General features: G+C 39.4%; 64 protein-coding genes. 23 read left to right on the forward strand and 41 right to left on the reverse strand.

Annotated features, from left to right (window positions below; translation table 11 throughout):
* Positions 1 to 47: 47 nt before the first annotated feature.
* The 3 genes from CR194_RS09750 to CR194_RS09760 all read right to left on the reverse strand — a co-directional run bounded on the left by CR194_RS09750 (position 48) and on the right by CR194_RS09760 (position 2,747).
* Positions 48 to 1,100 (reverse strand): hypothetical protein, encoded by a 1,053-nt coding sequence (locus CR194_RS09750; protein ID WP_110609474.1) that lies wholly within the window; start codon positions 1,098 to 1,100, stop codon positions 48 to 50.
* A 266-nt stretch (positions 1,101 to 1,366) separates the two neighbouring features.
* Positions 1,367 to 2,341 (reverse strand): oxygen-dependent tRNA uridine(34) hydroxylase TrhO, encoded by a 975-nt coding sequence (gene trhO, locus CR194_RS09755; RefSeq protein WP_110609475.1) that lies wholly within the window; start codon positions 2,339 to 2,341, stop codon positions 1,367 to 1,369.
* Between the two features lie 88 nt (positions 2,342 to 2,429).
* On the reverse strand, positions 2,430 to 2,747 hold the full coding sequence (locus CR194_RS09760; RefSeq protein WP_110609476.1) for a hypothetical protein: 318 nt from the start codon (positions 2,745 to 2,747) through the stop codon (positions 2,430 to 2,432).
* Between the two features lie 401 nt (positions 2,748 to 3,148).
* Here CR194_RS09760 and uvsE point away from each other — a divergent pair, with 401 nt between their 5' ends.
* On the forward strand, positions 3,149 to 4,045 hold the full coding sequence (gene uvsE, locus CR194_RS09765) for a UV DNA damage repair endonuclease UvsE (protein WP_110609477.1): 897 nt from the start codon (positions 3,149 to 3,151) through the stop codon (positions 4,043 to 4,045).
* A 188-nt stretch (positions 4,046 to 4,233) separates the two neighbouring features.
* On the opposite strand, the gene CR194_RS09770 is transcribed toward uvsE, so the two are convergent.
* Positions 4,234 to 4,605 (reverse strand): YisL family protein, encoded by a 372-nt coding sequence (locus tag CR194_RS09770; protein WP_110609478.1) that lies wholly within the window; start codon positions 4,603 to 4,605, stop codon positions 4,234 to 4,236.
* Positions 4,606 to 4,821: 216 nt separating this feature from the next.
* Here CR194_RS09770 and rarD point away from each other — a divergent pair, with 216 nt between their 5' ends.
* From rarD to CR194_RS09810, 8 genes are all read left to right on the forward strand, one after another.
* Positions 4,822 to 5,736 (forward strand): EamA family transporter RarD, encoded by a 915-nt coding sequence (gene rarD, locus CR194_RS09775; protein WP_110609479.1) that lies wholly within the window; start codon positions 4,822 to 4,824, stop codon positions 5,734 to 5,736.
* Positions 5,737 to 5,811: 75 nt separating this feature from the next.
* Entirely contained in the window at positions 5,812 to 6,132 is a 321-nt protein-coding gene (locus tag CR194_RS09780; protein WP_110609480.1) for a hypothetical protein, read from the forward strand.
* A 99-nt stretch (positions 6,133 to 6,231) separates the two neighbouring features.
* A complete protein-coding gene (locus tag CR194_RS09785; RefSeq protein ID WP_233254304.1) occupies positions 6,232 to 6,552 on the forward strand; it encodes a DUF4870 domain-containing protein in 321 nt (106 codons plus the stop codon).
* A 121-nt stretch (positions 6,553 to 6,673) separates the two neighbouring features.
* A complete protein-coding gene (locus CR194_RS09790; protein WP_110609481.1) occupies positions 6,674 to 7,459 on the forward strand; it encodes a nitrilase-related carbon-nitrogen hydrolase in 786 nt (261 codons plus the stop codon).
* 288 nt (positions 7,460 to 7,747) lie between these two features.
* A complete protein-coding gene (locus CR194_RS09795) occupies positions 7,748 to 8,515 on the forward strand; it encodes a transporter substrate-binding domain-containing protein (RefSeq protein ID WP_233254305.1) in 768 nt (255 codons plus the stop codon).
* 97 nt (positions 8,516 to 8,612) lie between these two features.
* Entirely contained in the window at positions 8,613 to 9,284 is a 672-nt protein-coding gene (locus tag CR194_RS09800) for an amino acid ABC transporter permease (protein ID WP_110609482.1), read from the forward strand.
* On the forward strand, positions 9,284 to 10,006 hold the full coding sequence (locus CR194_RS09805) for an amino acid ABC transporter ATP-binding protein (protein WP_110609483.1): 723 nt from the start codon (positions 9,284 to 9,286) through the stop codon (positions 10,004 to 10,006). The genes CR194_RS09800 and CR194_RS09805 overlap by 1 nt, the downstream gene beginning before the upstream one ends.
* A 131-nt stretch (positions 10,007 to 10,137) precedes the next feature.
* Complete coding sequence (locus CR194_RS09810) at positions 10,138 to 11,328, forward strand: M14 family metallopeptidase (protein ID WP_110609484.1); 1,191 nt, start codon at positions 10,138 to 10,140, stop codon at positions 11,326 to 11,328.
* Here the strand turns inward: CR194_RS09810 and CR194_RS09815 are convergent.
* Both CR194_RS09815 and CR194_RS09820 read right to left on the reverse strand, forming a co-directional pair.
* Complete coding sequence (locus CR194_RS09815; RefSeq protein WP_110609485.1) at positions 11,318 to 11,752, reverse strand: hypothetical protein; 435 nt, start codon at positions 11,750 to 11,752, stop codon at positions 11,318 to 11,320. The two genes, CR194_RS09810 and CR194_RS09815, sit on opposite strands and share 11 nt — an antisense overlap.
* Positions 11,753 to 11,758: 6 nt before the next feature.
* Positions 11,759 to 12,166 carry a hypothetical protein gene (locus CR194_RS09820; protein WP_146035930.1) on the reverse strand — a complete coding sequence of 136 codons (408 nt, stop codon included), beginning with the start codon at positions 12,164 to 12,166 and terminating at the stop codon, positions 11,759 to 11,761.
* Between the two features lie 131 nt (positions 12,167 to 12,297).
* On the opposite strand from CR194_RS09820, the gene CR194_RS09825 reads away from it, so the two are divergent.
* Positions 12,298 to 13,140: an alpha/beta hydrolase gene (locus tag CR194_RS09825; RefSeq protein ID WP_158282227.1), complete on the forward strand. Its 843-nt coding sequence runs from the start codon at positions 12,298 to 12,300 to the stop codon at positions 13,138 to 13,140.
* A 221-nt stretch (positions 13,141 to 13,361) separates the two neighbouring features.
* On the opposite strand, the gene CR194_RS09830 is transcribed toward CR194_RS09825, so the two are convergent.
* From CR194_RS09830 to CR194_RS09860, 7 genes are all read right to left on the reverse strand, one after another.
* The gene (locus CR194_RS09830; RefSeq protein WP_110609488.1) at positions 13,362 to 14,435 is read right to left on the reverse strand and encodes an SDR family NAD(P)-dependent oxidoreductase; all 1,074 of its coding nucleotides are present in this window, start codon (positions 14,433 to 14,435) and stop codon (positions 13,362 to 13,364) included.
* 160 nt (positions 14,436 to 14,595) lie between these two features.
* A complete protein-coding gene (locus CR194_RS09835; protein ID WP_110609489.1) occupies positions 14,596 to 15,216 on the reverse strand; it encodes a YesL family protein in 621 nt (206 codons plus the stop codon).
* Positions 15,217 to 15,313: 97 nt separating this feature from the next.
* Positions 15,314 to 16,804 carry a glycoside hydrolase family 32 protein gene (locus tag CR194_RS09840; RefSeq protein ID WP_110609490.1) on the reverse strand — a complete coding sequence of 497 codons (1,491 nt, stop codon included), beginning with the start codon at positions 16,802 to 16,804 and terminating at the stop codon, positions 15,314 to 15,316.
* A 46-nt stretch (positions 16,805 to 16,850) separates the two neighbouring features.
* Positions 16,851 to 17,705 carry a carbohydrate ABC transporter permease gene (locus tag CR194_RS09845; protein ID WP_110609491.1) on the reverse strand — a complete coding sequence of 285 codons (855 nt, stop codon included), beginning with the start codon at positions 17,703 to 17,705 and terminating at the stop codon, positions 16,851 to 16,853.
* Between the two features lie 5 nt (positions 17,706 to 17,710).
* Positions 17,711 to 18,613 (reverse strand): carbohydrate ABC transporter permease, encoded by a 903-nt coding sequence (locus tag CR194_RS09850; protein ID WP_110609492.1) that lies wholly within the window; start codon positions 18,611 to 18,613, stop codon positions 17,711 to 17,713.
* 165 nt (positions 18,614 to 18,778) lie between these two features.
* Positions 18,779 to 20,170, reverse strand: coding sequence for an ABC transporter substrate-binding protein (locus CR194_RS09855; protein WP_110609493.1), 1,392 nt, complete (start codon positions 20,168 to 20,170; stop codon positions 18,779 to 18,781).
* A 150-nt stretch (positions 20,171 to 20,320) separates the two neighbouring features.
* Positions 20,321 to 21,322: a LacI family DNA-binding transcriptional regulator gene (locus tag CR194_RS09860; RefSeq protein WP_199228157.1), complete on the reverse strand. Its 1,002-nt coding sequence runs from the start codon at positions 21,320 to 21,322 to the stop codon at positions 20,321 to 20,323.
* A gap of 252 nt (positions 21,323 to 21,574) precedes the next feature.
* Here CR194_RS09860 and CR194_RS09870 point away from each other — a divergent pair, with 252 nt between their 5' ends.
* The gene (locus tag CR194_RS09870; protein ID WP_233254345.1) at positions 21,575 to 22,201 is read left to right on the forward strand and encodes a peroxiredoxin; all 627 of its coding nucleotides are present in this window, start codon (positions 21,575 to 21,577) and stop codon (positions 22,199 to 22,201) included.
* Positions 22,202 to 22,414: 213 nt separating this feature from the next.
* On the opposite strand, the gene CR194_RS09875 is transcribed toward CR194_RS09870, so the two are convergent.
* The 10 genes from CR194_RS09875 to CR194_RS09920 all read right to left on the reverse strand — a co-directional run bounded on the left by CR194_RS09875 (position 22,415) and on the right by CR194_RS09920 (position 30,146).
* Entirely contained in the window at positions 22,415 to 22,567 is a 153-nt protein-coding gene (locus CR194_RS09875; RefSeq protein WP_110609496.1) for a BH0509 family protein, read from the reverse strand.
* A 159-nt stretch (positions 22,568 to 22,726) separates the two neighbouring features.
* Complete coding sequence (locus CR194_RS09880; protein WP_110609497.1) at positions 22,727 to 23,854, reverse strand: TIGR04053 family radical SAM/SPASM domain-containing protein; 1,128 nt, start codon at positions 23,852 to 23,854, stop codon at positions 22,727 to 22,729.
* Positions 23,855 to 23,985: 131 nt separating this feature from the next.
* On the reverse strand, positions 23,986 to 24,384 hold the full coding sequence (locus CR194_RS09885) for a hypothetical protein (RefSeq protein ID WP_110609498.1): 399 nt from the start codon (positions 24,382 to 24,384) through the stop codon (positions 23,986 to 23,988).
* Between the two features lie 304 nt (positions 24,385 to 24,688).
* Positions 24,689 to 24,886 (reverse strand): cold-shock protein, encoded by a 198-nt coding sequence (locus tag CR194_RS09890; RefSeq protein ID WP_110609499.1) that lies wholly within the window; start codon positions 24,884 to 24,886, stop codon positions 24,689 to 24,691.
* A gap of 103 nt (positions 24,887 to 24,989) precedes the next feature.
* Complete coding sequence (locus tag CR194_RS09895; RefSeq protein ID WP_110609500.1) at positions 24,990 to 25,187, reverse strand: cold-shock protein; 198 nt, start codon at positions 25,185 to 25,187, stop codon at positions 24,990 to 24,992.
* A 282-nt stretch (positions 25,188 to 25,469) separates the two neighbouring features.
* On the reverse strand, positions 25,470 to 26,960 hold the full coding sequence (locus tag CR194_RS09900; protein WP_332888669.1) for an HD-GYP domain-containing protein: 1,491 nt from the start codon (positions 26,958 to 26,960) through the stop codon (positions 25,470 to 25,472).
* Between the two features lie 228 nt (positions 26,961 to 27,188).
* Positions 27,189 to 27,950: a phosphonate ABC transporter ATP-binding protein gene (gene phnC, locus CR194_RS09905; RefSeq protein WP_110609502.1), complete on the reverse strand. Its 762-nt coding sequence runs from the start codon at positions 27,948 to 27,950 to the stop codon at positions 27,189 to 27,191.
* Positions 27,951 to 27,966: 16 nt separating this feature from the next.
* A complete protein-coding gene (gene phnE, locus CR194_RS09910; protein ID WP_110609503.1) occupies positions 27,967 to 28,728 on the reverse strand; it encodes a phosphonate ABC transporter, permease protein PhnE in 762 nt (253 codons plus the stop codon).
* 14 nt (positions 28,729 to 28,742) lie between these two features.
* Complete coding sequence (phnD, locus tag CR194_RS09915) at positions 28,743 to 29,660, reverse strand: phosphate/phosphite/phosphonate ABC transporter substrate-binding protein (RefSeq protein WP_233254306.1); 918 nt, start codon at positions 29,658 to 29,660, stop codon at positions 28,743 to 28,745.
* 177 nt (positions 29,661 to 29,837) lie between these two features.
* On the reverse strand, positions 29,838 to 30,146 hold the full coding sequence (locus CR194_RS09920) for a hypothetical protein (RefSeq protein ID WP_110609504.1): 309 nt from the start codon (positions 30,144 to 30,146) through the stop codon (positions 29,838 to 29,840).
* Between the two features lie 181 nt (positions 30,147 to 30,327).
* Here CR194_RS09920 and CR194_RS09925 point away from each other — a divergent pair, with 181 nt between their 5' ends.
* Positions 30,328 to 31,488, forward strand: a complete 1,161-nt coding sequence (locus CR194_RS09925; protein ID WP_110609505.1) for a TIGR04053 family radical SAM/SPASM domain-containing protein — start codon at positions 30,328 to 30,330, stop codon at positions 31,486 to 31,488.
* 211 nt (positions 31,489 to 31,699) lie between these two features.
* Positions 31,700 to 32,425 carry a GntR family transcriptional regulator gene (locus CR194_RS09930; protein ID WP_110609506.1) on the forward strand — a complete coding sequence of 242 codons (726 nt, stop codon included), beginning with the start codon at positions 31,700 to 31,702 and terminating at the stop codon, positions 32,423 to 32,425.
* Between the two features lie 48 nt (positions 32,426 to 32,473).
* Here CR194_RS09930 and CR194_RS09935 read toward each other — a convergent pair whose 3' ends face one another.
* The gene (locus CR194_RS09935) at positions 32,474 to 32,728 is read right to left on the reverse strand and encodes a hypothetical protein (protein WP_110609507.1); all 255 of its coding nucleotides are present in this window, start codon (positions 32,726 to 32,728) and stop codon (positions 32,474 to 32,476) included.
* 219 nt (positions 32,729 to 32,947) lie between these two features.
* Positions 32,948 to 33,454, reverse strand: a complete 507-nt coding sequence (locus CR194_RS09940) for a DoxX family protein (protein WP_110609508.1) — start codon at positions 33,452 to 33,454, stop codon at positions 32,948 to 32,950.
* Between the two features lie 464 nt (positions 33,455 to 33,918).
* On the opposite strand from CR194_RS09940, the gene CR194_RS09945 reads away from it, so the two are divergent.
* The gene (locus tag CR194_RS09945) at positions 33,919 to 35,313 is read left to right on the forward strand and encodes an MFS transporter (protein WP_110609509.1); all 1,395 of its coding nucleotides are present in this window, start codon (positions 33,919 to 33,921) and stop codon (positions 35,311 to 35,313) included.
* Between the two features lie 86 nt (positions 35,314 to 35,399).
* Here the strand turns inward: CR194_RS09945 and CR194_RS09950 are convergent, their stop codons facing one another.
* The 4 genes from CR194_RS09950 to CR194_RS09965 all read right to left on the reverse strand — a co-directional run bounded on the left by CR194_RS09950 (position 35,400) and on the right by CR194_RS09965 (position 37,272).
* Positions 35,400 to 35,648 (reverse strand): hypothetical protein, encoded by a 249-nt coding sequence (locus CR194_RS09950; protein ID WP_110609510.1) that lies wholly within the window; start codon positions 35,646 to 35,648, stop codon positions 35,400 to 35,402.
* 310 nt (positions 35,649 to 35,958) lie between these two features.
* The gene (locus CR194_RS09955) at positions 35,959 to 36,546 is read right to left on the reverse strand and encodes an Atg14 domain-containing protein (protein WP_110609511.1); all 588 of its coding nucleotides are present in this window, start codon (positions 36,544 to 36,546) and stop codon (positions 35,959 to 35,961) included.
* Positions 36,547 to 36,744: 198 nt separating this feature from the next.
* Positions 36,745 to 37,095 (reverse strand): DUF1360 domain-containing protein, encoded by a 351-nt coding sequence (locus CR194_RS09960; protein ID WP_110609512.1) that lies wholly within the window; start codon positions 37,093 to 37,095, stop codon positions 36,745 to 36,747.
* A gap of 87 nt (positions 37,096 to 37,182) precedes the next feature.
* On the reverse strand, positions 37,183 to 37,272 hold the full coding sequence (locus tag CR194_RS09965) for a YjcZ family sporulation protein (RefSeq protein WP_233254307.1): 90 nt from the start codon (positions 37,270 to 37,272) through the stop codon (positions 37,183 to 37,185).
* Positions 37,273 to 37,694: 422 nt separating this feature from the next.
* Here CR194_RS09965 and CR194_RS09970 point away from each other — a divergent pair, with 422 nt between their 5' ends.
* Both CR194_RS09970 and CR194_RS09975 read left to right on the forward strand, forming a co-directional pair.
* Positions 37,695 to 38,393 carry a BMQ_0737 family morphogenetic spore coat protein gene (locus tag CR194_RS09970; RefSeq protein WP_110609514.1) on the forward strand — a complete coding sequence of 233 codons (699 nt, stop codon included), beginning with the start codon at positions 37,695 to 37,697 and terminating at the stop codon, positions 38,391 to 38,393.
* 148 nt (positions 38,394 to 38,541) lie between these two features.
* On the forward strand, positions 38,542 to 39,204 hold the full coding sequence (locus CR194_RS09975; RefSeq protein ID WP_110609515.1) for a hypothetical protein: 663 nt from the start codon (positions 38,542 to 38,544) through the stop codon (positions 39,202 to 39,204).
* Between the two features lie 113 nt (positions 39,205 to 39,317).
* Here the strand turns inward: CR194_RS09975 and CR194_RS09980 are convergent, their stop codons facing one another.
* The 3 genes from CR194_RS09980 to fabI all read right to left on the reverse strand — a co-directional run bounded on the left by CR194_RS09980 (position 39,318) and on the right by fabI (position 41,651).
* Positions 39,318 to 40,001, reverse strand: a complete 684-nt coding sequence (locus tag CR194_RS09980; protein WP_110609516.1) for a glycosyltransferase — start codon at positions 39,999 to 40,001, stop codon at positions 39,318 to 39,320.
* Between the two features lie 32 nt (positions 40,002 to 40,033).
* The gene (locus CR194_RS09985) at positions 40,034 to 40,720 is read right to left on the reverse strand and encodes a glycosyltransferase family 2 protein (RefSeq protein WP_110609517.1); all 687 of its coding nucleotides are present in this window, start codon (positions 40,718 to 40,720) and stop codon (positions 40,034 to 40,036) included.
* Between the two features lie 151 nt (positions 40,721 to 40,871).
* Positions 40,872 to 41,651: an enoyl-ACP reductase FabI gene (fabI, locus tag CR194_RS09990; RefSeq protein WP_110609518.1), complete on the reverse strand. Its 780-nt coding sequence runs from the start codon at positions 41,649 to 41,651 to the stop codon at positions 40,872 to 40,874.
* Positions 41,652 to 41,830: 179 nt separating this feature from the next.
* Here fabI and prpE point away from each other — a divergent pair, with 179 nt between their 5' ends.
* A complete protein-coding gene (prpE, locus tag CR194_RS09995) occupies positions 41,831 to 42,571 on the forward strand; it encodes a bis(5'-nucleosyl)-tetraphosphatase PrpE (RefSeq protein WP_110609519.1) in 741 nt (246 codons plus the stop codon).
* 15 nt (positions 42,572 to 42,586) lie between these two features.
* Here prpE and CR194_RS10000 read toward each other — a convergent pair whose 3' ends face one another.
* From CR194_RS10000 to CR194_RS10015, 4 genes are read right to left on the reverse strand one after another with little or no spacing between them, the layout of a single operon-like run.
* Positions 42,587 to 43,474 carry an RluA family pseudouridine synthase gene (locus tag CR194_RS10000; RefSeq protein ID WP_110609520.1) on the reverse strand — a complete coding sequence of 296 codons (888 nt, stop codon included), beginning with the start codon at positions 43,472 to 43,474 and terminating at the stop codon, positions 42,587 to 42,589.
* On the reverse strand, positions 43,471 to 44,265 hold the full coding sequence (locus CR194_RS10005; RefSeq protein ID WP_110609521.1) for an NAD kinase: 795 nt from the start codon (positions 44,263 to 44,265) through the stop codon (positions 43,471 to 43,473). The genes CR194_RS10000 and CR194_RS10005 overlap by 4 nt, the downstream gene beginning before the upstream one ends.
* A gap of 19 nt (positions 44,266 to 44,284) precedes the next feature.
* Positions 44,285 to 44,920 (reverse strand): GTP pyrophosphokinase, encoded by a 636-nt coding sequence (locus CR194_RS10010; RefSeq protein ID WP_110609522.1) that lies wholly within the window; start codon positions 44,918 to 44,920, stop codon positions 44,285 to 44,287.
* A 49-nt stretch (positions 44,921 to 44,969) separates the two neighbouring features.
* A complete protein-coding gene (locus CR194_RS10015) occupies positions 44,970 to 45,368 on the reverse strand; it encodes a UPF0738 family protein (RefSeq protein WP_110609523.1) in 399 nt (132 codons plus the stop codon).
* Between the two features lie 208 nt (positions 45,369 to 45,576).
* Between CR194_RS10015 and CR194_RS10020 the strand changes: the two genes are divergently transcribed.
* From CR194_RS10020 to CR194_RS20410, 5 genes are all read left to right on the forward strand, one after another.
* Positions 45,577 to 46,167 (forward strand): CYTH domain-containing protein, encoded by a 591-nt coding sequence (locus tag CR194_RS10020; protein ID WP_158282228.1) that lies wholly within the window; start codon positions 45,577 to 45,579, stop codon positions 46,165 to 46,167.
* Between the two features lie 44 nt (positions 46,168 to 46,211).
* On the forward strand, positions 46,212 to 46,856 hold the full coding sequence (locus tag CR194_RS20705) for a lytic transglycosylase domain-containing protein (protein WP_269845709.1): 645 nt from the start codon (positions 46,212 to 46,214) through the stop codon (positions 46,854 to 46,856).
* A gap of 284 nt (positions 46,857 to 47,140) precedes the next feature.
* Entirely contained in the window at positions 47,141 to 47,566 is a 426-nt protein-coding gene (locus CR194_RS10030; protein WP_110609525.1) for a globin domain-containing protein, read from the forward strand.
* Positions 47,563 to 48,486, forward strand: coding sequence for a ClpXP adapter SpxH family protein (locus CR194_RS10035; protein ID WP_110609526.1), 924 nt, complete (start codon positions 47,563 to 47,565; stop codon positions 48,484 to 48,486). Before CR194_RS10030 ends, CR194_RS10035 begins: the two co-directional genes overlap by 4 nt.
* Positions 48,487 to 49,571: 1,085 nt before the next feature.
* On the forward strand, positions 49,572 to 49,739 hold the full coding sequence (locus CR194_RS20410) for a hypothetical protein (protein WP_199228158.1): 168 nt from the start codon (positions 49,572 to 49,574) through the stop codon (positions 49,737 to 49,739).
* Positions 49,740 to 49,975: 236 nt separating this feature from the next.
* Here CR194_RS20410 and pepF read toward each other — a convergent pair whose 3' ends face one another.
* From pepF to mecA, 4 genes are all read right to left on the reverse strand, one after another.
* Positions 49,976 to 51,787 carry an oligoendopeptidase F gene (pepF, locus tag CR194_RS10040; RefSeq protein WP_110609527.1) on the reverse strand — a complete coding sequence of 604 codons (1,812 nt, stop codon included), beginning with the start codon at positions 51,785 to 51,787 and terminating at the stop codon, positions 49,976 to 49,978.
* Positions 51,788 to 51,923: 136 nt separating this feature from the next.
* Complete coding sequence (locus CR194_RS10045) at positions 51,924 to 53,219, reverse strand: competence protein CoiA (protein ID WP_233254308.1); 1,296 nt, start codon at positions 53,217 to 53,219, stop codon at positions 51,924 to 51,926.
* On the reverse strand, positions 53,219 to 54,730 hold the full coding sequence (gene cls / locus CR194_RS10050) for a cardiolipin synthase (protein ID WP_110609529.1): 1,512 nt from the start codon (positions 54,728 to 54,730) through the stop codon (positions 53,219 to 53,221). The genes CR194_RS10045 and cls overlap by 1 nt, the downstream gene beginning before the upstream one ends.
* 102 nt (positions 54,731 to 54,832) lie before the next feature.
* Positions 54,833 to 55,489, reverse strand: coding sequence for an adaptor protein MecA (mecA, locus tag CR194_RS10055; protein WP_110609530.1), 657 nt, complete (start codon positions 55,487 to 55,489; stop codon positions 54,833 to 54,835).
* 358 nt (positions 55,490 to 55,847) lie between these two features.
* Here mecA and CR194_RS10060 point away from each other — a divergent pair, with 358 nt between their 5' ends.
* On the forward strand, positions 55,848 to 56,540 hold the full coding sequence (locus CR194_RS10060; protein ID WP_110609531.1) for a TerC family protein: 693 nt from the start codon (positions 55,848 to 55,850) through the stop codon (positions 56,538 to 56,540).
* A 35-nt stretch (positions 56,541 to 56,575) separates the two neighbouring features.
* On the opposite strand, the gene spxA is transcribed toward CR194_RS10060, so the two are convergent.
* The gene (gene spxA, locus CR194_RS10065) at positions 56,576 to 56,977 is read right to left on the reverse strand and encodes a transcriptional regulator SpxA (RefSeq protein WP_110609532.1); all 402 of its coding nucleotides are present in this window, start codon (positions 56,975 to 56,977) and stop codon (positions 56,576 to 56,578) included.
* Positions 56,978 to 57,544 lie beyond the last annotated feature (567 nt).

Raw genomic sequence — 57,544 nt, forward strand, 5'->3', positions numbered from 1 at the left:
GATATATCAGCAATCACATTCATTTCCTGAAATCATTATCACCCTATTTATGAGCTGTGATGAAATTTGTCAATAAATTCAGCAATCTTTTTGTCATCTAGGCAAGTCGTATATCTTTCTTCCCAATCTAGATGAATTTTGTTTGCTTCAAATAAATAGCCTGCACCTATTTTCATGTACCCTTTATAATGGTTCGTTAGTATTTCAATCGCTTTAGCGAACTTTTCGTCCGTCCCTGGTGCTACGGTTTCCCTATAAAGGTCGACGATAACGTCACCATCTTGCTCAGGGAAGTATTCATGAGGATCTGTACTGTCAAATAAGCAGGTACTTAATTGTCTTATTACAACCATATCAATACTTTCTGGATCAAATCCGCAATGGTAGACTTCGACATCATATCCTTTATTCTCAGCTTCTCGAGCGACTTTTTTCAATAATGTTGATTTCCCCGTTCCTGCCCGCCCTTTAATGAGATACCTTTTGTTTAACCCATCTGTTAGATTAGGAATAAAATCAATGACCCCTTTTGCTGTGGAGGCACCGAAGAAACGGTGCTTGGTAGATTGCTGTCGTTGCTGGTATTTAGTATGCTGAAAGATCTCTGTGATCAGGCGATTGGTTACCTGGTTCGCTTGATCAAAGTTCATTTGGTTAATATAAATTTCTTCTAATCCGTCGTGAATATCTAATCCTTTTTCAAAGGAATCTTGAGCTTTTTGAAAGTACTCATACATTTTTTCTTGATTGGGGTTGATCTCCAAGTCCTGTTGAAAACATTCGTGATCAATATGATAGGTTTTGACTTCCCCTTCGAATCCAGCATGGACTAGGTCCCCATCGTACACACCCCTTTGCAGGTTCGAGTTAATCACTCCATCCAATCCATCCAAGAACGAAGAACTATGAATGAATTCTACATCGTCACCTTTCGATAACCAGTCGTCCGCTATTTGTTGCATGATGATGGACTTCGTTGATTTCAATTTGCTTTTCAATGAGACAGCGTGGTTAAGCTGACTGAAATTTGATTCATAAAGTTGATAAAATCCTTTAGCGGTATGATCTCCTGCAAAATAATGAAGGGCTTTCCCCGACATACGCACACTCTCCTTTTTCAATAGGTAGCCTATTCTTATGTTTCTAGGCTATGCAGGAGTGGTCAACAGGTGAATAAACTTAAGGAACTCTCAAACAGCTCTCCTCAAACCGACTACAGAACGATCTACGTGCGGGCTACTTGACCTAGATTTTCCGAAACACTAAAAAAACAGCAGAGACTTGAAGAAAGTCTCCGCTGCTTACTTACTATCATATGCAAATAGCCGTCCTGATGCTGACTATTTCTTTTTGAGATAAGCATCATCTATTTACCTTCGACTGTGTCCTTCGTCTCTTCAATCAACCGTAGCTGATTTTCCACTTGTTCCTCTGTTAATCCATGTTCAGCAATATAGCGATTTCTTGGATGGACTCTGCACTCATGCGAACAAGCCCGTAAATAAAAAGCTTCATTTTCTTCAGATGCTAAAATCTGTTTATTACATTCTGGGTTTGCACAATTAACATACCGTTCGCAAGGCTCATTCGTAAAGTGGTCTCGGCCAACTACGTTATGCTCCACTTGATTAACAGGAACTGTAATTCGTTCATCAAACACGTAGCACTGACCATCCCATAGTTTCCCTTTCACTTCAGGGTCTTGACCATACGTGATGATTCCTCCATGGAGCTGAGAAACATCTTCAAATCCTTCATTTAACAACCAACCGGAGAACTTCTCGCAACGAACGCCGCCCGTGCAGTAGGTCAACACTTTCTTATCGGCAAACTTCTCTTTATTTTCTTGAATCCAATCCGGCAATTCACGGAAGCTCTCAATATCCGGGCGAATAGCCCCTTTGAAATGACCTACATCATACTCATAGTCATTCCGAGCATCGATGACCACCGTATCGGGATCTTGCATTTTTTCATAAAACTCTTTCGGGCTTAGGTAGTTTCCGGTCTGTTCATTCGGATTAATGTCGTCTTCTAACCTTAACGTGACTAGTTCACTACGGTGCCGAACGTGCATTTTCTTGAACGCGTGCCCCTCTGTTTCTTCTATCTTAAATACCATATCTTCAAACCGAGGATCTTGACGCATCACATTCATATAAGTTTCCGTCTGCTCAAAAGTCCCAGACACCGTCCCATTAATCCCTTCTTCAGCAATAAGAATCCGCCCTTTTAAGCCCAGCTCTTTGCAAAACTGGAGATGAGCGTCCGTTAACTCTGCAGGATTTTCTATTTGGACATACTTGTAATAAAGCAACACGCGATAGGTTGAATCGTTCATAACATTTACCACCTTTAACTAACTTTAATATATATTTCCTTTATAAAGCTACCCAGAAAGTAAGTTGGATAACTTGATCAGACCCTAATCAAACCGCCAACGTCGTTAAACTCCCAAGTTGGCGACGTTCAGATGAGATTCTTAACCCCAACGTCGTTAAACTCTCAAGTTGACGACGTTCAGATGAGATTCTTAACCCCAACGTCGCTAAACTCCCAACTTGACGACGTTCAGATGAGATTCTTAACCCCAACGTCGTTAAACTCCCAAGTTGGCGACGTTCAGATGAGATTCTTAACCCCAACGTCGCTAAACTCCCAACTTGACGACGTTCAGATGAGATTCTTAACCCCAACGTCGCTAAACTCCCAACTTGACGACGTTCAGATGAAATTCTTAACCCCAACGTCGTTAAACTGAGATCTTCTCCATGAAAAGCAAGTTTACGGAGGTTTCATTAATCCCAAAGATAAGAAATTTTATATATTTTGAGATCTTCCCTCAGACCTTTTATATAGAAGAAGGAGAGGCTAAGCTGATAAGAATAATGAAGAACAAGTGAAGTAGGAATTTCCTCTTCCCTTCACATTAAAAGCAATCAAAGCTCTTCCACTCTTTATATTTTTACCAAATCTATTCCCTCTCTTCAAGAGAGCCTTTTAAAAAAGTCCGTAGAATAGTATACCAAAAATAGACACGAATTCACAAAGGATAAAACTTACAATACTCATCGCATGAATTTCGAGCAGTTAGGGTAATGCTCAGTTATAGATAGATATACTTTCGAAGATGAAGGAGAACACGCTGATGAAGTTAGGTTATGCTTGTATCAATACAGAACTGCCGACCCGCTTTAAGACGTGTCGATTGGCCACTTATCAAAAAAATGGCACCGACGTGATTAAACCTTTAACGATCAACAATTTGCAAAATGTCCTCTTTGCTTTGAAATGGAATATAGAACATGACATTTTCTTTTTTCGCATTAGCTCTGACATTGTTCCTTTAGGAAGTCATGAAGAAATGACGTGGGAATGGTGGAAAGATGATGACGTGCTGAACTTAACGGATGAAATTAACCAATTGCGAGATTCTCATGACATGCGCTTGTCTATGCACCCTGGTCAATATACCGTGCTCAGCACACCAAAAGAAAAAGTATATGAACGCGGCATTGATGACCTTGAGTACCATGACCGTTTATTGAACTTAGTAGGTGGCACAGATATCATTATTCATGGCGGCGGGGCTTACGGAGACATAGAAAAAGCGAAACAACGCTTTGCAGAAAACTATACTACACTCTCTTCAAGTATAAAAAACAAGCTACGACTAGAAAACGATGACGTCACTTATACACTTAAAGATGTTCTCGATATCTATGACCTGTGTGCCATCCCGATCTGTTTCGATATTCATCACCACCGATGCAATCACGATGACACCCCTCTTGAGCCAATGCTGGATCGCGTATTCCGTTCGTGGCCAAAAGGATGGATACCTAAAGTTCATATAAGTTCCGGAAACGAGCATAAGACAGACCGAAGACACCATGACGTTGTGTTCAAAGACGATTTCCAAAACCTTCTCAACGTCCTAAACGGCCAAGATGCTGATATTATGCTGGAGGCAAAAAAGAAGGAACAAGCAGTGTTGAAAATACAGCAGGAAGTGTTTAACCAGGGGGACGGTTCTTGCTGTTAAGATGTGTAGCACTTACCTAGGATGACCCACCCGATTTGTGGCACTCCCTCAACTATTTGTTGCATTCCGCACACGATTTGTGGCACTCTCTCAACTTTTTGTTGCGCTCCGCACACGATTTGCGGCACAAAAAAAGACCATCTCTCCACGAACGATTCATGTTCGAGAGATGGTCTTTCTTAATCTGATTAACCTAAAAAGTCAAAACCGACTGGCATACTGAAACCTAAGTACAAAGTAACCAGTAAAGAGATCACTAATCCGATAGCCATGCCCTTGGCAGGCTTGCCTTTTTTCAGTTTTACCAATACCATTTCGGCAAAACCGATGACCGCTATACCGGAGACAAACTTGATGCCATACATCATATGGTCGTTCCCGGCGAAATGGAAAAATAAAATGCCTCCTGTGATAATGATCAGGATGTAAAAAAGTCTCAGCGTCATATGTACGATTTTCATTTGTTTTGCCATGCCATTTTTAAATAACGCTAGGGCCACAACAAATAAAATCAGAGCGACGACCCATGTTAAAATATGGGGATGTGTTGAAGTGAACAAGTCATTTCCTCCTTTTTTTTCATAAACCTTTAATGTTTAAACTTATACAAGCTCCTCATTTATCTTAAACCTTTCCAAAACAGAAATAAAGAAAAACCCTCTTTTCAAGCCTAAAATTTATTTCGTTGCGCCTCTAAACTAAAAACGTTACGATCAAGAAAGGTTTCATTATTTAATCTGGAGCACCTTAGCTTCGGTCAGAAAAGAGGCAATGAAATGAACCAAGTGGAATCTAAAGACGTAAGCATTGGCATTGCTGCTGGTACAGGCGCTTATTTACTCTGGGGGTTTCTTCCTATCTATTGGAAACTGGTCGATCATATTCCATCAATGGAAGTATTAGCTCACCGCATTGTCTGGTCTCTTCTATTTATGATCATCATGTTCTTCGCTCTTAGAAAAGCCAGTCAGTTAAGTTACGATATTCGCTATTTGATCACCCATCCGAAAATCATTGCAGGGATTTCACTATCTGCCTTTTTTATTAGCGTGAACTGGGTGTTATTTATTTGGGCGGTAGCAAATGAACGTATTGTCGAAGTAAGCCTTGGCTATTATATTAATCCTTTATTTAACGTGTTATTAGGCGTACTATTTTTCAAAGAATCCTTAACTTTTTGGCAAAAAATATCCGTTGGTTTGGCCTTCATAGGCGTTAGTGTCCTGACCTTTTCCTTTGGGCAAGTTCCCTATATCGCTCTTCTATTAGCCTTCAGTTTCGGGATGTACGGGTTAATTAAAAAGCAAACAAAGATAGGTGCCATGACGGGCCTCACCATCGAAACTTTGCTGTTAACGCCTGTGGCTTTAGGGTTTCTCATTTGGATTCATGGAGACTTTTCATCTTTGTTTTACAGTGATGAGTCAGGGACCGCCTTCCTTCTTATTGGAACAGGTATAGCCACAGCCATTCCATTACTGCTATTCGGAATTGGTGCTCAAAAGATTCCCCTGTCCTTTATTGGCTTTTTGCAATATATCGCACCGACGATCATGCTCATTCTCGGTGTCATTTTTTACGGGGAAGCTTTTACACCGATTCATGCTGTGTCGTTTACGTTTATTTGGATTGGTTTGATCATTTATTCCTTCGCTAAAACGTCTTTCATGATCAAAATGGCGCCGAAATGATTACTAGTAAATCCTTGGAATAGTCTTCTCCGTTGATGTGAACGATATAGGTAAATATGATAGAGGAGTTTACTTATGAACCAGACGATGACTTTTATCTTAGGACTGATTGGCGGAACAGTAGGTTTCTTTTATACATTGTATGCCGTTTATTATGGCATTACGGATGAGTTTGTCTTTGGCGAATCCTTCGTGATTGGCACCAGTATGGCGGCGATGACAATTAGCACGATTGCAATCGTTGGGGCCTCTTTTGTGAAACTACGTCCAAAGTTATCAGGGTGGATTATGATTATTACAGGACTGTCTCTCCCTCTATTTATTAGCACATTCGGCTTTGTACCGCTCGTATTTCTCGTTCCAGCAGGGTTAAAAGAAATTTCGCGAAAAAGCTGACATTTCTTGGTGAAAATACACGATTAGCCTAGTTCCTCCTCGGGAATATGGAACATATACTGCACATATATTGTCTTATTCATTTGGAGGGATGTTACATTGGTTTCACAAGAAGATAAAACATTAGCTATGCTCATTTATCTCATTAGTTTTTTCACCGCTTTTCTCGGTCCATTAATTATTTGGCTGATGAAAAAGAACGATTCAACGTTCATTGACCATCACGGGCGAGAATACTTAAATTTCTTTATTTCTTACACCGTTTACGGAATCATCAGCGCCATCCTCATCATTGTTCTAGTTGGGATTGCCTTAGCATCGATTCTAGGTATTGCTGCGTTTGTCTTTACAGTGATTGCTGCAATAAAAGCGTTTGGCGGAGAATATTATCGATTCCCATTGATTTTTAGACTTCTATAATCACGACAGCTCTTCCATCCCGGGAGAGCTGTTTTTCGTTGAGTAAATTAAATTACCATTCAAGTTCTCCTTGTTGCATACTTTAAAGAAGTAAACACAATTTTCTCCGAGGTGGTCAATCATGTTGAAAGTAGCGGGCATCCAAATGAACTCAACTCTACACGAGAAGCAAAAAAACCGTAAGAAAGCAATAAATTTAATAAAACAAGCTGCTAAAAACGGTGCAAAAATCATCTGTTTACCTGAATTATCGATGACAGGATATCATGTGAATAAAGAGAGTATACCGGAGCTAGCAGAACATACTGATGGAGAAACCGTTCAGGTCTTTCGTGATTTAGCCAGTCAACTTTCTGTCGTTCTCATCGTTCCTTTTTTGGAATTAGACTCAAAAAATACAAACAACTATATATCAGCTGCAATCATTGATACCGATGGGGCCTTATGTGGCATTCATCGAAAATCCATGCTGTGGGGAGATGAAAAACAAATGTTTACCCCTGGAGACAAAACCTATCAGGTATATGAAACGTCCCTTTGTAAAATAGGGGTATTAATTTGTTATGATATCGAATTCCCCGAACCTGCTAGATCCCTTGCTGTCAAAGGAGCAGAACTTCTGTTCGTCCCATCAGTTTGGAGTGTGCCAGCTGTATCAAGGTGGGACATTCAACTTCCGGCTAGAGCCCTTGATAATTCTCTATTTGTATTCGGTGTAAATGCTGCAGGGGAGCATACTTGCGGGAAAAGCAAACTCGTTAGTGCCGAAGGAGAAGTGATGATTGAATGTAATGGAAATTCAGAAGAAATCATTTATGGAGATGTGGATCTTCCATCTCTCAAAACCACTCGGAAAAAGATCCCTTACTTGAAAGATCTTCCGGCTGATTGGAGACGAGATTGTTGATTTACGTGAAATCGACAATAACCAACAAAATTAGTTATGCAATGATCATAAGTTATCTAAATATTCTATTTTAAAAACCAATTAAAAAAACCTTTTATTACAAGGATTCAACCAGTCTTATTTATTATCTGAAAATTTATTTGTAGAAATACGTGTATAACTATGCTAAAATCATTTTTATCATACAGTTCTTTTAACCTAGGAACGATGATGACCTTTTTTTCTTTTAAATAGTTCCAATATTAGGGCTATTTAAAATATATTTAAAAAACATAAGGGGGAAGAAAAGTGAAGAAACTGTTATTTATTTTTGCACTTGTATTTTTAGCTGTAGTCGCCGTAGCATGTGGAGACTCCAATGCAGATGGGGAGATGCCTGAGTACACCGTAGCAACGGATTCAAACTATGTACCATTTGAATACTTGAATACGGATACGGGAGAGATGGAAGGCTTCGACATTGACTTAATTAATGAGATTGCCGACCGAGTTGGGTTTACCATTGATTTAGAAGTTGTGGAATTCGATGGCATTGTTTCCGGAATGGGAACAGGCCGCTATGATATCGGGATCGCAGGTATGACGATCACAGAAGAGCGCGCAGAAAACTTCGATTTCTCTGATCCATACTACGATGCAGGTCTCATCTTAGCTGTTCGAGCTGATGAAGAAGAAATTGAATCGATTGACGATGTAGGCGAGCGTCCTATCGCTACAAGAGCTGCTACAACTAGTGAAACATATTTAGTTGAGAATACCGATGCAGAAGTACGAACGTTCCCAGACATTGTCAATGCGTACCAAGATTTGATTGCAGGACGTGTAGACGGTGTTATCTATGACATTCCGAATGTTCTTTATTACATGGATACAGAAGCTATTGGAGAAATGAAAACAGTCGGTGAACGTTTAACTGGTGAGCAATATGGTATTGCCTTCCCTGAAGGATCCGAGCTGACTGAACAAGTAAATGAAGCCCTTGCTGAAATGAGAGAAGATGGAACATATGGAGATATTTACGAAGAGTGGTTTGGTGAAAGACCAGACGACGAATAATCAATCTCATTACTATAAAAAGTTGGAACACAACAAGCGCCCTTGTTGTGTTCCAACGCCTACATACTAACTTATTTAGAAGGAGGCGGCACTTCCAATGTTGGAAAATTTAACAGAAATATTTACTAGTCCGCACTACCGGGATACCCTCCCCTTCATTATTAGAGGCCTTCAATTAACGTTAATCGTCACCTTTGTCGGTGTATTTTTCGGGTTTATTTTAGGAAGTATTTTTGGACTAGCCCGACTTTCAAAGAGCAAAATCATATATGCCATTGCCACGGTCTATATTGAATTAGTTCGCGGAACACCGATTCTCGTTCAGGCATTATTCTTATATTTTGCAGTTTCTGATTTTTTCGGAATTAACTTCGATGCATTAACAGCAGGAATTATTGCTATTGCCATCAATGCAGGAGCCTATATTGCTGAAATCGTGCGCGGTGGGGTTGAATCGATTGATAAAGGCCAAATGGAAGCTGGACGTTCCATCGGGTTAAGTTCAACTCAAACGATGAGGTACATCGTTTGGCCACAAGCATTTAAACGGATGATTCCTCCTCTTGGAAATCAATTTATTATTAGTTTAAAAGATACGTCTATTTTTGCCGTCATTTCATTAGGGGAAGTGACCTATTTAATGAGACAGTATGTGAGTACTACAGGGGATCCATTTATCCCCTATATCATGCTCTGTTTCGCTTACTTGATCATCACGATCCCGGCCATGGTACTATTAAGGCGTATTGAACGGAGGTTAGATGTCTAATGATTAAAGTTACAGATTTGCACAAGTCATTCGGAGATAATGAAGTGTTAAAAGGTATCGATGCAGAAGTACAGGAAAAAGAAGTCGTTTGTGTCATCGGCCCATCTGGTTCTGGTAAAAGTACGTTTTTACGTTGCTTAAACTTGTTAGAAGAAATCACTGCCGGGGATGTAGTCATTGACGGAGAAAGCCTGATGGATCCTAAAATCAATATTAACAAACTACGGTCACAAGTAGGGATGGTATTCCAACACTTTAACTTGTTCCCTCACATGACCGTATTAAAAAATGTCACCTTAGGTCCCTTGAAAGTGAAAGACACCTCCCCTGAAGAAGCGGAAAAACTGTCACTTGATTTACTGGAAAAAGTAGGTTTATCTGACAAAGCTCACGTGTATCCAGGAAGTTTATCAGGCGGTCAAAAGCAGCGAGTCGCTATCGCAAGAGCCCTTGCTATGAGTCCGAAAGTGATGCTTTTTGATGAGCCAACCTCCGCCCTCGACCCGGAATTAGTCGGCGACGTTCTTGGTGCCATGAAAGATCTAGCTAATGAAGGTATGACGATGGTGGTGGTCACTCATGAGATGGGCTTCGCCAGGGAGATGGGCGATCGTGTCTTATTTATGGATGAAGGAGTCATTATGGAAGAAGGTCCACCGGAAAACATCTTCGATAACCCGCAGCACCCGCGTACGCAAGAGTTTTTAAGTAAAATATTATAACAATTATGCTAGCTTGAGATAAACACTCAAGCTAGTTTTTTGTTTTCGTCACTTTATCAACCTCTACACTACTATTTGCTTACAAGGCTTCATAAGATGAAGCATACCTCTTTAGTAAAGGAGAACCTTTCATGAATATACGCGTGCGGCAAGGCGATAGCTTCTGGTATTATAGTCAATTGTTCCAACTGCCTCTTCAACTCATTCTCGACTCCAACCGAGATACGAATCCATCGGCTTTGCAAATAGGCCAAATTGTAAGAATTCCAGGCTACTTTATTAGCTTTTATACGATTCAGTCCGGAGATTCTTTCTGGAGAATTTCTCAACAGCTAGGTTTGAACGTAGATCTACTCGTCTTACTTAACTCATCTATCAACCCCTTTGCCTTGCAAGTGGGACAACAAATCAATGTTCCAGTCAGGGTACAATCCCCTATCGTCCAAGGTAGACGAAATTATGATTCTGCAGCACTCGTTTCGGACATTAATCAACTGACTGAAATTTACCCTTTTATATCCACAAACGTCATCGGTCAATCTGTGATGGGTAAGGACTTAATTGAACTCCGACTTGGTCAAGGATCTAAGACCGTTCACATGAATGGTTCTTTCCATGCCCATGAATGGATAACGACACCGATCTTAATGCAGACGTTGAATGAGTATTTATTAGCCTTAACGAATTCCCAGCCGATTCGGGGACTGACAATGTTGCCCTATTATAATGCTGTTTTACTTTCCATTGTCCCAATGGTGAATCCTGATGGGGTGGACTTAGTCATCAATGGTCCTCCAGATGAAGAACCGTTTAGAAGTGAAGTCATTGAGATAAATAATGGTAGTTTAGATTTCTCTGGATGGAAAGCGAATATTCGAGGAGTCGACTTGAATAACCAATACCCTGCCCTGTGGGAAGAAGAAGCTGAAATCAAACCGAAGCAACCTTCTCCTAGCAACTTCCCTGGATATGAACCTTTATCTGAACCAGAATCCATTGCGATGGCCGACCTCACAAGGGCAGGAGATTTCGCTCAAGCCCTTGCCTATCACACACAAGGGAAAGTCATCTTCTGGGGATTTCAAGGACTTGAACCGCCAGAATCAGAAATCATCGTCCGTGAATTTGAGCGGGTGAGCGGCTATCGTCCAATCCAATACGTTCAAAGTTTCGCCGGTTATAAAGATTGGTTTATACAAGAATGGCGCAGACCAGGTTTCACGATTGAATTAGGTCGCGGTGTCAACCCTCTCCCGATCGAACAATTCGACGAGATCTATCAAGAAAACCTCGGGATTTTCCTAGTTAGTCTTATGTCTTGAGACAAACCAAAAGGACGGTTGTTGCGGTAAATTGGGCCAAGAGAACCGTCCCTCTGGTTGCTACGCATTCAATTGTATGTCTCTTTCCTCTGAAGTATAAATGATACTTGAATTTGCACTCTTTATTTGCGCTCACATCAATCGATGGATCGATATAAAATTGCAAATAGAATCCGTTTTCTGCGTTCTCTACTTCATAGGATAACTCTTTGTCGTCTAATTCGAAGCGGAATTGAAGAACGTTGGAAATAAATGATTTCAGTTCATCGTTAGTAAGTTGTTGCAATATTTTTTTCTGGTCTTCACCTATAAATAAATTTTCTCTAAAGAAAACTCCTTCATCTTTGAACAATTCCTCTAAGTCATTTTCCCAATAGGAGAAACCCGCCGTAACCCTGCGTTTCTTTAATTGGAAAATGTTCATTGATCTTTAAAAAGACAATTCTTCCTCCACCCAATAGTAATACTCAGGATCAAATTGCGCAGTGTGGTCCTTATATGAATACACTTTTGGAGACTCAGAGTAACAAATATTGTACTTGAAATTCCTTCGAAAATTATATTTATTATCTAAGTATGGGGCGATCAACGTTGTATAAAGCATTCTCCCTTCTTCATTTCCAAGTAAAGACTCTGTGGAGTTTTTTATGAACGATTTTCTTGCTCCACTTGAAAACCGGCTTAAGATCGACTTGTTTAACATTAGCGCGTTTGCAATGCTATCAGACATTTCTAAGTTTTGATGAGATTTCGTAAAGTGATCGTAAATCAGATTAAATAAGAGCAATGGGATCATGACACTGATTAATGAGGTAACAATGTCAATGTAGAAACTCACCCACGTGATTGTGCCGAGAAAAATATTTAGCAAAACGACCACTAGTAATAATAAAAGTAAGACGACAAAAAATAACAATTGGATGCTTTAACAAACGATGAATAGGGAAACAAAGATGGAAGGTGATGCTTATGAATATACATAAACTACTAAAAATAATTTTTGGTGTCGCAATCGTCGGAGTGATCCTCTACGGTGTGAATGTGGGATTGTTTTACTTTAATCAAGAGGATATTCTCTTTCAAGAACCAGATCTTTCAGAAGAGAGGGCAGCCGAGGTCGTTCGTGAAAATGATAGGGTCGAAGAAATAACGATGGAAGTTGAGGAAGGTGTCTCACTCCATGGATGGTTATTGGAAAGCCAAAGTGAGTCCTCAGATCCGGCACCGCTCCTTATCTATTTTGGCGGAAACTCGGAAGAACTCTCAAGGTCTTTCGATCAGTTTAGTTCAATGGATGACTGGTCGGTGTTGCTGATGAACCATCGAGGATATGGCCTAAGTGAAGGAACGCCTAGTGAAAGGAACTTATTTCATGACGCCCGCTATATGTATGATGAACTGACTGCTCGAGAAGACATCGATTCCAGTCGAGTAGTAGTCATGGGACGCAGCATGGGCACCGCTCCTGCCACTCACTTATCAAAAGAACGAGACGTGTCAGGAACAATCCTTGTTTCTCCATACGACACTCGCACCCGTCTTATGGAACACCGACAACCTTATTTACCGGTAAAGTGGCTTATTCGTCACCCTTTTAAACTCAGTGAAAAAGCCGGTGAAATCGACTCTCCTCTTCTAGCTTTTCTTGCTACAGAAGATGAAGTCATCCCACCCGAGCATTCCGAAGTAACCGTGGAATCATGGAGTGGGGAAGCAGAAATCGTTTGGCTAGAAGGCTATGATCACAATGACTTGCAAGGAAGCCCTGATTTCTTGGACAACATCCATCGGTTTTTAGACGAAGTTCAGTAAAGGAGTATGATTTTTTATTTGCAGATGGTCTTTATGGGCTGTCTGTTTTTATTTGGGGGTTAAAAACGGCCTGCGGGACACAGCTCCTCTCAAACCGACTACAGAACCATTCAAACGGGATACAGCTCCTCTCCCTTGAACCCCTGAACGAAAATATACGTACAACAAAAAAGCTGCCTAGAGGAGCGTCAATCACTCTTCTAAGACAGCTTTGATTTCAGTTATTGCTTAATCAATGTTTTGCGACGGTCACGAAATCCTCTAACAATTCGCAGTAACATTGGACGATCCATCTCCAAGCTAGGTTCATTAGCTTTAGCTAATAAATCACGAGTATTGTCATCGTGGAAATAAATTGTACGATTTAAATACGGTTTAAACACTTGCAACGGCTCATTCAGCTTCAGTTCTTCCAAGGATAACGTCGAATAGTCCTCATAGGGTATCAATTCAATCGCCTGAAAGTCCATGCCCTCTTTAATGGCTTCCATGATGAGATGATTGTCAGGTGGAGATGGATTGACGAGATTGTACACATGATTCTTCTTCGCCCGTGTCAAACCAGCGACGAGAAGTTTCGTAATATAATCCACTGGGACAATATGCGTCGTATCCTCTAGCCCAACTAATATTTTCATCTTCTTATCTGACAGACTATCTCTAGATCTGGCCATCTTTTTCTTCAGTAGTTCAACGGCCCTCATTACGCCGTACATCCCAAAATTCGTATCTGCTTCTCCAGTTTCAGAGTCACCAATAATAATTGCTGGTCGCATAATGTGTACATCAAAACGATCTTGATAAGACATCACTGCATGCTCAGCGTGACATTTACTCTCTTCATAAGCATTTACAAAGTTGGAGTCAAGGGGATACAGTTGTTCAAATCCTTCTTTGCGATCTCCCAGGGTATACGCTGTACTAACATGGATAAATTTGGACACTTGCATTTGTTCTGCTAACGCTAGCAAGTTTTTCGTTCCTTGTACATTGATTTCAAACAACGCATCCCGATCGTTTGGATCAAAGGACAAATAGGCTGCGCTATGATAAACCGCATCAATCGTGCCTGTTAATTCCTTCATATTTACAACCGATAGACCTAACTTCTCTTTTCCTAAGTCTCCTTCGATAATATGCACTTGTTCTTGCTCTTTTTGTGATAAGCGATTGAAGAGTTGGTCTGCCTTCTTCTGGCTTCGCACTAAAACATATACATCGTGACCTTCTTCTACCAATCTATTCACTAAATCCATTCCTAAAAATCCTGTGCCACCAGTTACAAAAACATTCATAGGTGAAAAGCTCCTTACTTACTCTTTATTTCAAAACTACGATGATCCATAAACGAACGTCCAATAAAATCTGATTTTCAAGTCTATTTTACACTATCAAGACGTTGTTTGATAGTGATACGGGCTATATACATAATCTTCAAGATTGCTAGGAAAGAAACTATGATGTTCTTCGTTCCGGGTTTGAAGTGCTCGTAAACAGCATCGTGACTACCCAACCGACTAGGCTGATGCTATACACTGGCAACAGTCCTGGAATGAGCCCATTCATTATATAAACAATTCCTATAGCTAGAAGACATAGCAAGATTTTTAATGGGGACATGACCAGACGCTTCAACGGCTCCATAAAATCTTGTTTAGAAAAGCTCACTTGTTCTTTTTCTCCTGATATTAGTCCAAAGGTCATTCCCCACATCAAAAATAAAAGAAAGAGACCCACCGTACTAAAACTGAAAAAGTAAAAGGCAAATCCATCAAACAATCTGATAATGTTTAAATTCACAAGCATGAATAAGGTAACACTCATTATGATGACCGCCATGATATTCCCTTTTAAAAATACTCTTCGATACGTTTGCCAGAAAGTTTTAAACATGGGGGGTTCCTTTCCCTGATGCCATGAAGTCATGAGGCTACACATAGCCACCCAGGCTGGATAAAACCCGAACAAGACTAATCCCATTAAAGTGAACAGTAACCATAATAAATTGGCAAAAGCGATTTTCATCATCCAATCAGCGACACGGTAAATGAATCCAGAAGTACCTGAAAGCTGCATGTTGCTCACTCCTTGTCATAGAGAAATTCTGAAGAGTTGCCAACCCTCACTTCTCTTGTTATGTAAAAAGAAAGAGTAATCATCAAAAGATGACTACTCACGTCCAAACAGATTTTAATATGTGACCTTTACATTCTACCTCTAATTCGTTGTTCTCGCTAGACCCAACGATAGAGAAAGGTTGATTTTGTTTTGGTAATACAAGGTTCGTCATCGTTTGTTCCCCATCGTTCACAAAGACTTCAACCGATCCACGATCCACAATGAGTTGCAATGTCACCCATTCTCTCTCTGATTCGATCGGTGCGATCGTTTCCGCTGGGAAATCAGCATGAAATTGACTGTGCTTCATTTCTTTGCGATTGACAGACACTTCTTTTCGATCGACCTCAATGGTTAAGGCTTCTTTCTGATCGTTTAAAGAATGAAACAAAGAGAAGGTCACTTTCTTAAGCTCTTCACTTTTCAACTTGAAATTCATGATAAATGGTCTCTCCGGTTGTTTACAGATCACCGAAGATTCTTTGTTCAATTTAATCGTTTCATCCATTAGTGTGTTCATAATTAAATCATTTACTTCTCTTATCGGTTGTTGAATAAGCTTTACATTTCCTCGGACGGTGCGCTTCAAGCTAACTTCTCTAGGCAAGGACATGGCGCTACGCCACGGATCAGTCGGTACTTGATTGGCATATTGCCAATTACTCATCCAAGCTAACCAAATCCGACGGCCATCTTGTGCTGGAATATCTGAAAAGGATTGCGTCGCATAGAAATCTTTACCATAATCTACCCACAGCACGTCTTCAGCAGATGGATCTTCCACAAACTGCTCCCCATCAAATTCTCCAAGGAAATATTGTCCTCCCGAACCGCCAGCAATCGCACCTTCTCCAATATCTACTTGAAGGACCCATTTCGTTTCATCCGTATCTCGAACCTGCAGTTCGAAGAGGTCTGGACATTCCCACACCCCACCGTGTGCGCCTGTGCCTTCACCAAATCGACTAGCATACGTCCATTCAATTAAGTTAGATGAGGTATAGAACATGACTTCCTGCCCCGCTGCCAAAACCATGATCCATTTTTTCGAAGGCTCATGCCAGAGGACTTTAGGATCTCGAAAATCTTTTATTACAGGATTCGGTATGACGGGATTCCCCTCATATTTTATCCATGACCTTCCTTTGTCTAAACTATAGGCGATACTTTGTTGTTGAAAATCGCCATCAGCACTCGTATACATGGCAACCAATCCATGTCCACCACCAAAGAATCCACTGCTATCATGCCAATCTACGACCGCACTCCCAGAAAAGATCATGCCTAAATCATCAGGCTCAAGAGCTATAGGAAGATGTTTCCATTGGAGCATATCTTCGCTTACTGCATGCCCCCAATGCATCGGCCCCCATTCTTTCCCGTCAGGATGATATTGATAAAACAGGTGATATTCTCCTTCGTAATAAACCATCCCGTTCGGGTCATTCATCCACTGTGATTCAGGAGTGAAATGAAGATGTGGTCGGTAAGGTTCCTCGTAATTCGTCGTAAGCGTCTTGCTTTCCAATTCGTTATCCATAGTCATCGTTAGCACTCCTTATTTGTAAATCGTTTACGAGTAAATCTTCATATTAATTCTTTGATCCAGTGTGAGCGAGTCCTTGAACATAATAGCGTTGTAAAAAGATGAAGATAATCAGCATTGGCAACGTCGCAACCGTCAAGGCGGCCATCACCTGACCCCACTGAACGGGCTGTTGATTCATAAAGAACTGCAAACCAATTTGAATGGTTCGCATACTATCGTCATTCGCTACAACAAGAGGCCAGAGAAAGTCGTTCCAATGGTTAATAAATAACACAATAGCCACAGTTGCAAACACTGGCTTAGTTAGGGGGACAATAATTCGAACGAAAATCCCTAATTGAGAACATCCATCGATCTTTGCAGCTTCTTCAATTTCTTTTGGAAAATCTAAAAAGAATTGTCTGAATAAAAAGATGGCAAAAGCATTGGCAATGAACGGAACAATTAACCCTGTATATGTATTGACCCATCCCAAGTTAAAAACTAATACATAAAGCGGTAGGAAAATACTTTCTGGTGGAATGATTAGTGTAGCTATGATGACCGCTAGCCAGAAATTTCTGAACGGAAAGTTAAATCTAGCTAACGCATATCCTGCCATGGAATTGACTATCAGACCAAAGATAATGATGCCGATCGTGTAAATCAAACTATTCATGATGTACTTTAATAAATTCACTCGTTCAAAGGCCAAAATGTAGTTTTGGAGATACCCTCCGTCCACTTCATTAGGAAGTGGCGGTAAAAAAGCTTTCACAGACGTCATATCTCTGAAAATTTGAAAATCGTCTTTCATGGATGACATGACCATCCATACGAGAGGAAACAGGAAAATAACTGCTAGAAAACTTAACGTAAGGTAGAGAAAGATTTTTCTTGTGATTGATGTTTTTTTCATAGCCCTTATCCCCTTTCCTCTTTAACAGCAATTCTTTGGATGATCGTAATCACTAACACCATAATCGTAAATACAACCGCCATGGCTGAGGCATAACCGACGTCTCGATAATTAAAGCCAACTTCGTAGATATGATAGACAAGGGATTTCGTTGACCCTAATGGTCCCCCTTGCGTCATAATCATCGGCTGAACAAGTAATTTAAAGGCCGCAATCGTAATTGTAATAAAGATGAATAAAGAAATGTTCTTTAATCCCGGCAACGTCACGTGCAAGAACTTCTGGAACGTAGTCGCTCCATCAATATCAGCCGCTTCATAAAGATGATTAGGTATATTTTGCAGTCCCGCCAAGAAAATCATCATTTGAAACCCTGCTCCTTGCCAAACACTCATGACGATAATGGAATTCATCGCCTGATCAGGGCTAGTTAAGAAAGGCTGTTCCGGAATCCCTAACAAGCTAAGCATCTCATTAATTAACCCTTCATTTGGGTTATACATAAACGTCCATAAGATTGAAACGACTACAAGAGACATAACCACTGGTGAAAAATACGCCGTCCGGAAAAATACTTTGAACCTTAGTTTCTTATTAACTAGTAAAGCTAAACCTAAAGCGACGCCTATTTGAATTGGAACAACGAGAAAAGCAAAATATAAGGTGTTACTAAAAGCTTGACGAAATTCAGCATCCCCAAAAATCATTTGAAAGTTTTCGAAGCCGATAAAATTTTTCTCATTAGGTCTTAAAATATAAAAGTCAGTTAAACTGTAATAAAAGGCTGTTCCCATCGGATAAAGCAAGAAAATACCGAGAAGGAGTAAAGCTGGTGCTAAAAACAAGTATCCAGTAAGAGCTTCTTTGCCTTCCTGCGTTTTTAAACTGTATCTTTTATGAGTTCTCATAGTGGACCACTCCAGATCTCTTTATATTAGGCTCTGTTAACTTTCAATATCGATTATAGTCGGCCCCTTTTGCTTTTTCCTGTTAGTCTTTTCACCAATACGGACCGCTAACAGAGCCTTATATGTAATGAATGGGCCTGATGATCAGACCAGGCCCATCGGATACTAATCTTGGAAACGTCGTAATTCTCTTTCTACTCGTTCTACTTGCTGATTCAAAGTTTCCTCTACATCCTCACCTAATGCGGCTGCATGGAATGCTTGTGCAAAAGCATCAGTCAGAACGGGGTATGCCGGTGTTTGTGGACGAGCGTGAGCCGTTTCTAATACTTGATCTCTCATGACAGACCAAGGCAATTCATCATATTTATCCATTGCATTGAAAGCAGACTCTCTAACTGGAGGCATTCCAGTCACTTCAGAAAGCCCAATTGTAGACTCTTCATTGGTCATCCAATGCATCATTTGAAAAGCTTCTTCTGGGTGTTCACTTAATGTCGTAATCCCATAAGCCATACTACCAGAAGGAGATTTAGGCACTTCTTTATAAGGATAAGGCATCATGCCCCAATTCATGTCAGCATTTTCTGCAGATACGGCAATCCACGGGCCACCTAAAGCCATCGCAGCATTTCCTTCTTCAAATTGCATTTCTCCTGGCGTTAAGCTAACGACACCTTCTTCAAAAAGGGTTTTTATAAACTCTAACGATTCAACTGTTTCTGGGCTGTTTAAATACCCATCAGAAGTGCTTCCATCTTCAGAAATCAATTCTCCATTGTTTGACCATACGAAAGGTCCACCCATGAAGGTCAGCCATTCACCAACACCGTAATTCATAAATAAATTCAATCCATAGCGATCTTCAGTTGTTAAATCTTGGGCTACCGTTAAAAATTCATCCCATGTCCACGCATCTTCAATCGTTGTCGGTGCTTCAATTCCTTCTTCTTCAAAAATGTCCTTATTGTAATAAAGAGGGATAGAAGCTTCCATCGCTCCTAGGGAGTATAATTCTCCATCATAGGACCCCTGTTGGATGATCGAATCTACAAAGTCCTCTAAATCTTCGACGGAGATATACTCATCAATGGAACGAATAATATCAGACTCAGCAAAGCTTGCCACATATGGTCCATCTAATGCTAAAATATCAGGTAAATTCCCAGCTACTAACGCAGCGTTAATGCTATCACTATAAGAACTTCCTCCATCATCAATGATGATTTCCACATTCACAAAAATATCCTCATGGGCTTCATTAAATTCATCTATTCGTTTTATATAAAAATCTGTTTCTTCCTCTCCTGTTTGATGAATCCACATATCTAGTTGAACGGATTCATCACCTGTTGCTTCAACGCCTTGGTCTGCTTCTCCTGTTTCAACGACATCTGACTGTTCTCCATTACTTTCGCCATTGTTAGACTGATTGTTCCCTGCATTATTGGCGTTGTTCTCATCCAGTGATTCCCCACCGGATTCATTTCCTCCACATGCGGCTAATAAAGCTGCGGACATTGACAAAGGTACTAACCATTTAGACATTTTTTTCATAATTGTTTCCCCCTAATAATAATTATTTGAACTAGCATTAAGCAGAACTGCCCTCTTCACCTCCAGTTAGGATATAATACAATCGATTACGTAATCGATTACGTAAGTTTTATAAAAGAGATCATGCCTGCTCCTCCTTTTATTAGGAAGTTAACATGATCCTCTTAGCACGAGTTCTGATGGAAGGCGATAGACTTGGTAAGGCTCCTGGTTCCCTTCAATACGTTTGATTAGCAATTCTACCGCTAATTTCCCCAGTTCAAATGAAGGTTGCTTAACAACTGATAGTGGTGGCGACGTGATTCTTAACCAGTCATAATCATCAAAGCCAATGATCGCAACATCATCTGGAACAGAAATACTCTGTTCTTGAAGATAGTTTACCGCTCCCATTGTCATCACATTGTTTGCAGCGAAAATAGCTGTTACGCCTGATTTAACAAGTTCTCTCGTTAGAGAACGACCTTGATCAAATGTCGCTGGAGCTACTTTCACTAGCTCAGGATCAAACGGTAAATCATAGTTTTCTAAAGCAGCTTTATAAGCTGCCAGTCTTTCATCACTCGTTGTAATTCCCAATGGACCTGTGATGAAACCGATTTTATGATGACCTTTAGTTATCAATAGTTTAATTGCTTCATAAGTACCTGAGCCACTATCAATCAATACAGTATCGCTCATTAAGTCTTTCGGTTGACGGTCAATAAACACTGTTGGGTAGTTCCCCCGTAAATTTTCTTGATAGTCGTGCTCAACGGAGTCAACTGGAGCAATAATCAACCCATCAATAAGTTGGGTATTAAAAACTTTAATTTGATTTTGCTCTACTGCAAGATCTTCACTGCTATTACTTAATATTAAATTGTATCCATGTTCCTTTAACACTTGCTCGATCCCATTCGCAATCGACATAAAGAAGAAATTTGAAGTGTCTGAAGCTACTAAAGGAACTAAAAGTCCAATAATATTTGATTTTCTGCTGCGCAAGCTTCTAGCTACGGAATTAGGACGATAATCTAACTCCTCCATGGCCGCATAAACTTTTTTCTTCGTTTCTTCAGCCACATATCTCGTTTCATTAATCACATGTGAGACGGTAGCTGTCGATACGTCTGCTTTTTGAGCCACATCTTTCATACTAATATTCTCCATAGGCTGATTCCTCATTTTCAAAGATAAGGTGTACGTAATCGATTACGTAACCGTTTACATAAATCATACAATGAGAATATTGTGGAGTCAATACTTTTAATTTTTTTCTCCAATCAATTATTTACCTACTATTATTCGTTCATTTTTGGGTTGTGGGGCGCCCCACTCTCTTTCGCCTTCTTAGAATTCATTTACCGCATCTATTCATTAAGCATATAATGCCTAGAATAATAAAAGGAGGTTGAAAAGATAATGAATCCGGACCACGAACAAGAAGCGCTCCCTGTTGAATTCTTCGATACGTGCGAACAACCATTTTGTGCTTCAAGGGATGACTTTGCTCCTGCTTTTAACGCCCCCGCCTTGATAAACAATGAAATAAGTAGCGTTGATCTATTAAAAGAACGGGGAAAATGGGTCATTTTATTTTTCTATGCCAGTGATTTTACGTTTGTTTGACCGACCGAATTGGCAGCAGTTGCTGCTATTTACGACCATTTTCAACGGCTTAACACCGCTGTGTGGGGGATTAGTACAGACAGCATATACTCCCACAAAGTATTCAAAGAGATCTCTCCATCAGCTCAACAAGTACAATTCCCATTAGTTAGCGATCGAACGCAGAAAATTAGTCGAGCCTACCGCGTCCTAGACGATCAAACTGGTGCCACGTTTAGAGCGACGATCATTGTGAACCCCGAGGGCGTTATTGTATCGAAAATGATTTATCCAAGAGAAGTAGGCCGCAACGCTTTTGAAATTTTAAGAATGATGGAAGGAATTCAATATGGATTAAACACTGGATTAGGTGTGCCAGCTAATTGGGTTCCTGGAATGCCCGGAATTGAGAGAGACCCTGATAAAATAGGCAAAATTTAATTGAAAGCTTTTTAGGGAAATCTAAAAGCAATTTCTATATTAATTGGATTAAAAGTATTCTATATTCTCTAAACACGGTCACCGGTCCGCGTCTGTACCAGTCTGTAATAATGAAAACCGCCCTCTTAATCGAGGGCGGTTTTCATTATTCATTAACAATCTTTTCGTTTCATAGGAGATAATCTGTACGATAATCCTATCAAGAAAGCTTACTTACATCACTTCTTCATATGCCTCATGATCCGTATAAGCACGGGTGTAAAGATGTTCTACATCCTCATCAGTCAAAACCATCAGTCTCTCCATAGACATCTCTCTTACTCGCGATAGAAATTTGATCATGTTTTCTCTTTCTTGCCTTTTCATACAAATCATCTCCTCTTCTGTAGTGATACAGTTAATATTTTATATTTGTATTATATAACAGTGTTTCTTTATTCGTCAACACTAAATTTAAAAAATTTTGAAAATTAGACTTTTAATTAAAAATAAGCGCTCCTAAACCTTATAGGGGCGCTTGTTTTACTAATTTATTATTTTTTTCTTTCGTAAAGATTTAGGTATATACACGCAGTACGGCTCACTTTCCAAGTAATCTCCCGTCATCGCATAAGCTCTTGAACGGGAGCCTCCACATACATGTTTGAATTCACAAACTCCACATTTCCCTTTGTAAAGGTCTGGATTTCTTAATGATTTGAAGAGATCCGACTCTCTGTAAATGACAGGCAAAGGAGTGTCTCTTACGTTTCCAGCTTTTATAGGAAGTAACCCACTCGGATACACGTCGCCCGTGTGCGAAATAAACACAAATCCATTGCCATCGTTCACTCCTTTTGGTGCTCTCCCTAACCCATCTATTTGTCCTGTATTTCCATTTTTCAACGCATCCTCATAGCGAATCTCTGTCCCATTCCTAGCACCGAACTTTTCTCGCATTTTGTTTTGGATCACTACTCGTCGATAATGTTGAGCTGCGGTTGTTTTTATATCAAAGGGAACTCGAGTCGATAACTCATACAGCCATTGAAATACTTTTTCGTGCTGCACAGGAGAGATCATATCTTTTTCTTGACCTCGCCCAGTAGGAACAAGGAAGAACACACTCCATAGGACACAATCTAATTGTTCAATGAGCTGGGCCATTTCTTCTAAGTGATTCACATTATAGTTTGAGATCACGGTGTTAATTTGAATCGGCATCTCCAGTTCATGAAGATAAGTGATAGCATTCATCGTCAAATCAAAGGATCCGCTCGTTCCTCTGAAGTGATCATGAATCTCAGCGTTATGACCATCGAGGCTGAATGCCCACCTTGATAATCCTACTTCTTTCGCTTTTTCCATCGCTTCTTTCGTGACATTTGGAGTAGCAGAAGGAGTCATCGATACTCGCACACCTTTATCTATCGCGTACTTAGCAATATCGAATACGTCTTCTCTCATTAACGGGTCGCCCCCTGTGAAAACGAGCATAGGATTGTTCATGGAGTGAATATCATCAATTAATTTCTTTCCCTCTTCATAGGTTAATTCTTGCGGATGCCGCCTATATTGGGCTTCTGCCCGACAGTGCAGACACTTTAACTCACACGCTCTTGTTAACTCCCAAATCACGATAAATGGATCTTCATGATAATCTCTAGAAAACATAGGAATTCCTCCTGTATTGTTCAACTTATACTCTTAGCTTAAAGCCAGGAAGGAGGTTCCGATGTGATTTACATCACATAATCTACCATTCTTCTGTTACGTTCACATAGTGTTCGGAAAAACTCAAGTTATCATTGTAGAGAAAAGATAATTAAGAACACCAACACAATCATAAAACAAACAGCGAAAATCCACGATCCTGAGTGGTCGCTCGCTGTTGGAGAAGATGGTTCATCTTCATTAGTGAATTCTTCTTCAGCTGTTGGCTGAGGCAAAGTTTCGTCTCTTTTATCCGGCGACAGTGTCTCGTTTAACCGGTTGAATTGTTCAATGATTTCAGCTAAGGCAAATAAAAACGCAGCCGCGAACAATCCGATAAACCAGTAAAGCAAGATCAATGGCCAGTCATAGTAGTATGTATAGCCATCAAAGTCCACTGTTCCAAAGACTAATCCACTGATAACGGATGATAGAAAAATAATGACTGAAACCATTACAAGCAATACAGAGACACGATTACGATATCTCATATCAACACCTCCTCACTCAATAAATTCTTCTATAAAATCCATTATCCTCCTTTTTATGAAAATGATGAGTTCAACTACTATAATCAGCTGCTTAAAATCTACCTCTACTCCGAGGACTAGTTTTAATGGTTTCATTTATCATGATTCTTGCCTGGTTTATTTTGTGGGGGCTACAGGATGTCTCAAACCGACTACAGCTTCCCTCAAACTGCTTACACCTTACTCCAAACCAGCTACAGATCGAGACCAGTTTTGTAAAACCACTAAAAAAAGCCCTCATTCATAATGAGAGCTTTATGTACAATTATTTTTGTACGTTTGTAGCTTGCGGACCACGTTGTCCTTCTTCAATCTCAAATGTGACTGTTTGTCCTTCTTCAAGAGATTTGAATCCATCTCCTTGAATTGCGGAGAAGTGAACGAATACGTCATCTTGTCCTTCTACTTCAATGAAACCAAAACCTTTTTCTGCATTAAACCATTTTACTGTACCTTGTGTCATGTGATATGTTCCTCCTGTTTATGAATGTTTCCCCATCTAGTATGGACAAACCTTCCTAAAATATACAAAAAAAAGATTCCTCTAGAGGAATCTTTTTGTATTATTACTTTTGAACGTTAGCAGCTTGTGGGCCACGTTGTCCTTCTTCGATGTCGAAGCTTACTGCTTGGCCTTCTTCAAGTGTTTTGAAGCCTTCGCCTTGGATCGCAGAGAAGTGAACAAATACGTCGTCTTGTCCTTCTACTTCGATGAAACCGAAACCTTTTTCTGCATTAAACCATTTTACTGTACCTTGTGTCATGAAAAATTCCTCCTGCGTGGGGGTTTCCCACATAATATTACTATTTGAGCTCTTCATTTATTCGTTCAAGATGAAAATAACTTACATGAAGCTTTTCTCTTTCAGTCATATCCGAACGTCAATAAGTTAACCTTAGTGTATCATATCTAAAATAAAAATGAAACTCTTCCTTGAAATTTTTTATTCAAATAGCCTATTTTTTATTATTTCTTTTATCAGCGAGTGATCATCTCGCAAAAAACTTGCTCTCATCCTAGTTGCTACAAGCTTTTTAATCTGGAGCTACCTATTTTTCGTTTCTTCTTTCATGATCTCTAAAAATAAATTTGCAAAGTAAGGGTCAAATTGAGTACCCCTTCCTTCTTTGATGATGTTAAGTGCTCTCTCATAATCCATTCCCTTTAAGTAAGGTCTGTCCGAAGTCATAGCGTCAAAAGCATCCGCCACAGCGAGAAGTCGACCGAACGTTGGAATATCATTTCCTTTCAAGCCTTCGGGATATCCTTTCCCATCGTAACGTTCGTGGTGATATTGTACGCCTGGTAGAATCGGTGTCCACTCTTCTGGTAAGTCAACTTGTTCAAGAATTTTCGTCCCAATGACAGGGTGCTGTTTAATTTGCTCAAATTCCTCCTCTGTCAGTCGGCTCTCTTTAAGTAGGATATGATCACGGATGCCGATTTTACCGATGTCATGTAAAAGAGCAGACTTTTTCAGTAAATCTTCTTGTTTCTCAGGAAAATCAGCTTTTCTGGCGATTCTAACGGCGTAGTTTGCCACTCGTGATGAGTGCCCCGCTGTATAGGGATCTCTCGCATCGAGAGTGGCTGCAAATACCGAGAAGAAGCTATTAATTAATTGGTCGTTTCGATTGTCCCTTTCTTTAATTCCAATCACCATCGAATTAAATCCACTGACTAGATGAGCGAATTCGTCGGAGTATGATTTATCTAACGTCTCGAAATTTCCCTTACCCACTTCTTCAAACCTTCCTCGAAGTTGGTCAATAGGTTCTTGAATGTTTCGATAAAGTAAAATACCGGTAGTAATCGAAATCCCTAAAATGACAAGAACAATAACCAATGCCCAACTCCAATAGTTTTCTAAAGAATAATTGTTGCTTTCCACCGTTCTTATTTGAAGAGCTACGATAAATAACAAGACTGGAAATACAGCTGTAAATAAAGAACTGATGAGTAATTTTACTTTATAACTAATCAATTGATTCGTCTCTAAAAAAAGTTCAACATCCTGTTCTCGTTTCGCTCTTGCATAAATATGATTAGCTAATATCAAGCTTGCACGGTATGTAAGAAAAAACTCAATTAAGGCATGCATCACCGCGATTAAAATGGCTCCAGCCCATGCTAGTGCAATGTAGTAATACTCGAAATGGATCCAGCCGTTGTAAATAAGAATGGCATACAAGATAGAAGCAGGAATAGATAACCCGAATAAATGGGGTCCTAAAATTCTTTGAACGGTTAAAATAGGAAACCTGTGTGCCACTGTAAATGCCTTTTTGAAATCAGTTTCGTTAGGTAGATCAGATTGAAAAAATTTCTTTAATGGACGGATGTGTTTTTTAAATAGAGCCAGCTCTGCTGCAAGCATAATAGCTACGGATACTATCATGACCGTGACTAACAGGAGGATTTCTACTGCGGCCAATTGTAAAGTATGAAAAATAAATACACTGCCTACACCAAACACAGCGATGACGGAACCTAATAAATAATTAAGCACAAGCTGTTTTTGAAACTGCTCAAACACTTTCAATAAACAATCCCCCTCAAGTCGTTTCACTAGTTAAATTATACTCTTAAAGAAAAGGATATACAAAAACACTAGTGCAATAGATTTAGGTGGCCCACAACGTTTTGACGAAAGCTCCAAAGAAACCCTCCCGTAACCTTCTTCACAACAACCTACGAAATAAATTTTCACAAGACTAAAAACACACAAAAAAATAATGAGGCTGCCCCCATTATTTTCGGCTTTCTACAATGCTCTTTGGTCTAACGCTTCTTCTTCATAAATAAGACCGTATACCTTATCTGTCAGTTCACTTGGATGACCATCAAAAATCAGCTCACCTTTCTTTAAAGCCAAGATTCGACTGGCATATTTCTTAGCTAAATCCACGTCATGAACATTGATAATCGTTGTTAAATTTCTCTGTTCATGGAGTGTTCGTATTAGCCGGAAAATACTATCGGAAGTGCTCGGATCCAGGCTTGCGACAGGCTCATCTCCAAGCAGCAGATAAGGTTCTTGCATCATCGCCCTCGCAATACCCACTCGCTGCTTCTGTCCTCCACTTAAGTGCTCTACTCTTCGATTTGCAAAAGAAGCCAGCCCCACCTCTTGAAGATAATAGTCTGCTTGTTTTATTTCTTCCTCTGAGAAGAGGCCTAATAAATTTTGATAAGCCTTCTTCTTTCCAAAACGGCCTGTCAAAACATTTTGCTTCACTGAAAGACGGGGAATCAAATAAAAATGCTGGAAAATCATGCCCATTCCCGTCCGTAAGTTACGCGTCTCTTTCTCAGAAAGTTGACACACTTCTTTTCCAGAAACATGAACAGCCCCCCTTGTCAGAGTCTGCAACCCATTGATCGTGCGGATGAAGGTTGATTTACCCGCTCCGCTACGACCTAGGACACATACAAACTCACCTTCCTTAATTGTTAACGTAAGGTTAGAAAGAGCTGGCTCTGTTTCTTTATCATAAGTAACCGTCACGTTATCCAATGAGAGCATTCGTACCACTCCTCTTCTAAATGACCCTCTTACGAACAATGCCTCCAATGACATCAACGACAATAACGAGGATCATGATAATACTAATCGCCGTCGCCATCGCTTCATAAGCAAGACTGTTATAATAGTTCATTAAGCTTTGACCTAATCCCCCACCGCCAATCATACCAAGGACTAGCGAGGTGCGAATGGCTACTTCGAATCTATAAAAATAATGTGAGAGAACATTAGGCCAAATTTGCGGGATGATTGAAAAAATCTGACCTATTCTTCTTGAAGATCCGACAGACTTCATCGCTTCCTGTGGGCCTGATTCTGCCGCTTCAATCAGTTCAGAGATTAACTTCCCTAACACACCGACATTATGAAGGAAGATCGCCAGCAAAGCCGCAAAAGGACCTAATCCTAACGAAACAACAAAAATAAGTCCAAAAACAATTTCAGGTACAGAACGAACGAGACTTAAACTAGACCGAACCGCGTAATAGCCTGCCTTCGATACGGACGTGTTGGAAGCCGCAAGAAAACTAATAGGCAATGCCAGACAGAGGGCAACCAATGTTCCTAAGAATGCCACCGATAATGTTATTAAAGATTGTTGCAATAAATACGGAACAAGTTCCCACCTCAGTGGCCAAAAGTTTCGCTGAATAAAATCCCACGTGTTTTCCAAGCGGAAGAGAGAAACGAACGAGAACTCTGCTGTTACTGCGCTGAACCATATGGCAATCGCAATGAACAGTACGTAGACAATCAGTCTTTTACGAAACCAAACCATCACATCTGCCCACCTTATTCATCCTCGTCTTCTTCCGGATCCAATAGTCCCATCGTTCTCGCAGCTTCTAAAATACTGTCATATTCATCATGACTTGCTTCAACAAATTCGTCCGCCCCGCCAAAAATAGACAAGATTTCCTCGTCATCGATCGCTAAAAATGCTTCTCGAATCTGATCCTTTCTGTCATCCTCTGTATCATGAGGAACCGCCCAAGGGTATTGATAGAGTTGCTGGGACTCCCAAATGATTTTATATTCCTCTTCCTCAATTGCTCCTTCATTAATCAACGCTTGGAAGATGGCACTATCAATCGCTCCAGCATCTACATGTCCATCTGCGACCACATTGGCCGTAATATCATGGGAGCCTGTAAATCTAACACTGCTAAATTCGTATGATCCTTCATTTTCATAAACATTTCGCTCCATTAATTCAAACCCAGGAATGGTAAAACCAGACGTAGACGACTGACTCCCAAAGGCAAAATCGACTTCCTCCACATCTTCCAATAATTCATCTAACGTTTCCCACGGGGCATCAGGTTGGGTCACGATATAAGAGTAATAATAAGGATTACCATCGATCGATTGGGTGACAACCGCTTCTGCACCACTTTGCTCATAAGCAATCAAATAGGTCACTGGACCAAAGTAGGCTAAATCCACATGACTATAGTTAATAGCCTCCACTACCGCATTGTAGTTCGGGTAATGAGTCACTTCCACAGGCATTTCTAAGTGATCGCTAAGATGGTCTTCTAAACGGGATAGTCCTTCCTCCATCTCGCCAATAGACTGAGACGGAATCACCGCAACTTCAAACAGATCTCTTGATGCTTTTCCCTCTCCTTGCTCTTCATTATTTTCTCCACAAGCTGTTAGGACAATAATGCTACTCATCAATGTCATTGTTAATAATCTTCTTTTCAAAAATTAAACTCCCCTTCTTAACGGATCTGTATCATTCATTATAAAGGAAATTTATAAAAAGTATAATATTTTATTATGAAGTTTCGCTCATCAGGATTCGTTGGGCTAGCTAGGGGCTCATCTTATCCAAATAAAAAAAGAGAGCATTCACTAGAACACTCTCCGTTTAAGAAATGACTATTTTCGTTTAGTCAGCTTATTCATTTCTTCTGTTACAACAAAAGCAAGATCATCATTTCCGAATAAGGATAACACGCCGAGAACGGTATCGTGAGGCACCTCTCCAGCTTCTTCTTTTGAAACCGTTAACTCCAGTGCTTCTTTCAAAGCTTGATTCCCACTTTGTGTAGGATAGGCTTTAAGATAAAGCTCTTCAGGTTCTAAATCATGATTAATACACCATTGGGCAAAGACGAGAATCATCATTTTTTCATCTTTTTGATAGTTTTGAATAATTTGTTCTTCGATTTCATTTTTTGAACTCATAATACTTTACACCCCACCGTTTTATGCTGAGTATATTATAACGAAAAAGCACTTAGATTCATACTAAGAATTCGTTGTTTAAGTGTTGCTTTTCTGTAACATTTAGCATCAATGTAAAATCGATCTTATCGGTACAATTGGGTTAGTGTTCACACAAATCCTGAAAAATGTGGTGATGAGAATGCATAACAAACAACCCCATGCTTCACAAGGCCATCCTCATGGCATGAGTAAAAGCTTCGATTATGATGAAAATCCCTTTATCGTCATCTGGGAAGTTACCCGAGCATGTGAATTACGTTGCGTTCATTGTCGTGCTGACGCGCAAGTTGAACCCCACCCAGAAGAACTTTCTCCCCATGAAGGGATGAAATTGATCGATGATATTTATGAAATGAACAATCCTATGCTTGTATTTACAGGTGGGGACTGCATGATGCGCGAAGACTTATTCGATTTGGCGGAGTATGCTGTGAGTAAAGGAATGCGTGTATCCATGACACCGAGTGCCACCGACAATGTCACAAAAGAGAGAATGAAAAAAGCGAAACAAGTGGGTTTGTCCAGGTGGGGGTTTAGCTTAGATGGTCCAACACCAGAAATACATGATCATTTTAGAGGAACGTCTGGCTCATTTGATTTAACCCTTGAAAAAATCAGCTATTTGAAAGAACTCGGTATGCCTCTACAAATAAACACGGTGATTTCTCGCTACAATTATCATGCTTTAGAAGAAATGGCTGCACTAGTTGAGGAATTAGATGTAGTCATGTGGTACATCTTTTTGCTTGTTCCCACTGGAAGAGGACAAATGAACGCTTGCCTCACCCCTACAGAACATGAAAAAGTCTTTCGCTGGCTGTACGAGTTAAATAAAACATCCAACTTTGACATTAAAACAACAGCAGCTCAACACCATAGACGCGTTGTCATTCAACAAAAAGCTAAAGAAAACAAAATTTCGAAAGATCAAATCAACTATTCAGATTCCATATCTGATACCGCTTCGCTCGTAGACGGTCTAAAGCGTGCACCCAAAGGGGTAAATGACGGAAATGGATTTATTTTCGTTTCTCATAAAGGAGATGTCATGCCGAGTGGCCTCCTTCCTATCAAAGTAGGAAACGTCAAAGATCAACCTCTAAAAAAGATTTACCGAGAATCTCCCGTATTAAAAGAATTGAGAAACCCTGACTTGTATAAAGGAAAATGCGGAGTGTGTGAGTACCGATATGTGTGCGGGGGATCTAGATCTAGAACATACGCTGTCACTGGTGACTATTTAGAAAGCGAACCGTTTTGTGTCTATGTTCCTAAATCTCTAAAAAAACAAGCTCAATAAACGTCTCGTAAAGAGCGATTTGGAGCAGAAAACACCATCCAAGCTAACCATGTTAAAAAATGCCACTCTTCGGCACTTTTTTTGTTATGAATAGAAATAGGATGACAGACTCTCCTGTTTAGTTCACTTACTAGTCTGTTCACAGGGAAATATGATAAAATCAGAGTGGATTAGTGGTCTATGTAACTTTACAAGTAAGGATGATGTCTAGATGATTAACAAAAATTCGCCCATTCCCATCTATTATCAATTAGAAGAAAAAATAAAAGGCCAAATTGAACAAGGGGAATTACAAACAGGAGATATGCTACCTTCCGAGCGTGAATACGCAGATCACTATGCGATAAGTAGAATGACAGTTAGACAAGCTATATCGAAGTTGGTTAATGATGGATATGTCTATCGTAAAAAAGGAACAGGCACGTTCGTAGCGGAAAAGAAAATTGAACAGCCTTTACAAGGGTTAACCAGTTTTACTGAAGATATGAAAGCCCGGGGGATGACTGCGAGCAATCGCCTCATCCACTTTAAGACAATCCCTGCCTCAACGTATGTAGCCCATTCTTTGAACATTCCTGTTGACTCCCCTGTATATGAAATTCAACGCATCCGTCTTGCCGATGGTGTTCCGATGGCGTTAGAGACGAATTTTTTATCAGCTACACTGGTTCAAGGTTTATCAGAAGAAGTAGTCCAATCGTCTCTTTACGACTTCATTGAGAATAAATTAAACAAAAAAATTGGGCATGCTACGCAAATTATTGAGTCATCCATCGTCAACGAGACAGAAATGGAGTTATTAGAAGTAAAGAAAGATTCGCCTGTCTTACTAATAGAACGAAAAACATCTTTAGAAGACGGCACACCTCTTGAGCTAGTTAAGTCATCTTACCGAGCAGATCGCTATAGATTTATTATAAATATGGAAAGAAATTAATCTTAAGGCCAGGTTTCTAATTGGGGGAGCCTGGCCTTTCATGAAATTTTATTTAACATAGGCTTGCTTCGTTACAGATCTTCTAGACTCGTAGCCTCTTAAACTACCCAATTCCTCGTTCATTAATCGTTCCATTTCTTGGAGATCTTGTCTTGTGACTGTGGGATCTTGCTCACTCCACTTCACCATATACACAAAGTGAAAGTTTGGAAAGGAACGAAAAATGACAGGCGAATGAGGGTGGCTGTCAAACCATGCTTTTATCTGATATTTTCTCCCATAACTCCAGTCCGTCAACTCCATGTCCTACACTCCTTAAGTCAATAATTCTATTCTGGGAAGGGTTAATTTTGAAAAAATTCGCACTCCTTCTACCAGCGGAACCTAATATTTTAGAAACCAATGTTTATTATAGGCAAATTATTAGATATTTGCTTCATTATAGCGAATGTTTGTTCTTATTTCAACCGAAAAGCACCCGCTTGTTAGAAACTAACAAGCGGGTGCTTAGTACTTTGAAATTTATGCGGCTCTTTCAGCCGGTGATGTTAGCTTGTTTTTGAAGACGACTGTGCGAATGTAAGGAATCGCCCAACGGTCGCCACCGAATTTACCAGCGTTGTAGCCAGCTGCTAAGATGAAGATTGTTAGTAATACTAACCAAGGATTAGAAGAGATCGTTCCTGCAAACATAAATGCGAAGTTCATCACAATTCCAAAGAATGCTGCTGCTGTTGTAAGAACACCGACGATTAAACCAAGTCCGACTAACACTTCACCCCATGCGACCATAAAGCTGAACACACCTGCGTTTGGTAAGGCAAAGTTTTCAATAAACGCGTGATACGTTGGATACTGCTCCATGACTGCTTCGTTTCCGACTACCCCTGTTAAATAACCTGACGCATCAAATGGTTCGCCGACGACTTTCCCCCACCCTGCTGTTAACCACTGCCACCCAATGTACACTCGTAACACTGTCAAAAGTCCCGCTGCAATTTTGTTGTTTCTTAAGAAATCCATAAACATGATAATTCCTCCTCGTAAGGTTTCGTTTTTTTAGGAAGGGAGTCGACGATCACTTGTATTTATAAGAATGATAAGTTCATTTTAGCTGTTTGATAGTGATCACTAACTCGCTTTCTATAGTTCTAGTATATTATGGATTTTGCAGTTACAACCGAGCAACCTGTGAACAGTTCGTTGCGAAATGGTGTCTGTTCTGTGAATGAATGAACAATTAAGGTCATTTTCTGTGGTTCCCTTAAGAAGGTAAACACGGTCATAGAAGGTACGATAATCATATTGACTAGTGATCCAATTCATATAAGAAGCTGTAAAAAGCCGGATCATTTTTGTTGACAAGGAAAGGTTTTGTTCATTATGATTAATATATATTTCTATACTCGAAATAATTATCGACGATCAAGCTTTTGCTTGTGTCCGTCGTTCTTTTTTTGTAATAGTGGAGCAGATAAGAAAGCGGGGTCCTTATGGACAGTGAACAAAGGAAACCTTTATTAAATAGAAAAGACAAACGAAATTTAACGTTATTATTATGTATCATTTTGACATTTACAGTCATGAACGGAACGATGTTCAACGTGGCGATCCCTGATATTGCTGAGGAATTTAATCTCCTTCCTTCACAAGTAAGCTGGGTCATGACAGGATATATTTTAGTTTTCGCTATCGGGTCTCTCATGTACGGAAAATTAGCAGATTTATTCCCAATCAAAAGATTGTTAACCATAGGAATCATTTTATTCGCATCGGGAGCTACTCTCGGATTGTTTTCTCCTAATTATTCTGTCCTTTTAACAGCCAGAATTCTTCAAGCTATGGGTGGCGCCACAATTCCTGCTTTAGCTTTTATCATTCCAGCACGCTTCATGCCCGAGGATAGAGCGAGGGTATTTGGGATCGTTTCTGCTACTGTCGCTTTTGCTTCCGGATTGGGCCCTATTACTGGAGGACTCGTTGGTGGAGCATTTAACTGGAGGTACTTGTTCATCTTATCGATCCTATCGTTAATTGCCATTCCCTTTTTGAGAAAATGGCTTCCTAACGAGGAACGGAAAAAAGGAACAGTAGATGTGTTAGGAGCTCTATTGATCGCTGGTAGCATCACTGGATTACTTGTTTTTGTGACCACATTTAACTTCATTGGTCTTATCGGTGGTTTCATAGCATTTTGTTTATTTATATGGAGAGTGAAGACGTTTCACTCTCCCTTCATTGAACCAGCTATGTTAAAAAATAAGTATTATACAGCGACCATTGCCACAAGCTTTCTTGGAACCAGTGCAATGTTCGGGATGATCTTCGTGGTACCGATCATGGCTCGCACCATTTATGACTTAGACACCGTACAGATCGGACTGTTGTTATTTCCTGGTGCCATGGCGGCAGGTCTCATTGGGCAATACGGTGGAAAGTTAGTTCAACAAAAGGGAAGTTATCCCGTTTTAAGATTGGCTTTTGTTATGGTTATTATCGGAAGTATGCTCATCTCGACGTTTATCGGGTTTCCACCTTATTTAATGGCTCTCTGTATTTTAGTCCAGTACATGGCTTTCCCACTCATTCAAAGCTCCACTGCTAATTTACTAACAGAACTGGTGCCTGCGAATCGAACAGGAGTAGGAATTGGCATGTTTAATTTAATGAACTTCCTATCTGGCGCTATCTCCAGTGCGGTGTTTGGAGCTTTACTAGATCTTGAGCACATTCGCTTTCAAATCAATCCCTTTGCTTCAAACGGAGAGTTCGCGATATATTCAAATTTATTTATCGGACTTACGCTCATCTCAGCCATTGCGCTGATCATGTTCACTCTTGTATTCAGACATAGGCTTGTTGATAACAAAGCAAAGGCAAACTTTTGATAAAGCTTTCTCACAGAAAAACATCCTGAAGGAACCTTCAGGATGTTTTTCGTTATTAAAATGTATTCGTATTGTAGATGTAAGACTTAAATAGATGAGTCGAACATTTCACCTTTTCCTGTTAACTCTTTTTCTTTCATTCTCGCTATTTTCAACAACCTTTGTTTAGATTCGTTTCGTTCGAAATAATAACGTTGTTTCGATTGATCTTTCAAGGCATCAAAAAACTCTATACGCTCAGCTGGTGATGGCCCTATTATCATTGGTTTACGCGAGGTTTGACGCTGACCATAAATCATCATTTGCTCATCTTTTACTGGAGGAACGTATCCCATCAATGATCACCTCTTTCTATCCTCCTTTACCCCTTTTTAAATATTGATAACCTCAAAGTTTTTAATTAGGTATTATCGGGTTCGTGTCCGCCCTAACGGCTTTCCACAAGAACACCCGCCCTTTTTCGGTGTAGGAGTTGTAATCGTTCTAGAATGATCCCGTGAGGAGTAGATCTTGTTTCTCTTAGAACGTTCAAGACCCCTTTGTTTATTTTTTTGTTCCCAATTTGACATGCCTCATTCCTCCTTTTTCTGTTCATACACCACACCATATGAAATCAGAAAAAAAAAGGTGATAAGGTAGCATTGGTTAAGCCTCATCATCTTTATTGTCGCGATTGAGCGCCTGAAACGTTTGAAAAAATCGTTCATGATTATTTTTCCGGTAGTCATCTTGAACCAATTTCTGATCAGGTTCATCATTTATTTCATGCCGTTCTTTCTTTTCAATCATATTATCCATTGACGCATCGGCGACTTCATATTCAATAGTTTTTTTCGAAAAGGACTTCAATTTTTCTGTTAATGAATTTATTTCTTGCATATATTTTTTCTCATCTTCCTCCCATTGAATTTTCTCTTCGGTTAATTTATTTTTAACCTTTTCTACCTCTTTTAACGTTCGTTCTAATTGTGCGCTCCGGGATTCAACTTTAGTTAACACAGCCTCTAATTTTATTTTTTTTTGCTTCAGTTCTTTGTTATACTTTTCTATTCTGGTGTTTTTTTCAATCAATTCTTTGTTACTACTGAGCAATTCTTTCATTTTCTTTACTTCATAATGCATTTCCATCCTTTGAATTTGCCTCGTTAACTTGATCGTTTCTGCCTTATAATGAAGCATTTGTTGTTGTAATTGAATTTCAGAAAAATTTGACTCTCTTTTTTCAGTTTTCAAGACATCACCCCCTACATCTAAAGATTCTTCTATCATCTATATGTAGTGAAATTGAAAACTTGACTACCCTGAAAATAAACATTGAATGGCTCGTTTCTTTATCTAGCTCTGATGTAGACCCACGCTCTGCTTTGTTTGGGAAAAGCAAAAGATAAAGATCCCCTAAGGTGCTTTACCTGAGGAGAACTTTATTGATCATTAATACAAATGTTTTAAAACAATTTCTTCAATAATTACTGCGATTGCTGCAAGGGAAAACAGCCACATAATCAAGACAAAAATTTGAGGAAGAAGCAGATAGCCAATTAGCATGAATGCCGCTACCCAGACCGACGTACACCAGTGACAGTTAAGTATTTCTCCTATAAACTTTCTTATTCCTATACCTTTCGGTGTATACTCCCAGATGAAATTTCCCGCTTCGTCCACTGCTTGCTCCTCATTTATAAACATTCGTCTGATCGGCGTTGTAACGGTGTCATATACAAACAAATGAGTGATCCGAAAAATAGCCAACCCCATAAGAATGAATTCAAACCAAGTAAACAAAATGATCACATCCCATCTGATAGAGATCTTTGTCTAACTATATGTAAAAAGAAGCAAAGGTTTCCCTTTACTTCTAATTAGCTGAGATTAGCAAGCATATGCTGCTCCAACAATAACCAACAGAATAAACAGAACCACAATGAGAGTAAAACTGTTGTAATGGCTCACAAGTTTCACCTCCCCATCTTCATTAAGAAGAGATATCTTCTCCATCTATTTATATGTTGGAAATCAAAAAGAGGTATAGGTAAATCACCTGTAATACGACTCAAACACTTTTATTTAGGCTCTTCCAAGGCCTGTCGTAAAAGAAGTAAATCCTTAAAGCTCTTAGATCAACCGACCATAGATTAAGGCTTGCGATGATATCTATTTTTAGGATCATTTGTCTAAATTGACACTTCCGATTAGGTGCTTTCGTGAGATCTCTTTCATTTGACCAACTGACGAGTACGAACATTTTCAACATGAACAACCCCGATCACAAAGCTTCTACAAGTTATTTAATAAATTTATCGTTCATCGTACACAAATAATCAGCTCATACATAGGATGAAGTAGTTACGAATAAATATTTACAACAAGGAAGGATGAAAATAATGAGTAAAGTAGAGCGACTGTGTATAAAAGTCCCTAAAGTTTATGACTGGATTACACACCAGGCAGAAAAGGAATTTCAATTCGAGGTTGGAGATATAGACTTTTTCACTGAAGAAGATCCAGAAGATCAAACAACGGATACGTTGGTTGATGATATTTGTGACTATTTCTTGCCGAACAGTGTGAAGGTTAGTTGTGTCCTTATTGCTCCAGAACCTCCTGAGGAACTGTGTGCAGAAGTAGGTGATCGCAAAGATGTCCATGTTGAGGAATACGATACAGTTCTTCAACTTGTGAATATCCAAAAACAAGGGCAGTTTCAAATAGTATTAGAAGCTAAAGACAACTATAAAAATAACGGTCTAGCGCCACTGTTCTCAGAGCCAATTAACTTCTTTAAAATCGAAAAGTTTTTGTTGTGTGCACCACCTGGCACCGATGTCCTTTGTCATGTCTACGATTTTGATTGTGAAGGTTCCTTCGTTTGTAATGGAGATGGAACAGAATGGACCATCGACCTCCTATTACTTATCTGTCAATCAATCCAAGTAGAAGCTGAGGTGAAAATCGACATCGAAGGGAAAATTTGTAAACCAAGACCTGAAATTCTTCTTCCTGTTCGAAGAAAAAAATGCCCTGATTTCAAGTTCCCTGAGCAATGTCCTGAGGTTTTCCCTAGACCGCACAAACCTCATTAATTAAACGAGGATATTTAGTGAAAATATTGATCCTTTCCTGAAAGAGAGATTATTTCTCTCTTTTTTAATTTTTCCTGAATCCACTCCTTCTTTTTGGAATATGTATTCTATATCATTCATTTTGAGGTAATAGAAGGAGGAGACGCTAATGAATATTAAAAAAGATGGGGCCACTCAGCAACTCATTCAGTTACAACAAAAAATCCTTCACTACAAAGCTGAATTAAGGAAATACAAAAGACTGAGCCAAGAGTTCAAGAAAAAACTCTCTTCGTATTCGGAGAAGGAGAAAACGGATCAAAAGACGTTTCACCCCATCGAATCACAACGTAACAATGATCCACTAGCCTCAGCGAGAGCTCACTTTACTTATTCGACCTTTCTCCCCGACCCTGAGGAAGAAGACCAAGAAATATTAGTCAAAGGTCATTTCTATATAACGAATACCGGAAGTGGCAACTTGAATCACCCGATCATTGGTTTTCGAATCAAGCCTGTAAATGCAGCGAAAATAAGCGGGAAGATCGCTACGATTGGAGGAAAAGAGGAAAGTGTTTTATATTCCTCCAATGAAGAGTGGCAACATCTTCATGAAAATTGGATGGAAAAGTCGAGAAAAAAAGGAGAATATTGGCTAAGACCGATACACTGTACCGAAATAACACCTAATGAGACTCTATCATTCTCCAGTTTCGATCTTCGCATTAATCCATCAAACCTAAGGGGACATATTATCATTGAAGGTTTTGCCTTCTTCGATGAGATCAAACAAGGAGTTCCTGCGATTAATCACATCTCTTTTTATTTGTAACAGGTTATCTTTTGCTTTCGTCCCGACCAATGGGTTGGTGCAAGGCAGGTGCTACACCGTTAGCACCTGCCTTGCATGACCCCGTCCTGCAACGCAGAGCACTAACACAGCATTCATTTTAAAGATGTGATAAATGATGAAAAATCTTCCGTATATTTCACCAAGTTGCTCTGTAAAAATTTTTCATTCTCTATCTTCCAAGTATGCTCGTTCGGATTGCTTCTAATTAACGTGTAATTGGCTTTGTCTGTAGAATAAATCCGATATCCGAGACGTCTACATTGTTTTTGAAAGGCAATGTCTGAGCCTTCCCTCTGGTGACCAAACCCAACTTTGCTACCTACTTCTTTCACACATGTAATGGTCCCACCAGCAACATATTGAACGTAACGGTCTTCCTTATTTCTGTTAAAGATACAAAGGGCTTTTTCTTGCTTGACATAGACATATATGGTTGCTTTCCCTACGATAGCTGCTTTCGTTTGGTGAAACGCCTTCATCGTTTGCGTCAAATAATAAGGTGAATAATAATCATCATCATCAAATTTGGAAATATACTTGTGCTTAGCTTTCCTTATACCGAAATTCAAACACTCACCCAAGGAGTACGTTTCCTGTAATTGATAAACGGATACGTACTTTATCTGCTGGGCTTTATCTTTCCATTCATCTATATTCATGTCATCTTTGTTTAAAATAACAATTAACTCTTTGTCTTTATACTGTTGCCTTTCATAATTTTGCAAAACGTTCGCAATCAAATGCTGTCTAATAGAACACGTGATAATCGAAACCATAGAAACTTCCTTCCCCAAAGTCCATTCTAAGGTTACTCGTCTTTAGCTATGATAGACTTAAAGTCTTTTGTGAAAGTTAGATTCTTACACCCCTTTATTAACCGATGATTAGGCTCTGAATGCGATGACAAATCTGCTCTTCTTATACATACAAAGTTATCTTTCCCGGTGGAATAAATCTTCTTTCCTTTCTTTACACTCTGAATCAAAAAAGAACCATCTTCACCTCGGTTAATATTAGGAAAATGGATTTGTGGAAAGAGGGATTTCTGAAACATAAGCGTAGCTCCTCTTACATTTCTGACATATTTATTTTCAAAATTAGGTCTGTGGATTCCTAATAGGCTACTGTCTTCAAAATACGTATAGACCGTTCTTTTTCCCACGATCGCGGCGTTTGTTTTCCTAAATGCTTTCAAGGATTGAGTTAAATAGAACGGCGCATAATAATCATCGTCATCAAACTTCGCCACATATGGATACTTTGCTCTAGATACAGCTTCATTTAAGCAATTTCCTAATGTGGTATTCTGTGGAAGTTGCACGACAGTTATTTGATCTTCATCTTTTGTTCGGACCTTCCATTTATTGATATCTATTTCATCACAATTCAAAATAATGATAAGTTCTTTCTCTTTCCACACTTGCCTTGAAAAGTTTTCGATCACATTCTCCATATAATGATCTCTCATCGTGCAAGTAATCACTGAAACTTCCATGCGCCCTCTCCTAGAAACGATTTATTTAACTATATTATCTTTTAAGGAAAAGTATGAAAGCCTTCTGTTTAGTTAAGCTTTTACACAACCGAAAAAAGCCTACAACTTGGTTGTAGACCAAATCGCAGGCTTCCATTTTTGAATTGTTTAATTACATTAATCCTGTTACGTGATAGCCGCCGTCCACGTGCAACAATTCGCCGGTGATTCCTTTTGATAAATCACTCATAAGGAACAGCGCTGTATCGCCAACTTCTTCTGTAGTGACCGTTCGTTTTAATGGGGCATTGGCTTCCATTTCTTGCAACACTTCATTGAAACCACCGATCCCTTTTGCAGATAACGTTCTGATCGGTCCAGCTGAGATCGCATTCACACGAATCTGCTCTTTCCCTAAATCATTAGCTAAATACTTAACGCTTGCATCCAAGCTAGCTTTGGCCACACCCATCACATTATAGTTCTTAACGACACGCTCTCCACCTAGGTAAGTAAGCGTCACAATGCTTCCACCATCTGTCATAAGTGGTCTCGCCGCTTTCGTTACGGCCGTTAAAGAATAAGCGCTAATATTTTGCGCTAACAAAAATCCGTCTCTAGTCGTATTTAAATACTCTCCATCCAATTCTTCCCGATTCGCGAAAGCAATACAATGAGCAATTCCGTGAATGACGCCCACTTCTTCTTTGATTTGGTTGAACGTTTCCTCTACATCCTCATCTTTTGTTACATCACACGGCAACACAAGATGATTGTCTGCATCTAACGAATTTGCTAGATCTCTAACGTTCTTCTCTAGTCGTTCCCCTGCATATGTAAAAATTAGTTTCGCCCCTGCTTTATGTAAAGATTGGGCAATTCCCCAAGCAATACTTCGTTTATTCGCTACACCCATGATGACATAGGTTCGTTGACTTAAATCAATCTTCATGACTGATTCCTCCTCATAACATATACGTGATATTAGTACTTGGTCATAATTTTAACCTAGCTAGATAGAAACGTCAATCAGCATCTCCCTTCCGCTGAAGGAAGTAGTTAATTTCGACAAATATGGGGAATGTAATGATTAGTTGCTGTAGTATACCGAATGTAAACGGAGGACTGTTTATGAATAAGTATGATGTGATCGGAGATGTTCACGGGTGTTATGAAGAATTGATTGAGCTGTTAAGTCAATTAGGTTATTCCCAAGAAGGGCGTCATCTTACTCACCCAGAAGGAAGAAAGCCTGTTTTTTTAGGAGATTTAACTGACCGTGGTCCCTCTTCTGTTAAAACCATTGAAGAAGTAGCAAACTGGGTTTTCCGAGAGGAAGCTTTATATTGTCCAGGTAATCATTGTGATAAATTGTATCGGTACTTTTTAGGACGAAAAGTGATGATTAAACACGGGTTGGAAACAACCGTTGAAGAACTGGAACAGCTTAGCCCATCTGAATACAAGAAGGTGTCCGCGTTGTTTATCCAATTGTATGAGCAATCGCCACTTTATTTGGAACTGGATGACCAACAGCTCATTGTTGCCCATGCCGGCATTCGACCTGACTACATAGGTAAAAATGGGGGAAAAGTGAAAACGTTCGTCCTCTATGGTGATATAACCGGTGAAAAACATGAGGATGGTAGGCCTGTTCGCCGGGACTGGGCAGCGAAACATCACTTCCATTCCTTGGTAGTTTATGGGCACACACCTGTAAGTGAACCTCGTTGGCTAGGTGAAACGGTCAATATAGATACAGGGTGTGTATTTGGTGGCAGTCTCACAGCTTTACGCTGGCCTGAACGAAGCACGCAATCTGTGCCTTCCAAACAACCCCATATTCAAGAAAAATTCCAGTCATTTGATTGACTGGAATTTGTTACATTAGCTTTGAAAATCTGCAGGAGTTTCTGCTTTAAAACATAATTTTTTCTTTGTTATTGGGTGATAAAAGCATAGCTCGGATGAATGAAGAGCTTGTCGTTCCATATGAAGAGCTTTTCCCCCGTATAAAGTGTCCCCAATTAACGGATGACCGATCGCCGCCATATGAACCCTGATTTGATGAGTTCGCCCTGTATCCAATCTGACTCGAACGAGAGAAAAAGGGTGATCTCCTTCTACCCGTTCATAGTGGGTCGTTGCCAATTGACCCTCTTCGCTTATCTGTCTTTCAATCAAACTGTCCCTGTTCCTGGCAATTGGGAAGTGAATGGAGCCCCATTGCCATCGCAGCTTTCCTGTCAATAAAGCCACATACGTCCGCTGAATAGACCCATGAAGTTGTTGCTCCATACATAAGTGATGACTATAACGATGTTTAGCAATAAGCATTAATCCTGAAGTATCGCGATCCAACCGATTCACCGCGTGAAACGTTGCTGGCCATTCCTGTAAATGATAATGATTAATTACAGCTCCTGCAATCGATGGATCTTCAACATTGTCTGTAGGAATGGTCACCATTTTTGCTGGTTTATTTATAACTAAAACATGGTCGTCTTCGAAAACAACGTTCAGGGAAAAGGCAATCGGTTTTATTTTTTGGCTCACTTCTTCATTAGGAAGAATAACGACTACGGTATCTCCTCCGTTCAAATGGGTTCTTACTGTTTTTTCCGCTCCGTTTACACAGATCGAACCCCCTTTGAATTTGATTTCAGCCAGCGTTTTTCTAGATATGTTTTGTACATCTCTTAAGTACTCTTTCAACTTTAGACCTGACTCATGATGTGCAACCTTCCATGATAAGCGAATCTCTTTCTTTATCATTCGGCTATAAAGGACTCTTTCACTCGTTTCCAGAAGGGGAACGGTCTGAATCTGGCAAAACGGACTCGTTCTTCTGCTACTCGGCATTGGATAGATTTCACTTGTTTTTGCACGAGTGTTCTATGATCCACGGTAACTTGGAAATCTACATCATTCTTAGGTTTCAACAAACAGGTGTGATGTTGAGGTAAGACGAGTGGAGACCCAACAGTACGGTAGACACGGTTATTGATTGAGGCCATCTCAGCTAGCTGGATCGATGATAAAGAAGGATGTAAAATGGCTCCACCTAAGGCTTTATTGTAAGCCGTACTTCCTGAAGGAGTGGACAAGCATAGACCATCGCCACGGAATGTCTCAAACAAATCCCCTTTGATCTCGATATCCATCACTAAGGACCCTTCCATACTTTTCACTGTGCATTCATTTAAAGCAAGGTAACGTTCTGATTTTTGTTCCCCATTGTGTCGAATAATCACTTCCAGCAAAGGATATTCAACTATTTTAAATGGGGTTTTAGCAATATGTATCACTAACTTTTCCACTTCATCAGGCTTCCAATCGGCATAAAACCCTAAATGTCCGGTATGTACGCCCACGAAAGATGTTTGCTCTAGACGATGGGTATATTGATGGAAGGCTTCCAATAACGTTCCATCTCCCCCAACAGAGATGACAATATCTGGTTCTTCTGCGTTGTAAGTCAACTCAAACTCTTGCAAATAATTCTTGATTTTCTGAGTGAGATTATTTGAAGCATGATCCCCACGAGACAGGATGTTGAATTTCATCCAATAACCCTCCTTTCATTTAGCCCCTTTTTCTTAATGATTCTCTTTGTTTGGATATGATTTGCTGGGCATCTTGCACTTCTCCACGAATTTTAGACATTTCTTCGTCTAGTTGATAGGCAGCTTCTGCAGCCTTTTGTAGACGCTGTTCAATTTCTTCAGGAATCTTCCCTGAATATTTGTACTGCAAGGAGTGTTCAATCGTCGCCCAAAAGTTCATTGCCAACGTCCGGATTTGCAGCTCAACCAAAATAGGTTTCTCACCATCGATCGTTTGAACAGGATAACGAAGGATCATATGATAAGATCGATAGCCGCTCCTTTTCTCATTCTTGATATAATCCCGTTCCTCTGCAATTTCAAAATCCGTTCGGGCATGAATAAGCTCTGCTACCGTATCAATATCACCAACAAACTGGCACATCACTCTGACACCGGCCAAATCCTGCATCTCATCTTCTAATTTATTTAATGGGATGCTCTTTCTTTTCGCCTTCTCTAATATACTTGAAACGGGTTTCACTCTACCGGTGACAAATTCAATTGGAGTATGCTTGGAAGTAAGTTGATATTGATCGCGAATTCCTTTTAGTTTAATTTTTAGTTCTTCTACAGCCTGTTTGTAAGGCGTAAGCATGACATCCCAATCCATCATTCTAACGTCACCACCTATTTTATAATCTTAGATATGTATAGCTCATCAATTATTCGAAATTGATCGACTTGAAAGACTGCTCTACTTCTTCCACAAATTCAGAACCATAATTATGGTTCCCTTTAATATTATCTAATAAAAGATTCATTTCTTCCTGAAAATTCTTCAATTCAATGGGCGCATCTTTTAGATGAGACACCATGACCTCTGCTTGTTTATTTGTTGTCATAACCTCATCAATGGTTACCCAGTGGTTGTGAGGGATGCGTAGATGATGGTAGCCTTCATCGTTTTCTAATAAATAGATAAAAGCTTTGTTGTCAGAGTCTACCAATATCCTTCCAACTGGCTCGAATGTTTTCCATTCAACTGCTGAAATGTCGTTATTGACCGAGAAGATGACGCGATCATCTTCTTGAACAATATCTGTTACTAGAAGTGTGTTCATAAATCTTCCTCCTTTGAATCATTAGTTTCATTTTATCATAGTCGCCCTTTTCTACGTAATAAAATCATACAGAGACGGTTCATTTCATTCAATCGACTTATTGTAAATGCTAAAAACGTATGGAATAATATGATTATCAAACCACAAGTACTGTGACTCCTAACTCGGAAAATTGAAACGATACTAATCAGATGTGCAGGTGAATAAGTTGAATCAAGAAATTGAGATCGAATTCAAAAACTTAATTAATAAAGACGTATACCACGACCTTTTAAAGAAATATGAATCTTCACGCTCTCCCATCTTCAAACAAGTAAACCATTATTTTGACACTGATTTATTCTCATTAAAAGCTAAAGGTGCCGCTCTTCGTGTCCGATATAAAAAAGAGGGTTATATTTTAACATTGAAACAGCCACATGAAGGAGCAATTCTTGAAACGCATCAATCTATTTCTGAATCAGAGTTTCTCTCTTTCAAACAACATGGCTCCCTTACTAGCGGAGATGTTTATCATCAATTGATTGAGTTACTGGAAAATAACCTTCCTCCCCTTCATTATTTAGGCTATTTAACAACTGAGAGAACTGAAATATCATTGAACGATGGATTACTCGTTCTAGATAAGAGTTATTATTTTGATGAAATAGATTACGAAATTGAATTTGAATGTACTGAAGCTGTGGCTGGACAAGCCGCTTTTGAAAAATTATTGGAGAACTGGAAGCTTGATTGGGTTAAACCAGCAAATAAAATTGAGCGATTTTATCAAGCAAAACAAAGGTTTGAAAGATCGTAAAGCACCATAACTTGGATTGATGATTTCTTGGAGGAGTGTAAAGAATGAAAACGAATTTTATGAATGATTTTTACCAATGGCAGGTATTAAAATCTTGGGGTGAGCGCCAGAGTAACCAGCTAAATAAAACGCCTCAACCTTTGCAACTGGGATTCAACGAGCTCCTTCAGAAACAAATAGAAACGGCTAACCAAAATTTAGAGCAGCTAAACACTCAATCTCATTCGATGTCTGCAGAGCCACTCTCTAGTCCTTCGCGAGAGGCGACTTTATCCAGCCAATCAGCGTCAGACCAGCATTATATGCCAATGATTAAGCAGGCTGCTGAGAAACATGGAGTTGATGAACAATTAATCTACTCCATTATCAAACACGAATCCAATTTCAAACACGATGCCCAAAGCCATGCCGGTGCACAAGGGTTAATGCAACTCATGCCAAATACCGCCAAAGGCCTTGGGGTGAAAAACAGCTTCGATCCCGTTGACAATATTGACGGAGGCACTCGTTATATTAAAGCGATGTTAAACAAATACAACGGAAATGTATCTATGGCTCTCGCTGCCTATAATGCTGGACCTGGAAATGTGGATCGTCATGGAGGAATTCCTCCCTTTAAAGAAACCCAAGCTTATGTCCCACGTGTATTAAACACATACGAGCAATTGTCTAACCAATCGTTCGCTTAATGAAAAAGTTCTAATGTATAAACAACTCGGCAAAACAACTGAACCAAACAAAACTTATGCAACGTCCCTGAAAAAGGGCTCATTCTTTGAAATGAGCCCTTTTACTGTGTTTTCCATTCACATATAGTTCACATTTGTTGCTACAAATACGCCTCCTTGCTACAATAACGATACATACGAGTACAGAGTCCCTGCAGACCCTATTCTGGCAGTCTTCGAAATCATGCCTACAGAACGACATTCTGCAGCTCGACATTTAACAACTGTAATAAAAGGAGCACGACATGACAGAGCCAAATAAACAAACCGCCTATGAGCTTATTGGTAAAAAAAGATTAAGTGAGCTTGTTGATCGGTTTTATGAATTAGTATCAACGCATCCTGAATTAACAGCTATTTTTCCGGATGATTTATCGGAAACGGCACGTAAGCAAAAGCAGTTCCTTACTCAATTCTTCGGTGGACCATCCATTTACACGGAGGAACACGGCCATCCTATGTTACGGGCAAGGCACATGCCATTTCCTATTACTCCAAGTCGAGGTGAAGCCTGGCTTTCATGTATGGCTCAAGCACTAGTAGAAACGAATATAGAAGAACCATTACGATCGGCGATTCTAGAGCGATTAACTTACACAGCACGCCACATGATCAACAGTGAGGAGCAATCATCCTCGTCAGATAAAGCTGGAAGGTGGGATGAATCATGACTTCACAACAAGGAAATTTCGTATGCTACGACGATCTTGGAATCTGCTGTCCTGCAGAACCGGAATCCTTTTATATAAATGACCAGAGAAAAAAACCTGTTGAAATTTATGTATTCATCGATCCATTATGTCCTGAATGCTGGTCATTAGAACCGACAATTAAAAAGTTGCAAATGGAGTACTCCAACTACTTCACCATTACGACTTTTTTAGGTAATGAGATTCGCTCACTAAACACTCCATGCGGGAAAAACTACCAAACATTAGTGCATGAAATGGCTCAATCGTACAATGAAACAGCTTGTCGAACAGGGATGCCATGTGACGGAGATGTGTGGTATGAAAATGCTATGACTACTCCCTACTCTGCGATCTTAGCGATTAAAGCTGCTGAACTTCAAGGAAAAGCGATCGGATCTAAATATTTACGAAGAGTGAGAGAAGCTTTGTTTTTACACAAAAAAAATATCGCTGATGAAGATGTCCTTCTTGCTTGTGCAAAGAAAGTCCAAGGTATGGACATACATGAATTCTCAAAAGACTTAAATTCAGAAGTAGCCAGAAAATCTTTGCATGATGATGCTAAAACAAAGAAAGAAATGGACGTCAACAGTATGCCTACTCTTGTATTTTTTGGAGAAGATGTAGATGAACCAGGTGTAAAGGTGCAAGGGTCTTATGACTATGATGTTTATGTAGATATCATTAGCGAGATGATTGGCAAGCAACCAGAAAAATGTCCACCGATCTCTATAGAACAATTTATTTCTTTTTATTCTTTAGTCGCAGAAAAGGAAATTTCCGTTGTGTTCGATAAAGAAATGAAAGACGTTCGTAAAGATATGAAAAAACTTCAATTAAAACAAATGGTGGAAGAAATCCAAACAAAACATGGTTCTCTTTGGAGATATATTGGATAACACGTGCCCTTCTTAGTACTGAGTAGATGATCTACTCAGTACTTTTTTCTTTGCCTATCTATTTCAAGAAAGTTATCACACCCTCTTGCATATAGTAGTCCTACCTAATCATATTTGGACAAATCCTTACCATAGATATTTTCACTTTAAATATCACATCTGTTTAGAACGAAAAAAATCAGGTGGGGTAACCTGATTTTTTTCGTTCGGAACATTGTCAATTTCTTTGAAAGGCGACCTGTCAAGGGGTTTGAGACGTGTCACATAAGCTAAGGGGAGTTATGTGATACCTTTCACATATATAATGTATCAAACCTCTCTCGAAAAAACAACGATATCGTGAATCATTTCACAATTTAGCCATAGTTTCATACGAACAGACCGAAGTCGAACCCTGTACGTTGCTAAAATCTCATGTTAGCGACGTTCAGACCGTAGTCGAACCTCTCAACGTTGCTAAACTTTCATGTTGGCGACGTTCAGACCGTAGTCGAACCTCTCAACGTTGCTAAACTCCCATGTTGGCGACGTTCAGACTGAAGTCGAACCTCTCAACGTTGCTAAACTCTCATGTTGGCGACGTTCAGACTGAGGTCGAACCTCTCAACGTTGCTAAACTCCCATGTTGGCGACGTTCAGACTGAAGTCGAACCTCTCAACGTTGCTAAACTCCCATGTTAGCGACTTTGAGACTGAGGTCGAACCTCTCAACGTTGCTAAACTCCCATGTTTACGACGTTCAGACTGAGGTCGAACCTCTCAACGTCGCTAAACTCTCATGTTGGCGACGTTCAGACTGAAGTCGAACCTCTCAACGTTGCTAAACTCCCATGTTGGCGACGTTGAGAATGAGGTCGAACCTCTCAACGTTGCTAAACTCCCATGTTGGCGACTTAAAAAAGATGTCAAACCCTTATAAAATAGGGTAAACGTAAAAAGTCTGACATTTTTTATTCATTATGGTGCGGAATTAAAATGGTAATCTATCCAAAAATAAAACGTGGACAGAAAGTGTCACTGCGATAAATAGTATGGAAAAGTCATAACTATCAACAACAGCGCTACTTTATTAGGAGGGATTCGTGATGAAATGGTTTTGGGTGGGCTGTCTTTTAATCATCACCAGTTTTTATTTTAGTGTCATGAGTTTAATGAATTTATTTCCAATTTGGTTATCTTTTCCTAGCTTATTTCTTTCAATTTATATAACCGTCCATGCATTCAACAATCGCCATCGTTTTAAAGGATTCTAGGGCTAATATTAACGAATCCTATAGAGAAATAGGGTATCCCAAAAGTAAAACCTTTTGGGGCCCCCTCTATAATTTAGCCATTCTATTTTTCTTTTGATTTCTCTCGTTTTCATCCTGATCCAATGCGTCATGCTACGTAGGTGCTGCGAATCTCAACCGCAATAACCGTCCCCCTGGTCACACCCCTGGTCACACAGAAAAAAGCCTCTTCGTTAAAAGAGGCTTGTTCTCTATGATTAATTATCAAACAGTAAGTCTTCTAATTCATCTAACGTTTCTTCGAACACCGATAAGGCTTGTTTAATCGGCTCTGCTGACGTCATATCTACGCCGGCTTTCTTTAATACTTCAATCGGTAAATCGGAATTACCTGCCTTTAAAAAGTCAACGAACCTCTCTACTGCTGGCTCTCCTTCTTGAAGGATCTGTTGAGATAACGCCGTCGCCGCACTGTAACCTGTGGCATATTGATAAACGTAGAAATTCATATAGAAATGAGGAATACGCGCCCATTCCAATGCAATCTCTTCATCGATGACAATATTATCACCAAAATATTTTTTGTTTAATTCATAATACGTTTCATTTAGCGTATCTGGTGTTAATGGTTCACCCTCTGCTGCTTTTTCATGAATCAGTTTTTCAAATTCAGCGAACATCGTCTGTCTGAAGACTGTCCCACGGAATCCTTCTAAGAAGTTATTGAGCAAATACAACCTGCGCTGTTTATCCGTTTCCTTTTGCAATAAATAGTTATTTAAAAGAGCCTCATTCGTCGTTGAAGCTACCTCCGCTACAAAGATCGAATAGTTGGCATATGGGTATGGCTGATGCTTCCTTGTATAGTAACTATGAACAGAATGACCAAATTCATGGGCGAGAGTGAATAAATTGTTTACGTTATCTTGCCAATTCATTAAAACGTATGGCATTGTTCCATAAGCACCGGAGGAATATGCTCCGCTTCTTTTTCCGACATTTTCTTCAACATCTACCCAGCGTTTAGTCAATCCTTCTTCAACGATCGATGTATACTCTTCTCCTAACGGTTCCAATCCTTTAACCATGAGACTTTTTGCTTCTTCATAGCTCACTTCCATATCTACATCTTTTACGATTGGAGTATAGAGATCATACATATGAAGCTCATCTACTTCTAACGCTCGTTTTCGAATGTCTACATAGCGGTGAAGTAAATGTAAATTCTCGTTCACAGTAGAAACCAACTGATCATATACCACTTCTGGAATGTGATTACTGCTTAGTGCTGCTTCTCTTGCCGATTGATAGTTTCGTACGTTTGCCTTGAAAATATTCTTCTTCACATTCCCACTTAAGGTGCTGGCAAATGTATTTTTATACTTACCATACGTTTCATAAACAGCTTTAAAGGCGTCCTCTCTTACGCGACGGTCATCACTCTGAAGGAATTTCAGGAGTCGACCGTGAGTAATTTCCACTTCGTTTCCATCCTCGTCGTTGATTGAAGGAAATTTCATGTCCGCGTTGTTCAACATGCCAAAGGTGGTAGATGGAGCATCAGTTACTTCGCCTGCCTGAGCAAGTAGAGATTCTTCTTTCTCACTTAAAACATGAGGACGTTTCTTATTTAATTTCTCAAGGGCATGTTCGTACAGCTTTAATTCTGAAGTTTCATCGATAAATTGGCGCAATTTATCTTCTGGAATGGCTAAAAGCTCAGGAGTCATAAACGATGCAGCCTGGGTTACTTGGGATAATAGCTGACTCGCCCGATCATTTAACCCTTGATAATAAGAATTCGTCGTATCTTGATCGTAGCGCATATGCGCATATGTATATAATTTACCTAGCTTTTTCGATATTTCATCTTGATATTGAAGTGCCTCGTATAAATGGTTTCCCGATTCTCCTAACGTCCCCTGGAACTCCTTGATCTTAGGAAGCATGTCTTTGATTTCTTTGAATTCCTGCTCCCATTCTTGATCTGTCGGAAAGATATCTTCCAAATCCCACGTTTTTTCTTTAGGAATTTCATCTCTTTTCGGTAATTTCGTGCTTGTTGCCATACATGGCACCTCCATTAAATTCTTTTTCTTCACTTTTTATTCTCACTTAGTAGTTTAATCCACTTCATAGAAGTGATTCAAATAATAAGCACCTTTACATACAATTCTATCAAAGTGAATAAATCCCTTTATTTGATTATTTATTTTGCATGTCTAGATACTTGATCAATTTGTCCATAACGTATAAATCATCGTTATATAAAGTTGTCAGCGTCTTGTTTAATGTAACATGATGAATCACTTTATATACTCCTGGAAATACTCGAACCAGTACATTAAAGAAACAAAGAAGCTGAAAATATTCCTCTAATAACGTTCGAATGATTTTTTTAGGGTGCTCTGTAGATGGGCGTAAAGTAAAGTGAAAATAATGGCTATAATGATGGAATGTCTCTGTGATGGAAGATAAATTGAGCTTTTCATTCAATGGCGTGTCATTTATGATCGCTATGACTACCCATGTTTGCCACAACTGCGGAGGTGTATCTATTAAATAGAGGTTTCTTAACGGAAGATGGCATATAGCGGGAAAATAATTAAGATTGATTTGATACCGTTGAACAAGAGGGAGAAGCTTTCTTTCTGTGACTGTTAAGTTTAAAAATAATTTAGAACGTTTAGTGATCGTTTGCTTTTTCCAATGTTTGAATAAACTCGTCAACTGTTCTTTTTTGAGCTTTTCGTCTTGGATTAATAAAGATGAAGGATTCAGTAATAAGGTTTGTGGTGAGGTCATTAAAGGGGGATGTGTGATTTGTAGCAACGTTTTCCGTGGTTGCAAATAATGAAATCTTGAATAAAGAACCCAGTGAGAAGCTTTTGGAACAAAGTAAATTGCGTGCGGTACCGGAGTTGGCCTAATAAGAAATGAGTCCAATTGGGATAAGGATTTTATCGATAATTTCCAATGTTCACAAGACGGTTGCAGTCCGATCCACACAGGTACGTAACCTGCGTCAACATATGTGAAATGACGTTTATAAAATAGTTCAGGTTGAATATGAGATCGTTGAATCTCAATGACGACCGGCTGGTCATTCAGCCTTACAAAGATGTCAGGCCTACGTTTCAATTCAGGTAAATACTGTTCTATTTTCGGTTTTAATTGAAATGATTTTAGCCAGTTAAAGATTGCTTGCTTCCCTTCCCCATGTTCCAATGTCTCGCCCGTTTTAGCCCACACACACGGTGAGTCAGGCTGGTGAGCGAAATGCCACGCTTGCCGATTTCCCAGTTTTAAAATCACCTTATCAGAACAAGCGGGGCAAAAAAACTGATAATGTTTTCTCATGTCGTCTAATTCATCCTTGCACGCCTTCAAGTCATACAAGGATATGGTCTCTCCATCACTTCGGTCTGCCCTGTACACGATCATCACCTCTTTTCGTCTATCATACCGAAAAGGGAACGTATGTTCAATAGTTGGTTTCATCATAACATCGGGGATAGTAGCCTCGAAGTAGATTCAATCACTTTCTGGACTAAAGGCCGCTTTTTAAAAGAGTCGTATTGGATTATCGTCGAATGCTCCATATCATAAATATAATCACTAACTAGCGTTTCCACACTTCTCGTCTGATATAAAAAGGCGTTCGCTTCAAAGTTCAAATGAAAACTTCTCATATCCATGTTCGCTGTTCCTATTGAAGCCATTTCTTGATCAACGATAATCAATTTGCTATGCATAAAGCCTCGATGATACTCATACACTTTCACTCCAGCCTCTAACAGCTCTGGAAAATACGATCTAGAAGCATAGAAAACGATCTTTTTGTCTGGTCTGTTTGGTACGAGCAGCCTGACGTCTACTCCGCTTAAGGCCGCAATTCTTAAAGCACTTAAAATATCTTCATCGGGAATAAAATAAGGAGAGGCAATCCAAATAGACCTTTTCGCTGAAGTGATCATCGTAAAGAATAGCTTCTTTAACACTTCCCATCGCGTATCCGGCCCACTTGATATCATTTGTACGCCCCCTTCCACCTGTTTCGTTGGAAGAGAGGGGGACAAATAGTGCTGTGTTAACGCCGTTTCACCTGTCGTATAATACCAGTCTCGTAAAAATATCAATTGCAAACTACGAACGGCTTCCCCTTTAACGAGGAGATGTGTGTCACGCCAATGACCAAAATATTTATTTTTCCCCATATACTCATCGCCAATATTCAGCCCACCGATAAAAGCATAGTGGGAATCGACAACGATGATTTTACGGTGGTTACGATAATTCATTTTATGAGTCACAATCGGAAATCGAACAGGAGAAAAAGGTACAGCCGTCACGCCCGCTTCATTTAGATCTTTAATATAGCTCTTACTAAGCTTCCAACAGCCCACCGCATCGTATAGAAACCTCACCTTTACACCACTACGTGCTTTATCAATGAGAATGTTTTTTATTTCCTGACCGATCTCATCATCCCTGACGATATAGTATTCCATGTGGATGTGATCTATCGCTCGTTTTAAAGCTTCTTTTATACTTGTAAACGTTTCTCTGCCATCCGTTAACACTTTTGTTTCGCTTTGAAACGACACAGGATTGTTTGCTAACTTATGAGCCAGTCTGAACAATTTCTTTTGATCGGGATTCATAGCATTCAGCTTCGATTGATCTAGCGCTTTCGTTCCTTCGATCTGGTATAGGGCTTGCTCATCCATAATGGCCTTTTCAATAAACGACTTTTTCTTGCGAAGGTTTTGACCGAATAATAAATAAAAGAAAAATCCAACGACGGGTAACGTGCCGAGGACAACGAGCCACGTCAACGTTTTGGCAGGATGGCGGTTTTCTAAAAAGATCACTACAGCAACGAAAAAAGCAGATAGGGAGACAATAATACTAAATCCGCCTACAATCCAACTTTCCCATAAATCACTAGATAGAAATAATAAAGCGCTAACTATGATTAAAAACAACAGGACTTGAAGTCTCTTTAACATATGTAGTTCTCCTCACCACAATTTCAATGAATATCCTTTTATCCTTATCTTACTTGAATGAATAGGTAAAAAAAAGAAAAACCGATTCTAGGATCGGTTTTTCTAACGAGCGAAATTTTCTCTCATCACTTGAAGGGCATTGTTTTCTTGAATGGTTTTGCCGTACTCACGGATTCGATGAATCGTGACATCAGACTCATAACCAAACTCAAGCATACGACTTAGCATATTATCTTGTTCTTCGTCTGTGTAAGATTCGTCCAGCGTAACAAAAACATAGTACACATTCTCAAAATGATACAAACTTGTATCAATGTCCTCTGTAAAGCTATGACTGAGAGAAATAAGTTCCTCAAAGTCTCTAAATCCGATGACAACACTAAGAGATTGATCTTTCACTAGCTCGTTGTCTTGATCTTGGACAAATTGCTGATCTAACATGTCAACAATGGATTTATCAACAGGAGATTCTTCTTTGTCATCCCCAACGGGGATTTCAAGCTTCACACTTCCGTCGTTCATCTGCCCTCTAGTAACGATCACTTCTAAACCTTTATCGAGAGCATGTACTTGCACCCATAAAGGACCGTTCATTTCAAACGTGTCTTCATCATTGACTTCATTCATCATTTCAAAGAATAATTCCTCACCACGTTCACGGTTATACCAGATTTCTTCTTTATCAAAACCCCGACGCTCAATATCGTGATACGTAATATAGAATTTAATTGTCGTTTCATTTATTCTTTCGATTTCCATTTGCTCTCACCCTTTCGAGAGATAAAATCATTTTCACTGTATTCACTATATTTATTATCTCTTTAGTAAAATCTATTCCCTTAATTGTTGCAGATCAATCATTTAAACTTAACCCTATTCTACGGGATCCGGTGCGGAAATGAAATATATTTGCTTGATTTTTTTTATAAAATAACCAATTTTCCTTTTCCTGCTCCATTTTTGTTCTGAATCACCAACTAAATGTATATAGTGTACAAGACCCTTTGTCCTAATGAAAGCGGTCCGCCTTTTCTTAAATTAGGGATATAAAAAAGCCCATTTCTTCATAACGTTTGCTTCAATTATATTTTTTTGCTCTTCCAAGGGGGATATCCTATTGAGCTCAGAACTATTGTGGACACTTCTCACAATTATCGGAATTGATATAGTATTAGGCGGTGACAATGCCATTGTAGTCGCTTTAGCTTGCAGGAATTTACCAGATCACTTAAGAAATAAAGCGATCTTTCTTGGCATCTTGTTCGCTGTCGTCGCAAGGGGAACCTTAACAGTGATTGCTGTGCAACTATTAGCTGTTCCCTATTTAATGCCGATCGGCGGATTGTTTCTCGTGTGGATTGCTTTTAGACTATTAAAAAGTTCCGAAGATCATACTTCTTTAACGACGCATACAAAAGTAAGTGAGGCAATCAAAACAATCGTGTTAGCAGATGTGGTTATGGGCTTTGATAACGTAATAGCTGTAGCAGGAGCGGCTGATGGGAACGCAACCCTTGTGTTAGCAGGGCTGATCATTTCAGTCCCTATTATCATCTGGGGTAGCAAAATTATCTTGTATTTAATGAACAAATTTCCATTGATCATTTATATAGGAGCTGCCATTTTACTTTACACAGCTGGAAAAATGATTCTCCATGAACAGGATATTGTTATGTTTTTCCAAGATCATCTCTTCCCTGTAAGTTATTTCATCCCGGCATTAATCGTTATTAGTTTAACGATCGCTTGGTTAAACAACAAAATCAAAGGATTTGAATGGGTATTCTTTCAAGTAGGTAAGAAGAAATAAAGAAACCTTCCGTTTCGCCACGGAAGGTGTTCGTATTATTCATTCACTAATCGCTTTGTTGCTTCTTGTAGTTGGAAAGTACGTACTTTTCTTGGTAAGAAACGACGAATTTCCGCTTCGTTATACCCCACTTGAATACGCTTCTCATCTAAAATAATCGGTCTTCTTAATAATCCTGGATGATCACTGATCAATTGAAAAAGCTTTTGAAGAGGCATTGCATCCAATTCCACGTCTAACTCTTGAAATACTTTAGAACGAGTCGAAATAATTTCATCTGTTCCATCTTCGGTCATTCGAATCACTTGCTTTACTTCTTCTACGGATAGAGGGTCTGAAAAAAGGTTTCTTTCAACAAAAGGAATTTCATGTTCCTCTAACCATGCTTTTGCTTTTCGACATGACGTACAGCTCGGAGATGTAAATAATGTAACCATGACAAAATCTCTCCCTTCAAAAATTAATCGTTATCTATTCGTGTTTCATTGTTTAAACACTAACCACTTTACAATAATTATTATACTATAGATAATTTAATTTGAATAGTCTATTATGAAAAAGTTATAAAATAGTTATGCAAGTTGTACAAAACAAATGGTAACACTGAAGGTAATTCCCGTTTTCACAATAATTAAACCTTTAAATGATATTTAATCCAAAGTTTTAATAAAAATTTCATTTCACTTCTAAATCAGGGCTCTCAGGGGTCTATTCTCACTAATGTTCCGTTTCATTGATAATGGCCTCTGTTCAATTAAGAATAGGAACCTCTTTCAACGAGAACTTAACAACTTAAACACCTCAAGTAAATATATACTATGTTTACAATATCACATTTTCAATTAAAAATATATATTATCAATTAGAATTAAAGCATTCCGTTTTGTTTAGTTAATAAAGTACTACATATGTAGGAAAAGTGATAAACCCCGGATCCACGTGGTTTGTTTGTCTCTTTTCTGCTTGGTTCGGGACAAACCTCAGAATGACGTGGCTTGTTTGTC

This window comes from Salipaludibacillus keqinensis (assembly GCF_003226325.1).
Lineage (GTDB): Bacteria > Bacillota > Bacilli > Bacillales > Salisediminibacteriaceae > Salipaludibacillus > Salipaludibacillus keqinensis.

Coding starts and splice junctions, on each gene's coding strand:
- CR194_RS09750 (WP_110609474.1), bottom strand. CDS start 1,100: ATGTCGGGGAAAGCCCTTCATTATTTTGCAGGAGATCATACCGCTAAA.
- trhO (WP_110609475.1), bottom strand. CDS start 2,341: ATGAACGATTCAACCTATCGCGTGTTGCTTTATTACAAGTATGTCCAA.
- uvsE (WP_110609477.1), top strand. CDS start 3,149: ATGAAGTTAGGTTATGCTTGTATCAATACAGAACTGCCGACCCGCTTT.
- rarD (WP_110609479.1), top strand. CDS start 4,822: ATGAACCAAGTGGAATCTAAAGACGTAAGCATTGGCATTGCTGCTGGT.
- CR194_RS09780 (WP_110609480.1), top strand. CDS start 5,812: ATGAACCAGACGATGACTTTTATCTTAGGACTGATTGGCGGAACAGTA.
- CR194_RS09790 (WP_110609481.1), top strand. CDS start 6,674: ATGTTGAAAGTAGCGGGCATCCAAATGAACTCAACTCTACACGAGAAG.
- CR194_RS09800 (WP_110609482.1), top strand. CDS start 8,613: ATGTTGGAAAATTTAACAGAAATATTTACTAGTCCGCACTACCGGGAT.
- CR194_RS09805 (WP_110609483.1), top strand. CDS start 9,284: ATGATTAAAGTTACAGATTTGCACAAGTCATTCGGAGATAATGAAGTG.
- CR194_RS09810 (WP_110609484.1), top strand. CDS start 10,138: ATGAATATACGCGTGCGGCAAGGCGATAGCTTCTGGTATTATAGTCAA.
- CR194_RS09815 (WP_110609485.1), bottom strand. CDS start 11,752: ATGAACATTTTCCAATTAAAGAAACGCAGGGTTACGGCGGGTTTCTCC.
- CR194_RS09825 (WP_158282227.1), top strand. CDS start 12,298: ATGAATATACATAAACTACTAAAAATAATTTTTGGTGTCGCAATCGTC.
- CR194_RS09830 (WP_110609488.1), bottom strand. CDS start 14,435: ATGAATGTTTTTGTAACTGGTGGCACAGGATTTTTAGGAATGGATTTA.
- CR194_RS09835 (WP_110609489.1), bottom strand. CDS start 15,216: ATGCAGCTTTCAGGTACTTCTGGATTCATTTACCGTGTCGCTGATTGG.
- CR194_RS09840 (WP_110609490.1), bottom strand. CDS start 16,804: ATGACTATGGATAACGAATTGGAAAGCAAGACGCTTACGACGAATTAC.
- CR194_RS09845 (WP_110609491.1), bottom strand. CDS start 17,705: ATGAAAAAAACATCAATCACAAGAAAAATCTTTCTCTACCTTACGTTA.
- CR194_RS09850 (WP_110609492.1), bottom strand. CDS start 18,613: ATGAGAACTCATAAAAGATACAGTTTAAAAACGCAGGAAGGCAAAGAA.
- CR194_RS09855 (WP_110609493.1), bottom strand. CDS start 20,170: ATGAAAAAAATGTCTAAATGGTTAGTACCTTTGTCAATGTCCGCAGCT.
- CR194_RS09860 (WP_199228157.1), bottom strand. CDS start 21,322: ATGGAGAATATTAGTATGAAAGATGTGGCTCAAAAAGCAGACGTATCG.
- CR194_RS09875 (WP_110609496.1), bottom strand. CDS start 22,567: ATGAAAAGGCAAGAAAGAGAAAACATGATCAAATTTCTATCGCGAGTA.
- CR194_RS09880 (WP_110609497.1), bottom strand. CDS start 23,854: ATGTTTTCTAGAGATTATCATGAAGATCCATTTATCGTGATTTGGGAG.
- CR194_RS09885 (WP_110609498.1), bottom strand. CDS start 24,384: ATGAGATATCGTAATCGTGTCTCTGTATTGCTTGTAATGGTTTCAGTC.
- CR194_RS09890 (WP_110609499.1), bottom strand. CDS start 24,886: ATGACACAAGGTACAGTAAAATGGTTTAATGCAGAAAAAGGTTTTGGT.
- CR194_RS09895 (WP_110609500.1), bottom strand. CDS start 25,187: ATGACACAAGGTACAGTAAAATGGTTTAATGCAGAAAAAGGTTTCGGT.
- phnC (WP_110609502.1), bottom strand. CDS start 27,950: ATGCTCTCATTGGATAACGTGACGGTTACTTATGATAAAGAAACAGAG.
- phnE (WP_110609503.1), bottom strand. CDS start 28,728: ATGGTTTGGTTTCGTAAAAGACTGATTGTCTACGTACTGTTCATTGCG.
- CR194_RS09920 (WP_110609504.1), bottom strand. CDS start 30,146: ATGAGTTCAAAAAATGAAATCGAAGAACAAATTATTCAAAACTATCAA.
- CR194_RS09925 (WP_110609505.1), top strand. CDS start 30,328: ATGCATAACAAACAACCCCATGCTTCACAAGGCCATCCTCATGGCATG.
- CR194_RS09930 (WP_110609506.1), top strand. CDS start 31,700: ATGATTAACAAAAATTCGCCCATTCCCATCTATTATCAATTAGAAGAA.
- CR194_RS09935 (WP_110609507.1), bottom strand. CDS start 32,728: ATGGAGTTGACGGACTGGAGTTATGGGAGAAAATATCAGATAAAAGCA.
- CR194_RS09940 (WP_110609508.1), bottom strand. CDS start 33,454: ATGTTTATGGATTTCTTAAGAAACAACAAAATTGCAGCGGGACTTTTG.
- CR194_RS09945 (WP_110609509.1), top strand. CDS start 33,919: ATGGACAGTGAACAAAGGAAACCTTTATTAAATAGAAAAGACAAACGA.
- CR194_RS09950 (WP_110609510.1), bottom strand. CDS start 35,648: ATGGGATACGTTCCTCCAGTAAAAGATGAGCAAATGATGATTTATGGT.
- CR194_RS09970 (WP_110609514.1), top strand. CDS start 37,695: ATGAGTAAAGTAGAGCGACTGTGTATAAAAGTCCCTAAAGTTTATGAC.
- CR194_RS09975 (WP_110609515.1), top strand. CDS start 38,542: ATGAATATTAAAAAAGATGGGGCCACTCAGCAACTCATTCAGTTACAA.
- CR194_RS09980 (WP_110609516.1), bottom strand. CDS start 40,001: ATGGTTTCGATTATCACGTGTTCTATTAGACAGCATTTGATTGCGAAC.
- CR194_RS09985 (WP_110609517.1), bottom strand. CDS start 40,720: ATGGAAGTTTCAGTGATTACTTGCACGATGAGAGATCATTATATGGAG.
- fabI (WP_110609518.1), bottom strand. CDS start 41,651: ATGAAGATTGATTTAAGTCAACGAACCTATGTCATCATGGGTGTAGCG.
- prpE (WP_110609519.1), top strand. CDS start 41,831: ATGAATAAGTATGATGTGATCGGAGATGTTCACGGGTGTTATGAAGAA.
- CR194_RS10000 (WP_110609520.1), bottom strand. CDS start 43,474: ATGATAAAGAAAGAGATTCGCTTATCATGGAAGGTTGCACATCATGAG.
- CR194_RS10005 (WP_110609521.1), bottom strand. CDS start 44,265: ATGAAATTCAACATCCTGTCTCGTGGGGATCATGCTTCAAATAATCTC.
- CR194_RS10010 (WP_110609522.1), bottom strand. CDS start 44,920: ATGATGGATTGGGATGTCATGCTTACGCCTTACAAACAGGCTGTAGAA.
- CR194_RS10015 (WP_110609523.1), bottom strand. CDS start 45,368: ATGAACACACTTCTAGTAACAGATATTGTTCAAGAAGATGATCGCGTC.
- CR194_RS20705 (WP_269845709.1), top strand. CDS start 46,212: ATGAAAACGAATTTTATGAATGATTTTTACCAATGGCAGGTATTAAAA.
- CR194_RS10030 (WP_110609525.1), top strand. CDS start 47,141: ATGACAGAGCCAAATAAACAAACCGCCTATGAGCTTATTGGTAAAAAA.
- CR194_RS10035 (WP_110609526.1), top strand. CDS start 47,563: ATGACTTCACAACAAGGAAATTTCGTATGCTACGACGATCTTGGAATC.
- CR194_RS20410 (WP_199228158.1), top strand. CDS start 49,572: ATGAAATGGTTTTGGGTGGGCTGTCTTTTAATCATCACCAGTTTTTAT.
- pepF (WP_110609527.1), bottom strand. CDS start 51,787: ATGGCAACAAGCACGAAATTACCGAAAAGAGATGAAATTCCTAAAGAA.
- CR194_RS10045 (WP_233254308.1), bottom strand. CDS start 53,219: ATGAAACCAACTATTGAACATACGTTCCCTTTTCGGTATGATAGACGA.
- cls (WP_110609529.1), bottom strand. CDS start 54,730: ATGTTAAAGAGACTTCAAGTCCTGTTGTTTTTAATCATAGTTAGCGCT.
- mecA (WP_110609530.1), bottom strand. CDS start 55,489: ATGGAAATCGAAAGAATAAATGAAACGACAATTAAATTCTATATTACG.
- spxA (WP_110609532.1), bottom strand. CDS start 56,977: ATGGTTACATTATTTACATCTCCGAGCTGTACGTCATGTCGAAAAGCA.